53 protein-coding genes and 3 pseudogenes are annotated in these 56,651 nt (G+C 61.0%); 15 read left to right on the top strand and 41 right to left on the bottom strand.

Features of this window, described 5'->3' with window-relative positions; genetic code table 11:
* Window positions 1-23: 23 nt before the first annotated feature.
* Window positions 24-1,271: an MFS transporter gene (locus C7477_RS07695; protein WP_110750756.1), complete on the top strand. Its 1,248-nt coding sequence runs from the start codon at window positions 24-26 to the stop codon at window positions 1,269-1,271.
* Here C7477_RS07695 and C7477_RS07690 read toward each other — a convergent pair.
* Window positions 1,268-2,236: a DMT family transporter gene (locus C7477_RS07690; protein WP_425373535.1), complete on the bottom strand. Its 969-nt coding sequence runs from the start codon at window positions 2,234-2,236 to the stop codon at window positions 1,268-1,270. The genes C7477_RS07695 and C7477_RS07690 overlap by 4 nt on opposite strands.
* A gap of 163 nt (window positions 2,237-2,399) precedes the next feature.
* Here C7477_RS07690 and pepN point away from each other — a divergent pair, with 163 nt between their 5' ends.
* From pepN to C7477_RS07675, 3 genes are all read left to right on the top strand, one after another.
* Entirely contained in the window at window positions 2,400-5,045 is a 2,646-nt protein-coding gene (gene pepN / locus C7477_RS07685; protein WP_110750754.1) for an aminopeptidase N, read from the top strand.
* A 188-nt stretch (window positions 5,046-5,233) separates the two neighbouring features.
* A complete protein-coding gene (locus C7477_RS07680; RefSeq protein ID WP_110750752.1) occupies window positions 5,234-7,561 on the top strand; it encodes a PAS domain-containing sensor histidine kinase in 2,328 nt (775 codons plus the stop codon).
* Window positions 7,562-7,715: 154 nt separating this feature from the next.
* Window positions 7,716-8,066 (top strand): TM2 domain-containing protein, encoded by a 351-nt coding sequence (locus C7477_RS07675; RefSeq protein WP_110750750.1) that lies wholly within the window; start codon window positions 7,716-7,718, stop codon window positions 8,064-8,066.
* A 22-nt stretch (window positions 8,067-8,088) separates the two neighbouring features.
* Here the strand turns inward: C7477_RS07675 and C7477_RS07670 are convergent, their stop codons facing one another.
* The 30 genes and pseudogenes from C7477_RS07670 to C7477_RS07510 all read right to left on the bottom strand — a co-directional run bounded on the left by C7477_RS07670 (window position 8,089) and on the right by C7477_RS07510 (window position 37,497).
* Window positions 8,089-11,022 (bottom strand): bifunctional [glutamine synthetase] adenylyltransferase/[glutamine synthetase]-adenylyl-L-tyrosine phosphorylase, encoded by a 2,934-nt coding sequence (locus tag C7477_RS07670; RefSeq protein ID WP_110750748.1) that lies wholly within the window; start codon window positions 11,020-11,022, stop codon window positions 8,089-8,091.
* Window positions 11,023-11,214: 192 nt separating this feature from the next.
* Window positions 11,215-12,621, bottom strand: coding sequence for a sensor histidine kinase (locus tag C7477_RS07665; RefSeq protein WP_181418380.1), 1,407 nt, complete (start codon window positions 12,619-12,621; stop codon window positions 11,215-11,217).
* Window positions 12,618-13,319, bottom strand: coding sequence for a response regulator transcription factor (locus C7477_RS07660; RefSeq protein ID WP_110750744.1), 702 nt, complete (start codon window positions 13,317-13,319; stop codon window positions 12,618-12,620). Before C7477_RS07660 ends, C7477_RS07665 begins: the two co-directional genes overlap by 4 nt.
* Window positions 13,320-13,537: 218 nt before the next feature.
* On the bottom strand, window positions 13,538-15,067 hold the full coding sequence (locus C7477_RS07655) for a DegQ family serine endoprotease (protein ID WP_110750742.1): 1,530 nt from the start codon (window positions 15,065-15,067) through the stop codon (window positions 13,538-13,540).
* A gap of 168 nt (window positions 15,068-15,235) precedes the next feature.
* Entirely contained in the window at window positions 15,236-15,703 is a 468-nt protein-coding gene (locus C7477_RS07650) for a cytochrome c-type biogenesis protein (RefSeq protein WP_110750740.1), read from the bottom strand.
* 232 nt (window positions 15,704-15,935) lie between these two features.
* Window positions 15,936-17,918 carry a heme lyase CcmF/NrfE family subunit gene (locus C7477_RS07645; RefSeq protein ID WP_110750737.1) on the bottom strand — a complete coding sequence of 661 codons (1,983 nt, stop codon included), beginning with the start codon at window positions 17,916-17,918 and terminating at the stop codon, window positions 15,936-15,938.
* 230 nt (window positions 17,919-18,148) lie between these two features.
* Window positions 18,149-18,583, bottom strand: a complete 435-nt coding sequence (gene ccmE / locus C7477_RS07635) for a cytochrome c maturation protein CcmE (protein WP_110750733.1) — start codon at window positions 18,581-18,583, stop codon at window positions 18,149-18,151.
* A gap of 5 nt (window positions 18,584-18,588) precedes the next feature.
* Window positions 18,589-19,188, bottom strand: a pseudogene (ccmI, locus tag C7477_RS07630) (c-type cytochrome biogenesis protein CcmI); the annotation flags it as partial.
* Window positions 19,189-19,273: 85 nt separating this feature from the next.
* Window positions 19,274-19,705: a hypothetical protein gene (locus C7477_RS07625; protein ID WP_181418374.1), complete on the bottom strand. Its 432-nt coding sequence runs from the start codon at window positions 19,703-19,705 to the stop codon at window positions 19,274-19,276.
* A gap of 136 nt (window positions 19,706-19,841) precedes the next feature.
* Window positions 19,842-21,164 (bottom strand): ATP-binding protein, encoded by a 1,323-nt coding sequence (locus C7477_RS07620; RefSeq protein WP_110751008.1) that lies wholly within the window; start codon window positions 21,162-21,164, stop codon window positions 19,842-19,844.
* Between the two features lie 103 nt (window positions 21,165-21,267).
* A complete protein-coding gene (locus C7477_RS07615) occupies window positions 21,268-21,936 on the bottom strand; it encodes a response regulator transcription factor (RefSeq protein WP_110750729.1) in 669 nt (222 codons plus the stop codon).
* 33 nt (window positions 21,937-21,969) lie between these two features.
* Window positions 21,970-22,278 carry a hypothetical protein gene (locus tag C7477_RS07610; RefSeq protein ID WP_110751006.1) on the bottom strand — a complete coding sequence of 103 codons (309 nt, stop codon included), beginning with the start codon at window positions 22,276-22,278 and terminating at the stop codon, window positions 21,970-21,972.
* A 124-nt stretch (window positions 22,279-22,402) separates the two neighbouring features.
* On the bottom strand, window positions 22,403-22,609 hold the full coding sequence (locus tag C7477_RS07605; protein WP_110750727.1) for a hypothetical protein: 207 nt from the start codon (window positions 22,607-22,609) through the stop codon (window positions 22,403-22,405).
* 24 nt (window positions 22,610-22,633) lie between these two features.
* Window positions 22,634-26,419, bottom strand: a complete 3,786-nt coding sequence (locus tag C7477_RS07600; RefSeq protein WP_110750725.1) for a baseplate multidomain protein megatron — start codon at window positions 26,417-26,419, stop codon at window positions 22,634-22,636.
* Window positions 26,420-26,548: 129 nt separating this feature from the next.
* Complete coding sequence (locus C7477_RS07595) at window positions 26,549-27,016, bottom strand: NlpC/P60 family protein (RefSeq protein ID WP_245411769.1); 468 nt, start codon at window positions 27,014-27,016, stop codon at window positions 26,549-26,551.
* Window positions 27,017-27,171: 155 nt separating this feature from the next.
* Window positions 27,172-28,058: pseudogene (locus tag C7477_RS07590) on the bottom strand (DUF2163 domain-containing protein).
* Window positions 28,055-28,678: a DUF2460 domain-containing protein gene (locus C7477_RS07585; protein ID WP_110750721.1), complete on the bottom strand. Its 624-nt coding sequence runs from the start codon at window positions 28,676-28,678 to the stop codon at window positions 28,055-28,057. Before C7477_RS07585 ends, C7477_RS07590 begins: the two are co-directional and overlap by 4 nt.
* A 3-nt stretch (window positions 28,679-28,681) precedes the next feature.
* A complete protein-coding gene (locus C7477_RS07580) occupies window positions 28,682-29,236 on the bottom strand; it encodes a phage tail tape measure protein (RefSeq protein ID WP_110750719.1) in 555 nt (184 codons plus the stop codon).
* Between the two features lie 4 nt (window positions 29,237-29,240).
* Complete coding sequence (locus tag C7477_RS19180) at window positions 29,241-29,399, bottom strand: rcc01693 family protein (protein ID WP_245411760.1); 159 nt, start codon at window positions 29,397-29,399, stop codon at window positions 29,241-29,243.
* 35 nt (window positions 29,400-29,434) lie between these two features.
* A complete protein-coding gene (locus tag C7477_RS19175; protein WP_245411759.1) occupies window positions 29,435-29,782 on the bottom strand; it encodes a gene transfer agent family protein in 348 nt (115 codons plus the stop codon).
* Window positions 29,779-30,192 (bottom strand): phage major tail protein, TP901-1 family, encoded by a 414-nt coding sequence (locus tag C7477_RS07570; RefSeq protein ID WP_110750715.1) that lies wholly within the window; start codon window positions 30,190-30,192, stop codon window positions 29,779-29,781. Before C7477_RS07570 ends, C7477_RS19175 begins: the two co-directional genes overlap by 4 nt.
* A gap of 241 nt (window positions 30,193-30,433) precedes the next feature.
* Entirely contained in the window at window positions 30,434-30,850 is a 417-nt protein-coding gene (locus C7477_RS07560) for a DUF3168 domain-containing protein (RefSeq protein WP_245411758.1), read from the bottom strand.
* Between the two features lie 99 nt (window positions 30,851-30,949).
* Window positions 30,950-31,285 carry a phage head closure protein gene (locus C7477_RS07555; RefSeq protein ID WP_110750712.1) on the bottom strand — a complete coding sequence of 112 codons (336 nt, stop codon included), beginning with the start codon at window positions 31,283-31,285 and terminating at the stop codon, window positions 30,950-30,952.
* Entirely contained in the window at window positions 31,282-31,848 is a 567-nt protein-coding gene (locus C7477_RS07550; protein ID WP_110750710.1) for a head-tail connector protein, read from the bottom strand. The genes C7477_RS07555 and C7477_RS07550 overlap by 4 nt, the downstream gene beginning before the upstream one ends.
* Before the next feature lie 230 nt (window positions 31,849-32,078).
* Entirely contained in the window at window positions 32,079-33,338 is a 1,260-nt protein-coding gene (locus tag C7477_RS07540; RefSeq protein WP_110750708.1) for a phage major capsid protein, read from the bottom strand.
* Window positions 33,339-33,355: 17 nt separating this feature from the next.
* On the bottom strand, window positions 33,356-33,892 hold the full coding sequence (locus C7477_RS07535) for an HK97 family phage prohead protease (protein WP_110750706.1): 537 nt from the start codon (window positions 33,890-33,892) through the stop codon (window positions 33,356-33,358).
* Window positions 33,879-34,208, bottom strand: a complete 330-nt coding sequence (locus C7477_RS07530) for a DUF6107 family protein (RefSeq protein ID WP_110750704.1) — start codon at window positions 34,206-34,208, stop codon at window positions 33,879-33,881. Before C7477_RS07530 ends, C7477_RS07535 begins: the two co-directional genes overlap by 14 nt.
* Before the next feature lie 223 nt (window positions 34,209-34,431).
* A complete protein-coding gene (locus tag C7477_RS07520) occupies window positions 34,432-35,589 on the bottom strand; it encodes a phage portal protein (protein ID WP_110750699.1) in 1,158 nt (385 codons plus the stop codon).
* Window positions 35,590-35,783: 194 nt separating this feature from the next.
* Window positions 35,784-37,019 (bottom strand): DNA-packaging protein, encoded by a 1,236-nt coding sequence (locus C7477_RS07515; protein ID WP_110750697.1) that lies wholly within the window; start codon window positions 37,017-37,019, stop codon window positions 35,784-35,786.
* Window positions 36,982-37,497 carry a hypothetical protein gene (locus C7477_RS07510; protein ID WP_110750695.1) on the bottom strand — a complete coding sequence of 172 codons (516 nt, stop codon included), beginning with the start codon at window positions 37,495-37,497 and terminating at the stop codon, window positions 36,982-36,984. Before C7477_RS07510 ends, C7477_RS07515 begins: the two co-directional genes overlap by 38 nt.
* A 420-nt stretch (window positions 37,498-37,917) precedes the next feature.
* On the opposite strand from C7477_RS07510, the gene C7477_RS07505 reads away from it, so the two are divergent.
* The 4 genes from C7477_RS07505 to C7477_RS07485 all read left to right on the top strand — a co-directional run bounded on the left by C7477_RS07505 (window position 37,918) and on the right by C7477_RS07485 (window position 42,704).
* On the top strand, window positions 37,918-40,089 hold the full coding sequence (locus C7477_RS07505) for a transglycosylase domain-containing protein (RefSeq protein WP_110750693.1): 2,172 nt from the start codon (window positions 37,918-37,920) through the stop codon (window positions 40,087-40,089).
* A gap of 231 nt (window positions 40,090-40,320) precedes the next feature.
* Window positions 40,321-40,914 (top strand): DUF1214 domain-containing protein, encoded by a 594-nt coding sequence (locus C7477_RS07495; protein ID WP_110750688.1) that lies wholly within the window; start codon window positions 40,321-40,323, stop codon window positions 40,912-40,914.
* Complete coding sequence (locus C7477_RS07490; protein ID WP_245411757.1) at window positions 40,907-41,452, top strand: DUF1254 domain-containing protein; 546 nt, start codon at window positions 40,907-40,909, stop codon at window positions 41,450-41,452. Before C7477_RS07495 ends, C7477_RS07490 begins: the two co-directional genes overlap by 8 nt.
* Window positions 41,453-41,711: 259 nt before the next feature.
* Window positions 41,712-42,704: a DUF2336 domain-containing protein gene (locus tag C7477_RS07485; protein ID WP_181418379.1), complete on the top strand. Its 993-nt coding sequence runs from the start codon at window positions 41,712-41,714 to the stop codon at window positions 42,702-42,704.
* Between the two features lie 5 nt (window positions 42,705-42,709).
* Here C7477_RS07485 and C7477_RS07480 read toward each other — a convergent pair whose 3' ends face one another.
* The 5 genes from C7477_RS07480 to C7477_RS07455 form a co-directional block, all read right to left on the bottom strand.
* Window positions 42,710-43,054, bottom strand: coding sequence for a DUF1491 family protein (locus C7477_RS07480; protein WP_110750684.1), 345 nt, complete (start codon window positions 43,052-43,054; stop codon window positions 42,710-42,712).
* Between the two features lie 240 nt (window positions 43,055-43,294).
* Window positions 43,295-44,185, bottom strand: coding sequence for a peptidoglycan-binding domain-containing protein (locus C7477_RS07470; protein ID WP_110750682.1), 891 nt, complete (start codon window positions 44,183-44,185; stop codon window positions 43,295-43,297).
* Window positions 44,160-45,995 (bottom strand): sensor histidine kinase, encoded by a 1,836-nt coding sequence (locus C7477_RS07465; protein WP_181418373.1) that lies wholly within the window; start codon window positions 45,993-45,995, stop codon window positions 44,160-44,162. The genes C7477_RS07470 and C7477_RS07465 overlap by 26 nt, the downstream gene beginning before the upstream one ends.
* Window positions 45,996-46,350: 355 nt before the next feature.
* The gene (locus C7477_RS07460; RefSeq protein ID WP_110750678.1) at window positions 46,351-46,833 is read right to left on the bottom strand and encodes an RES family NAD+ phosphorylase; all 483 of its coding nucleotides are present in this window, start codon (window positions 46,831-46,833) and stop codon (window positions 46,351-46,353) included.
* Window positions 46,830-47,261 (bottom strand): antitoxin Xre-like helix-turn-helix domain-containing protein, encoded by a 432-nt coding sequence (locus C7477_RS07455; RefSeq protein ID WP_110750676.1) that lies wholly within the window; start codon window positions 47,259-47,261, stop codon window positions 46,830-46,832. The genes C7477_RS07460 and C7477_RS07455 overlap by 4 nt, the downstream gene beginning before the upstream one ends.
* 159 nt (window positions 47,262-47,420) lie before the next feature.
* Between C7477_RS07455 and C7477_RS07450 the strand changes: the two genes are divergently transcribed.
* Together C7477_RS07450 and C7477_RS07445 are read left to right on the top strand one after the other, a co-directional pair.
* Window positions 47,421-47,780: a hypothetical protein gene (locus tag C7477_RS07450; RefSeq protein WP_110750674.1), complete on the top strand. Its 360-nt coding sequence runs from the start codon at window positions 47,421-47,423 to the stop codon at window positions 47,778-47,780.
* Between the two features lie 121 nt (window positions 47,781-47,901).
* The gene (locus C7477_RS07445; RefSeq protein ID WP_110750999.1) at window positions 47,902-48,336 is read left to right on the top strand and encodes a SufE family protein; all 435 of its coding nucleotides are present in this window, start codon (window positions 47,902-47,904) and stop codon (window positions 48,334-48,336) included.
* A 60-nt stretch (window positions 48,337-48,396) separates the two neighbouring features.
* Here C7477_RS07445 and C7477_RS07440 read toward each other — a convergent pair.
* Together C7477_RS07440 and C7477_RS07435 are read right to left on the bottom strand one after the other, a co-directional pair.
* Window positions 48,397-48,894: pseudogene (locus C7477_RS07440) on the bottom strand (DUF6456 domain-containing protein); the annotation flags it as partial.
* 44 nt (window positions 48,895-48,938) lie between these two features.
* Entirely contained in the window at window positions 48,939-49,397 is a 459-nt protein-coding gene (locus C7477_RS07435) for a helix-turn-helix domain-containing protein (protein WP_110750670.1), read from the bottom strand.
* A 215-nt stretch (window positions 49,398-49,612) separates the two neighbouring features.
* Here C7477_RS07435 and C7477_RS07430 point away from each other — a divergent pair, with 215 nt between their 5' ends.
* A complete protein-coding gene (locus C7477_RS07430) occupies window positions 49,613-49,903 on the top strand; it encodes a cytoplasmic protein (RefSeq protein WP_110750668.1) in 291 nt (96 codons plus the stop codon).
* A 10-nt stretch (window positions 49,904-49,913) separates the two neighbouring features.
* Here the strand turns inward: C7477_RS07430 and msrQ are convergent, their stop codons facing one another.
* From msrQ to C7477_RS07415, 3 genes are all read right to left on the bottom strand, one after another.
* Window positions 49,914-50,567 carry a protein-methionine-sulfoxide reductase heme-binding subunit MsrQ gene (msrQ, locus tag C7477_RS07425; RefSeq protein ID WP_110750666.1) on the bottom strand — a complete coding sequence of 218 codons (654 nt, stop codon included), beginning with the start codon at window positions 50,565-50,567 and terminating at the stop codon, window positions 49,914-49,916.
* A 1-nt stretch (window position 50,568) separates the two neighbouring features.
* Entirely contained in the window at window positions 50,569-51,507 is a 939-nt protein-coding gene (gene msrP, locus C7477_RS07420) for a protein-methionine-sulfoxide reductase catalytic subunit MsrP (RefSeq protein WP_110750663.1), read from the bottom strand.
* Between the two features lie 283 nt (window positions 51,508-51,790).
* On the bottom strand, window positions 51,791-52,219 hold the full coding sequence (locus C7477_RS07415) for a Ros/MucR family transcriptional regulator (protein ID WP_110750661.1): 429 nt from the start codon (window positions 52,217-52,219) through the stop codon (window positions 51,791-51,793).
* A 556-nt stretch (window positions 52,220-52,775) separates the two neighbouring features.
* Here C7477_RS07415 and msrB point away from each other — a divergent pair.
* From msrB to C7477_RS07395, 4 genes are all read left to right on the top strand, one after another.
* Complete coding sequence (gene msrB, locus C7477_RS07410) at window positions 52,776-53,189, top strand: peptide-methionine (R)-S-oxide reductase MsrB (RefSeq protein ID WP_110750659.1); 414 nt, start codon at window positions 52,776-52,778, stop codon at window positions 53,187-53,189.
* 110 nt (window positions 53,190-53,299) lie between these two features.
* Entirely contained in the window at window positions 53,300-55,426 is a 2,127-nt protein-coding gene (locus C7477_RS07405) for a S9 family peptidase (RefSeq protein ID WP_110750657.1), read from the top strand.
* Window positions 55,427-55,471: 45 nt separating this feature from the next.
* Window positions 55,472-55,798, top strand: a complete 327-nt coding sequence (locus C7477_RS07400) for a hypothetical protein (protein WP_110750655.1) — start codon at window positions 55,472-55,474, stop codon at window positions 55,796-55,798.
* 332 nt (window positions 55,799-56,130) lie between these two features.
* Window positions 56,131-56,538: a DUF2335 domain-containing protein gene (locus C7477_RS07395; RefSeq protein ID WP_146226075.1), complete on the top strand. Its 408-nt coding sequence runs from the start codon at window positions 56,131-56,133 to the stop codon at window positions 56,536-56,538.
* Window positions 56,539-56,651 lie beyond the last annotated feature (113 nt).

Raw genomic sequence — 56,651 nt, 5'->3', positions numbered from 1 at the left:
ATGCCTCAAAACCGAGGTCTTCCATGGCTGGCCAACTTCTGCCGATTGCCGCGCTGCTGTTCAGCACGTTTCTGATGCTGGTGGGCGGCGGGCTTGCGGGCATTCTTCTGCCCTTGCGCGCCGGGCTTGACGGCTGGTCGCCCACGACCATCGGCTGGATGGGCACCTCTTATGCGCTGGCTTTTACGCTGGGCTGCCTGATCGTGCCGCGGCTGGTGCGCCGGGTCGGGCATGTGCGGGTCTTCTCGGTGCTCCTGACCCTGCTCAGCATGTCGCTGCTTCTGCACGCGCTGGTGATGGAGCCTGTCGCCTGGATGATTTTCCGGGGAATCGCCGGTTTCTCGCTCGCCGGCGGTTATATGATCGTCGAAAGCTGGCTCAACGAGCGCGTAACCAACGAGACGCGCGGCAGGGTTTTCTCGATCTATATGATCGTCTCGATGCTTGGACTGCTCGCGGGGCAATTCATGCTGCCTTTCGGCAATCCGGCCACGCAGACGCTTTTCATCATATGCGCCCTCATCTATGCGAGCGCGCTCATTCCAACCGCGCTTTCCAATGCGCAGTCGCCAAGGGCGCTGACGCGGGTTTCGCTCGATCTCAAAGGTCTTTACCGCCGGTCGCCCGCTGCGGTCGTGGGCGCGCTGATCGCCGGGATCGTCGCGGGCGCATGGGGCTTTCTGGCGCCCGTCTATGGTGAACGGATCGGGCTTTCCACGCTCGGCATCGCCGCGATGCTCGCCACGGCGATGATCGGCGGCTCGATCTTTCAGTATCCGCTCGGACGGGCCTCCGATTTAGTCGACAGGCGCTATGTGATGGTGGCGGCGGGAGCCGTAGGGCTTGTGCTGGCCATGGCGATGGTGCTTATTCATCCGGGACCGGGGTGGCTTATCTATGCAATCATGTTCCTGTTCGGGTCCGTCCTCTATCCGATTTACAGCCTCAACACCGCGCACGCAAACGATGCCGCCAACCCAAGCGAATTCGTAACGATATCAAGCGGGCTTTTGATCGTTTACGGCATCGGCAGCATGATCGGGCCGCAGGCTGCCGGGCGGCTGATGGATGCCTTCGGACCTTCGGGTCTCTTCATCACCATGGCCGTCTGCTACACGCTCTATGCCGCGCATGCTCTCTGGCGCATCCTGCAGCGCAGCATCCCAATCGTGGTTGACCAGAAGACGGAATTCCAGTTCCAAAGCCCGGAAATGCAGCAAACGCCGGAAACGCTGCAGTTGGATCCGCGTAGTGAAGCAGCTCAGGATTAGGACATTCGACCCGCCGCTTGAGCCCGACGGTTGCGTTCGGCTACCACCAGCCGGTGCTCGCGATAGATGATGAAGATGCCGGCGCCGATGACTATGGTGCTGCCGACGATCATTTGCAATGTCGGGACCTCGCCGAAGATCAGATAGCCGATGGCGAGGCCGAGCAGCATCGAGGTATATTCAAAAGGCGCGATGGTCGACATCTCAGCGTAGCGGTAGCATTGTGTGAGGAAAATCTGCGCGATGCCGCCGGCGAAGCCCGCGCCGACCAGCATCGCGGCCTGCGCCGGTGTCGGCATCACCCAACCCAGGGGGATGCTGAAAAGCGCCATGACGGTGGATGTGATCGAGAAATAGATGACGATGGTGGGCGTGCGCTCCGTCTGCACGAGCCGGCGCACCAGCAGCATGGCGATGGCGCCGCAGCCCGCGCCCGCGAGCGCCGCACCCGCGCCCAGCGTCTCATCCATGCCGAGTTCGCCGCTCGAAAAAACACTCATGCGCGGCCATAGGATGACCAGCACGCCAATGAGGCCGACCATCACCGCGCTCCAGCGATAGACGCGCACGGTCTCATGCAGCAGGATCGCGCTGAACACCACGACGAAGAGCGGCCCGGCATAATTGAGGGCTATGGCTTCGGGCAGCGGCAGCTTGGTCAGCGCATAAAAGCTGAAGCTCATGGAAGTGACGCCGATAAGCCCGCGCCAGACATGGCTGAAACCCGCATTGGTGCGGAACACGCCTTTGACCTGATGCGTGAAGGCCAGATAGGCGACGATGGGAAAAATCGCGAAGAATGAGCGGAAAAAGACGAGCTGGCCGAGCGGGATGGCGTCTGCCGCCTTGAGAAGGCTCGACATGGCGACGAAGACGCAGACGGATGCAACCTTGAAGCCGATGCCAACCATGACCTTTGGTTCGACACGGGTTTCGACAGGCTCCGGACGCGAGGGAGCGTTCAAGGCAATAGTCCTTAAGAAGCGGTATGCGGCGGGTACGGTCCTGCATAGGCCGCATTCATGCAGAATGCCAGCGATAATGAATGCGATTTTTGCCGGCATCGTTGTGCGTTGCGGCGAAGAGGAATAGGAAGGCCGGATGCAAACTACGCAAGGATGATCGATCATGCGCACGGATACCGGCCAGCTCTTCCGCCTGGAGGATTATCGCCCGACGGACTATCTGATTCCGGAAACCGAGCTTGTCTTCGATCTTCACCCCGAGCGCACGATTGTGCGCGCAACGCTTGTCGTCCAGCGCCGCGAGGGGGTGGATATCTCGCAGCCGCTCATTCTCGATGGCGATGAGCTGAAGCTCGTCAGCCTCAGCATCAACGGCGCGCCGCTTGGCGAGAACGGCTATCAGGCGACACCGGACCGGCTGGAAATCACTGATCTGCCGGAAGAAAACCGCTTCACCCTCGAGATCGTCACCGAGATCAATCCGACTGCCAACCGCCAGCTGATGGGCCTCTACCGCTCCAGCGGCGTCTATTGCACGCAGTGCGAGGCGGAAGGGTTCCGCCGGATCACTTACTTCCTCGACCGCCCGGATGTACTCTCGGTCTATACGGTGCGTATCGAAGCATCGAAACAGCAAGCGCCGGTGCTGCTTTCCAATGGCAACCCGGTCGAGACCGGTGATCTTGGGCCGGATAGGCATTTCGCCGTGTGGCACGACCCGCACCCGAAACCCTCCTATCTCTTCGCGCTGGTGGCGGGCTCGCTCGGGTCCATCAGCGATAGCTTCACCACCCGTTCGGGCCGCAAGGTCGATCTCGCGATCTATGTCGAGCACGGCAAGGAAGCGCGGGCGCTCTACGCCATGGATGCGCTCAAGCGCTCGATGAAATGGGATGAGGATGCGTTCGGGCGCGAATATGATCTCGATGTCTTCAACATCGTCGCCGTGTCCGATTTCAACATGGGCGCGATGGAGAACAAGGGGCTCAACGTCTTCAATGACAAATATGTGCTCGCCGACGCCGAAACGGCGACGGATTCTGACTATGCCGGTATCGAGGCGGTGATCGCGCATGAATATTTCCACAACTGGACAGGCAACAGGATCACCTGCCGCGACTGGTTCCAGCTTTGCCTCAAGGAAGGACTGACCGTCTTCCGGGACCATGAGTTTTCCGCCGACCAGCGTTCCCGCGCTGTCAAGCGTATCGCCGAGGTGAAGACGCTGAAGGCGCATCAGTTTCCCGAAGATACCGGCCCCCTCGCCCATCCGGTGCGCCCACGCCAATATCGCGAGATCAACAATTTCTACACGGCGACGGTCTACGAGAAAGGCTCCGAGGTGGTGCGGATGATCCGCACCATTCTCGGACCGGAGCTTTTCCGCAAAGGCATGGACCTCTATTTCGAGCGCCATGACGGAGAAGCGGCCACGATTGAGGATTTCATCAAGGCGTTCGAGGACGCGGCAGGCCTGGAATTGAGCCAGTTCGCCCTCTGGTACGAGCAGGCTGGAACGCCTAACCTCTCCGTCAGCTTCGATTACGATGCCGCGGAAAAGACCTTCGCCATCGAGTTCGAACAATCCTTGAAGGCGACGCCAGGCCAAAACCGCAAGAAGCCGATGCATGTGCCGATCGAATTCGGCCTCATCGGCCCGGATGGCAGGGAAATCGTTCCCGTATCGGCTGATGGCATGGAGGTGACAGGCAATGTCATCCATCTGCGCCAGCGCAACGAGACTGTGCGCTTCACCGGCATTGAGGAACGTCCCGTTCCCTCGCTGCTGCGCGGTTTCTCCGCGCCGGTGACGCTGGCAAGCGAGCTGCCGCGGGAGGACTTGATATTTCTGGCACGGCATGACGGCGACCCGGTCGGGCGCTGGCAGGCGCTGACCAAGCTTCTCACGGGCAAGCTGATCGCAGGCGTCAAGCGCGTGCGTGGCGGCAAGGCACCCCTCATCGGCGTCGATATCGTCGGCCTCGTCGGGGAGATCGTAGCCGACGAAACGCTCGATCCGGCCTTCCGCGCACTCTGCCTGACGCTTCCCGGCGAAAGCGACATTGCCCGCGAGATGGGCAGCAATATCGACCCGGATGCCGTGCTGGCAAGCCGCGACGCGCTGGTCAAGGCGATCGCCGTGGCCCATGCCAAGCCGTTCGCGATGCTTTACGATGCGCTGGTCAATAGGGGCGTCTTCTCGCCCGATGCGGCGAGTGCGGGACGCCGGGCGTTGCGCAACAGTCTTCTCGATTATTTGAGCGTGGCGGAGGGAAATCCGTCACGGGCCGCGGCGCAATATCATGCGAGCGACAACATGACGGATCGGGCGGCTGCGCTGGGCGTGCTCGTCCACCGCTTCGGCGGTAGCGAAAGCGCGGCTGCAGCATTGGCGGCATTCGAGGCGCGGTTCGGCGGCGACCCGCTGGTGATGGACAAATGGTTCAGCGGGCAGGCCACGCGGCCCGGCGCGGCGGCGCTCGACACGGTGAAAGACCTGATGCGCCATAAGCTCTTCTCGCTCGATAATCCCAACCGCGCGCGCGCTCTCATCGGCGCCTTCGCCACCGCCAACCAGACCGGCTTCAACCGCGCGGATGGCGAGGCCTATCGGTTCTTCACCGAGACAATCCTGAAGATCGACAGGGAAAACCCGCAACTGGCGGCGCGGCTTTTGACGGCGCTGCGCTCCTGGCGCTCACTGGAACCCGTGCGGCGGGAACACGCCCGCGCGGCGCTGGCGCTGATTGCAAACGCGGACAAGCTTTCCACTGATGTGAAGGATATTGTGGAGCGGACACTGGGGTGAGTAGCGGCTAACGCCAGTCATAGCATTTGGTGATTCGCCCGAATCACAGACCGTCATACTCGGCAATCCGATTAATTTTTTATTAAAGGCTGGACAGGCCGAATCGGTTTTGATTCATTGGACATGGTTCGGACGTGCGGTATCCCGAATCGCTTTCAATGGAAGTTCAAACTCAGAGGGGCCAGGGGATGGCAAATGCGGACGCGTATGACGCGCCGACGGGGAGGTATTACACCTCCGGGAAGAGACGACGGCGCACCGGGCTTTCCGGTCATGCCGGTCTGCTCGCCGACCCCGCTTATCAAAAGCTCGTATGGCTCGAACCCTGGCTTCGCCGTTCGATCCCGACGCTGATCGTCCTTTTCCTGATCGTTCTCGCCGTAGCGCGCGTACTGTCGCTCATGGCCTGGCGCGACGATATCGAGCGCAATACCCGTTCGGCGCTGGCGCTGGCCACCACGCATGTCTCATCCATGATCGACCGCGTGGCCAATACGAGTGACGATAATGTTTCTACAGCGGAGATACGCGATATTATCGCGGATTTTCGCACGCGCGGGCTCATTCCGCAGGCGGCGAGAATCGCCGTGGCTGACAGAAATTCCGCCATCGTCGTCGCACCGGGCATGGATAATTTGCTGGCCAAGAACATCGAAAGCGTGGTCGCGGATGGACAGCCGCTGTTCCTTTTCGGTGAGCGCGCCGGCGTGATGCAGGTAAAATTTGCCGGCGAGGAGGCGTTTGCCTCGCTGGGCCGCACGGGCAACGGCAACTTCACCGTGCTTGCGAGCGAACCCAACGCCTCGATCTATGCGGAATGGCGACGGATCATGTCGCTCAACATCACGCTTTTTGCCGGGACGGCGGGCGTGATGCTGGCAATCCTTTACGCCTATTTCAGCCAGGCGGCGCGGGCGCGAGACGCGGACAGTCTCTCCGAGCAGATACAATGGCGGATCAATCTGGCACTCGCCAGAGGTCGCTGCGGCTTGTGGGACTGGGACATGGCGCGCGGGCGCATGTACTGGTCGCGCTCCATGTACGAGATGCTGGGCTATGAGGCGCATGACGCCATCCTTTCCTTCGGCGACGTAGCGGCGATCATCAACCCGGAGGACGGCGACCTCTATGCGATCGCCACGCAGGCAGTGGCGGGCGATATCAAGCAGCTCGACAAGGTGCTGCGGATGCGCCACGCCGACGGCTATTGGGTGTGGATGCGGGTGCGCGCCGAAGTCGCCGCCGAGGGCGACATGCATCTCGTGGGCATCGCCTTCGACGTAAGCGAGCAACATCGTTTCGCGCAACAAACGGCGGAAGCAGACATGCGCATCCGCGAGGCGATCGAGAATATCTCGGAAGCCTTCGTGCTGTGGGACGCCAACAACCGCCTGGTGATGTCCAACAGCAAGTTCAACGAATATGCCGGGATGCCCTCCGCCGCCCTCACGCCGGGCGTGACGCGAAACGAGATACAGCCGCTGATCCGGCCTGTTTCGTTCGAGAGGCGAATGGTCAATGAAAACGATCGCAGCGGGGCGCAAACCTTCGAACGCCAGCTTGCCGACGGGCGCTGGCTGCAAGTCAACGAGCGGCGCACGCAGGATGGCGGGCTGGTTTCGGTCGGTACCGACATCACCCAGCTGAAATTGCATCAGGAGCGGCTGGTCGACAGCGAGCGCCGCCTGATGGCGACCATCCACGACCTGAGCCTTGCCCGCAAAGGCGAGAAGGACCGTGTGCGCGAGCTTTCCGAGCTTGCCAGCAAATATGCGGTGGAGAAGGAGCGCGCCGAAAGCGCCAACCGCGCCAAGTCCGAATTCCTCGCCAACATGTCGCATGAGTTGCGCACGCCTCTCAACGCCATCATCGGTTTCTCGGAGATCATGAGCCAGGCGACCTTCGGCCCGCTCGGTTCCGACCGCTACGAGGAATATGTGCGGGATATCCACACCAGCGGCGCTTATCTTCTCAACGTCATCAACGACATTCTCGACATGTCGAAGATCGAAGCCGGGCATTTCTCGCTCGACCGGGCAGAAATCGATCTCTGCCCGCTCATTCACGAAGCCGTCCGGGTAATCTCGCTGCAGGCGCAGGAGAAGAAGATCGCGGTGCAGACCAATATCGCCGAGACGATGACACTCAATGCCGACCGCCGGGCGATCAAGCAGGTGCTGATCAATCTGCTCTCCAACGCGGTAAAGTTCAGCACCGAAGGCGGACGCATCTCGGTTCGCGCGCGCAAGACCGCCAGCGCGCTTGTGCTTGCCATAGAAGACACGGGGTGCGGCATTCCAAAAGTAGCGTTGAAAAAGCTGGGTCAGCCCTTCGAGCAGGTGGAGAACCAGTTCACCAAATCCCATGCCGGCTCAGGGCTGGGTCTGGCGATCTCGCGTTCGCTGGTCAGGATGCATGGCGGAACATTGAAGATCCGTTCGACCCAAGGAGTCGGTACGATCGTGTCGATCCGCATTCCTGTGGATGCGGTCGAGAGCGAGAGCGCGGCGGCGTGATTGGAGCGTGCCGGTTGCCCCTCGGAGACTGCATTATTCCCCTTGATTATCATGAGATAGTACGTCAACTACCAATCGTTTTTAAGGCGCACCCCGTTACAGGACGGGCTGCGCTTCTTGTATTATTGGCCAAAGTAAGAAGGGGCTTGCGGGAATGACATTATCAGTACAACAACAAATGCTTATTGAGCAACGTATTACGAATGAAGCGAAATCGACCGGTGCAGCCTATCTGCTTTGGGTCTTTCTGGGCGGTCTTGGCGGACATCGCTTCTATCTTGGACGGACAGGGACCGCTTTTGTTCAGCTTCTGCTGTGCATCTTGGGGTGGGCGACAGTGGCAATTGGCATCGGTATTGTTCTTCTGATCGTATTAGCTATGTGGGTGCTGGTCGATGCCTTCCTTATTCCCGGAATGGTTCAGGAACAGAAGGATAACCTTCGAAGCAGCCTATCCATGACCGCAATGCTGGCGAACGGAGCCGCGCAGCCGCCGCAGGCGTAACGGCCAAGCTCCTTCTATCCTGTCATGCCGCTGCAATCCTCATCACCCCCTCAAAATGCGCCCGCACTGTCCGGGCGACCTCATCCAGATGAGCCTCGACTTGCCTGATATCCGGCAGCGCGGCGGTGCGGCATAGGAGATCGACCAATCCGGGAGGGAGATCGTCCCGGTCCACCCCGCCTGCGAGGCAAAGCCGGATTGTCTGGCTCAGCCAAGCGTAGAGACGCTGGGCATCGACCAGATCGTCGATGACCTGCGGCGCAGCGATGGAGGGTGAGAGGTGGCGCAGGACGTCTTCAGTCGCTGTCGAACGGTGTTTGGTCGATACATTGCCGGTCAGCACGGCAAATTGCGCGATGAACTCCAGATCGATGATGCCGCCCGGTTTCAGCTTCAAGTCCCAGAGATCGCGCGGTGGCTTTTCCTCTTCGATGAGTGCGCGCATTTGCGCTACATCCTTCGCCGTCTTACCTTTATCGCGCGGCAGCGCGAGGATGGACGCGATTTCCTGTTCGATGTGTTTGACAAGTGTCTCGTCGCCCGCGATTGCGCGGGCGCGCGTCAGCGCCATGTGCTCCCAAGTCCACGCCTCTGTACGCTGATATTTGCCGAAGGCGGCAATGTGCGTGGCGACCGGGCCTTTGTTGCCCGATGGGCGCAGACGCAGATCGACCTCATAGAGAACACCTTCGGCGGTGGGCGCGGAAAGGGCAGCGATCAGACGCTGCGTCATGCGGATATAATATTGCGACGGGGCAAGCGGCTTTTCGCCGCCCGATTCCTCTGCGTCCTCGTCATGATCGTAGAGGAGGATCAGGTCGATATCCGACCCCGCCGTCAGTTCCCGGCTGCCCAGCTTGCCCATGCCCAGGATTGCCACCCTTCCGCCAGCGACCGTGCCGTGACGCCGGCTGAACTCCGCCAGAACGGCGGTGAGCGTCTTGCTGATCATCAGGTCAGCGAGGTCTGAAAAGGCCCTGCCCGCGCGGGGGCCGTCTATGGCGCCCGTCAGCAGGCGGATGCCAATGAGAAAACGGTGCTCGGCTGCGAAGATGCGCAGGCGGTCAAGCGTTTCCTCATAGGAAGCCCCTTGATTCAGAAAGCTTTCCAACCGTTCTTCGAGATAGACGCGCGTCGGCATTTCGGCAAAGATCGCCGGATCGAGGAGACCGTCGAAGACATGCGGCTTGGCCGTAATAATATCGGCCAGGCGCGGCGCGGCGCTCAGAATAAGCACCAGCAGCCCGAGCAATGACGGGTTGGATTGCAGCAGGCTGAAAAGTTGGATGCCGGCGGGTAGTCCTTTCAACAATTCGTCAAAGCGCAGGAGCGCCTCATCCGCCCGCCCGGTCTCGCCGAATGCCTTCAGCAGCGCCGGGGTCAATTCGGTCAGGCGCTCCCTTGCCTCAGCCGAACGCGTCGCCCGGTAGCGGCCGAAATGCCAGGTGCGGATGACGCGGCAGATATCGCTCGGACGCTCGAACCCCATCTTCGACAGGGTTTCCAGCGTTCCGGGATCATCGGTGTCGCCGGTGAAGACCAGGTTGCCCGCATCGCCGCCCAACTCCGGCGCCTGTTCAAAAAGACCGGCGTAGTGGTCTTCAACTGTGGCAAGCGCGGCGAGGAAATCCTTTGAAAATTCACTCGCCTTCGCATAGCCCATCATGCGGGCAACGCGCAGGAAGCCTTCGTCATCCTCGGGCAGGACATGGGTCTGCTCGTCGGCGATCATCTGGATACGATGCTCGACATCGCGCAGGAAGGCATATTTAACGGCCAGCGCATCGCGGGCGTCAGGTGTTATCCAGCCCCGCTCCGCCAGCCTGCCCAGCATCGCGATCGTCTGCGAACCGCGCAACTCGGGAAAGCGTCCGCCCGCGATCAGTTGCTGGGTCTGGACGAAGAACTCGATTTCGCGGATGCCGCCGCGACCGAGCTTGACGTTATGGCCACGCACGGCGATGTCGCCAAATCCCTTGTGCGCATGGATCTGTCGCTTGATCGAGTGAATGTCGGCAATCGCCGCGTAATCGAGATATTTGCGCCATACATAGGGAGCCAGTTCCGCCAACACCTTGCAGCCAGCCTCGATATCGCCCGCCACAGGACGGGCCTTGATCATTGCGGCGCGCTCCCAGTTCTGTCCGCGGCCTTCGTAATAGTGCAGCGCCGACTCGACGGGAATGGCGAGTGGAGTGGATCCTGGATCCGGCCGCAGCCGCAGATCGACACGGAAGACATAACCATCAGCGGTGCGGTCTTGCAGGATGCGGACCAGACGCCGGGTCAGCCGCGAATAGACATCGACGCAATCGAGCGGATCGCCGATGGCGTTCGAGGTCTCGTCAATGAAGACGATCAAGTCAATATCGGAGGAATAGTTGAGCTCATGGCTGCCTAGCTTGCCCATGCCGAGCACAATCCAGCCGCAGCCGGTTTCAGGGCTTTCGCGGTCGGGAAGCTTGATCTTGCCGGTGCTGTCAGCATCACGCAGCAGGAAGCACACCGCCGCACGGATGCACGCTTCGGCAAGCCGTGTCAGCCAGTTGGTCGTTTGCGCGGTTTCGAAGAGGCCCGCAAGATCGGCGAGCGCGATCAGCACATGGGCTTCCTGTTTCAACTTGCGCAAGCCAGCCATGAGGGTGGTTTCGGTGACATCTTCGCCTTGCCAGGAGATAGAGATATCAGCGAGTATCTGTTCGAGCCGCACTTCAACAGGCGTTTCGCACAGAGCCTCCAGAATAGCCGGACGGCGCAGAAGGACTTCACGAATGAAGGGGGAAAGATCGAGAATGGCGGAGAGGAATGCAGTTGATGACTGGTTGTTGAGTTGCTTCGTGAGCTTTGGACACTCGTTGAGGACCGCGCTTTCGCGCAAATCCGCGAGAAACCCGGCGGCTTTTTCGGCATCGATGGGAATGAGCAGTTTTAGTTTATGTTTGAAAAACAATCCCATATGATCCCACCCCCCTCTGCCCTGCCGGGCATCTCCCCCTCGCGGGGGGAGATTGGCTGATACTACTCTCCGGGCCTATTCTGCAACATCTGCAATTGATGCAGAACCTCAATGAAGGCTTAATCTCCCCCCGCGAGGGGGAGATGCCCGGCAGGGCAGAGGGGGGTGGGATCACAGGGCACTGCTTCCCATCTACCCCCCATTCTCCGGCACCGGAAATACCAGCACCGCGCGCAATCCCGGCTTGTTGTCCTCAAGCCTCAAGCTGCCACCGTGCAGTTTCATCACCGCCTTGGCAAGGCTCAAGCCCAGGCCAAGGCCGGGCTGCGTGCGGCTTTCCTCAAGACGAACGAAGCGTTCAGTCACCCGGTCGTGCTGGTCTTCCGGAATGCCGGGGCCATTATCTGCAATGACGATCAGCAGGGTCTTGTCGTGCCGTTCCATGGAGAGCATCACCGTCGCATCCGGATTTTCTCCACCGGCATATTTGATGGCGTTGTCCACCAGGTTCGAAACCGTCTGGCCGGCCAGTTCGCGATTGATGCGAAGCGGCGTCTCGTCAAGCTCGCCCAAACTCAGCGAAACGCCGGCATCCTCGGCGACCGGTTCGTAAAGATCGGCGACATCGCGTAAAATAGGCGCGGCGGGCATGATCTGCATGCTCTCACTCGAATAGCCCGCCTCAAGCCGGGAGATCATCAATATCGCGTTGAACGTGCGGATGAGCTGGTCCGACTCGGCGATGATGTCTTCCAGCGCGTTGCGATAGTCCTTTGTCAGCTTGTCGCCACTGTTCAGCGTCGCTTCGGCCCGGTTGCGCAGGCGCGTCAGCGGAGTTTTCAAATCGTGAGCGATGTTATCGGAAACTTGCCTCAGCCCGTCGTTCAATTCCTGTATGCGGCCCAGCATGGCGTTGAGGCTACCGGAAAGGCGGTCGAATTCATCGCCCGATCCGCTGACCGGCAGGCGCCCCGTCAGATCGCCATCCATGATACGCTGGGAGGCGGAGGAAAGCTGGTCAATGCGAATGAGCGCGCGGCGGCCGACGAAATACCAGATCAGAAACGCGCCGACGACCATAAGTCCGAGCGCCAGCATAAGCGCGCGGCGCACGATATCGACAAAGCGTTCCGGCTCGCTCAAGTCCCGGCCGACGAGGACGCGCATGCCATTGGGAAGCGCGATGACGACCGCGAGCGCCTTGTGCACCTCGGTCGTACCCTGCTCGCCGTAGCGCTGATAGGTGAAAGCGCGTTCGATCATGCCGTTCGTTTCGAGGACGCCCGGCTGCAGGCTTTCAACATTGCCGGCAAGGATGCGGCCCGTGGAATCGGCGACGAGGTAGAGATAGGCGCCGGGCTGGCGAGAGCGCTTGTCGATGACGCGGACCAGCAATGAAATTCCGCCACGGCTATAAGCCGTGCCAACGCTTGCAACTTCCTCGCTCAGAGCTTGTTCGGTCTGGCTGGTCAGGAGCGAAACCGAGAGGTTGGTCATGTAGATGACGAGGGCGACAGCGCCCAGCATGAACAGAACAAGATAGAGCGCCGACAAACGCGCCGCCGTCGTGCGCATCAGGGCGGCGAAGCGGTTCATCAGGCCTCCGCGGCAGGCGAGCCGTCGGCGGTCGCCTTCAACACATAGCCCGCGCCGCGCACGGTATGCAGCAGCGGCGTCTTGAAGCCCTTTTCGATCTTGCCGCGCAGGCGCGAGATATGGACATCGATGACATTGGTCTGGGGATCGAAATGATAATCCCAGACATTTTCGAGCAGCATGGTGCGGGTCACCACCTGACCCGCATGGCGCATCAAATATTCGAGCAAGCGAAACTCACGCGGCTGGAGAACGATATCCGCGCCGCCGCGCCGCGCCGTATGCGCAAGACGGTCAAGCTCCAGATCGCCGACGCGGTAGATCGTGTCCGCCTCGCGGGGGCTGGAGCGACGCCGCAAGACCTCGACGCGGGCCAGAAGCTCTGAAAAGGCATAGGGCTTCGTCAGATAATCATCGCCGCCGGCACGAAGGCCCGTCACGCGATCATCGACCTGTCCGAGCGCTGATAGGATCAACGCCGGCGTGTCCATGCCCTTGGCGCGCAAGCCTGCGATCACCGCAAGCCCATCGCGGCGCGGCAGCATCCGGTCGATGATGAGGACATCATATTTACCGCTTTCCGCCAGCGCATAACCCGTCTCACCATCGCCGGCGATATCGGCGGCATGACCGGCTTCGGCGAAAGCCTTCTCCAGATACCGGGCGGCCTCGCGATCATCTTCTATGATGAGAATTTTCATGGGCCTCAACAGTGAGATAGTGAGCGGTGAGCAGTGAGCGGTGAGCAGTGAGCGGTGAGCGGTGAATCTGCTCACTGCTCACCGTCTCACTGCTCACCCATTCTAGACGGGCAGCGAGCCGTTTGGCCCGCTGCCCAGCGCTTTTCCATTCGCCACCCAAACCCGCACTGGATTGCCGGGGACGGAAGACTGGAAACAAGTCCCAGGCATCCTCGTGCCTAGCCCTTGGCGATTGGAAGCGCTACGAAGCGGCTCTGGTCGTTGGTCTGGATTTGCAGAAGCACAGCCTTGCGGCCTTCCTTCTCCGCATCCTTGATCGCGGCGTTGATATCGCCTACGTCCTTCACCGGTTTGTTGTTTGCGGTGACAATGACATCGCCTGAGCGGATGCCCTTGTCGGCCGCGTCGCTGTCGGGGTCCACATCGGTCACCACGACACCGTCGCCATCATCCGAGGGAACAACGGTCAAGCCATAAGAATCCAGCGTCTGCGATTCCTGAGGCTGGATCGGTCGTCCCGTGGTCGATTGCTGCTGGTCTTTCGGCATGGAAGCAATGGTGACACTAACGGTCTTGGCCGCGTTCTGACGCCAAACGGTCAGTTCCGCCTTGCTCCCCGGGGCGATTGCCGCGATCTTGCGGGCGAGCTCGCGGGAATCCCCGACCGGCTCACCATTGATGGCGGTGACGACATCGCCCGCCACAATGCCCGCCTTGGCCGCTGGTCCGCCATCCTGCGGCGCGGCAACGAGGGCGCCCTTCGGCTCGGCGAGACCGATCGAATCGGCGATATCCTTGGTCACGGGCTGGATCGATACGCCAATCCAGCCGCGCTGGACATGGCCCGTCTTGATGATCTGGTCGACCACCGTCTTCGCCGTGGAGGCGGGAATGGCGAAGGCGATGCCGACGCTGCCGCCCGACGGCGAGAAGATGGCGGTGTTGATGCCGATCACCTGGCCGTTGAGATTGAAGGTCGGGCCGCCGGAATTTCCGCGGTTCACCGACGCATCGATCTGGATGAAATCGTCATAGGGGCCCGCATCGATATCGCGGCCAAGGGCCGAGACGATGCCCGCCGTCACCGTGCCGCCAAGGCCGAAGGGATTTCCCACCGCGACCACCCAATCGCCGACGCGCACGCTCTTGTCATCGCCCAAGGCGACATAGGTGAATTTGCGTTTCGGGTCATTGACCTTCAGGACCGCAAGATCGGTGCGCGGATCGGTGCCCACGAGTTTCGCGTCAAGTTCGGTTCCATCCTGAAGAACGACGGAATAGGCGTTGCCGTCAGCCACGACGTGATTATTCGTGATGATATAGCCGTCATCGGAGATGAAGAAGCCGGAGCCCTGCGCCACCGGGCGCTCGCGCGGCGGACGGCCCTGGCGCTTGCCGGGACGGTTCGCCTGGCCATCCTGGCCGAACTCCTTGAAAAAGCGCTTCAGCGGATGATTGTCCGGAAGCTGGTCGAAGCCCGGCCCCGAAAAGAAGCCGGGAATGTCGTCGCCAGATGATGTCATCTGCTTGTTGCTGTCCACGCGAACGCTGACCACGGCCGGGCGGACCTTCGCCACCAGATCGGCAAAGCCAGGCTGGGCGGGCGTATCGACGGTGACGGGTTCGGCATAGGCGCGCATCACGGCGCTGAGCGGCCCATTCGCCAGGACGGCACCGGCGAGAGCCGAGGTCAGCGCCACCGCGTACAGGCTTTTGCGATAGAGCGACGGAGACTTTTCTTTCGGCATTCGAAACTCCTTGGGCATAGGGTAAGGGCGGCACGAACAGGGATCATGGCCCATAGTTAGACTCCCCACATATGGGCATTGTGCGCCAGAGATACTAACCGCAACCTTACCGGCAAATTTCCGCAAGATGAAAGTTTCGTAAGGTTCGCAATAAAAGGTTGGCGCGGTTCATATGTTTCGCTGATCTTCGTCCGCCATCAGCGCGGTCAGTTTCCGGCGCTCCTCGTCGGATAGCGGGAGGGCTTGGGCAGTCGATTTGCGGCGCATCGACAGAAAGAGATACCCTCCGCCGAGCAACAGAGCCATCAACGGAAACCCCCACAGAAGAATGGTCTTCGCTTCCAGCCGAGGTTTCAGGAGCACAAACTCGCCATAGCGCGCCACAACAAAGTCGAGCACCTGAGCGTCCGTGTCGCCGGCTTTCAGCCGCTCGCGGACGATAATCCGCAGATCCTTGGCGAGTTCCGCATTGGAATCGTCGATAGACTGGTTCTGGCAGACCATGCAGCGCAGCTCCGCCGAAATGGCGCGGGCGCGTTGCTCTAATGCGGGGTCGGGGAGGATTTCGTCGGGGGTGACGGCGTGGGCGGCGGGTGTGGCCATTATGAGCGCGAGGGAGAGGAATAGCGCTTTCATTGGGCGATTCCTGGTTCAATGGATTCGCCTGTCGCCTCACCCCCCTCTGTCCTGCCGGACATCTCCCCCTCAAGGGGGGAGATTGGCTGAGTGTTCCGCTTTCGCCAATCGGCAACGTTGCAGGATGACGCGCCGTCATCAATGAAGGCCAATCTCCCCCCTTGAGGGGGAGATGTCCGGCAGGACAGAGGGGGGTATTGCCCCGCCAACATTTCCATTCCAGCTTTCGCCATCACGCTGCAGCCTCCGTCCGCGCTATCTTGCGCTTCGCCGGCGCCCCCACCCGCAAGCGCCTATCCAGCAGCGAAACAAACCCGCCCGCCATCATCGCCAGCGCGCCCAGCCAGATCAGCGTGACGAAGGGCTTCCACCAGACGCGCACGACGATGCCGTCATGGTCGAGGCCATCGCCCAGCGAGATGTAGAACTGATCTACGCCATGGGTGACGATCCCGGCCTCGGTGGTGGGCATCCGCCGCGCCGGGTAGAAGCGCCGGGCGGCGATGATGCTATCGACCGGCTTCGCGGCGCTGTCCAGAAGTGTGAACCGCCCCTGCTCTTCCGTATAGTTCGGGCCGGTCGCGGGCGTGATCCCATCATAGCGCAGGCGGTAGCTGGCGACGGGCAGCGTATCGCCCGGCTTCATCGCCACCACCTGCTCCGTGCCGAAAGTGGTAACGCCGACAATGCCGAGCAAGGTAACGCCGAGGCCGAAATGGGCGAGCGCGGTGCCGAATACCGAGCGCGGCAGACCGATGAGGCGGCCAAACGCGGTTCCGGCAGGAACCTTGCCGATACCGGATTTAAGCGCCAGATCGGTCAGGCTTCCCAGCATCACCCAAACCGCAAGGCCGATGCCGAAGGCGGCGAGCACCTCCCGGCCGGACGTGCGGTAGAGAACGAAACCGGTGGCAAGCAGCGCCAGCGCAAAGGCAGTCATCAGCCTTTGCGCCACGCCCAGGAGATCGCCGCGCTTCCATGCCAGAAGCGGGCCGAACGGCACAGCGGCGAGCAGCGGGATCATCAGCGGGCCGAATGTCATGTTAAAGAAAGGCGCGCCGACGGAAATCTTGTCGCCAGTCAGGGCTTCCAAAAGCAGCGGATAGAGCGTGCCGATAAGCACGGTCGCCGTCGCGGTGGTGAGGAACAGATTGTTGAAAACCAGCGCCCCTTCGCGCGAGATCGGCTGGAACAGGCCGCCGCTCGCAAGGCTTTGCGCACGGAAGGCGAAGAGCGCAAGGGAGCCGCCGATGAACAGCGTGAGGATCGCCAAAATGAACAGGCCGCGTCCGGGATCGGTTGCGAAGGTGTGGACGGATGTCAGCACGCCGGAACGCACGAGGAAGGTTCCGAGCAGTGAAAGCGAAAAGGTGATGAGCGCCAGCAGCACCGTCCATATCTTCAGCGCCGAGCGCTTTTCCATGACGAGCGCCGAATGTAAGAGTGCGGTTCCGGCGAGCCATGGCATGAAAGAAGCGTTTTCCACCGGGTCCCAGAACCACCAGCCGCCCCAGCCCAGCTCATAATAGGCCCAGTAGGAACCCATCGCGATGCCGCCGGTCAGGAACATCCACGCAACAAGCGTCCAAGGCCGCACCCAGCGCGCCCACGCCGCGTCGATCCTGCCTTCGATGAGAGCCGCGACGGCGAAGGAGAAGCAGACGGAAAAGCCGACATAGCCCAGATAAAGCAGCGGCGGATGCACGGCGAGGCCGATATCCTGCAGGATCGGATTGAGATCCCTCCCCTCCATCGGCGCAGGCGCGATGCGCGTGAATGGATTGGAGGTGGCAGTGATAAAAAGAAGAAAGGCCGTGGCGATCCAGCCCTGCACGCTGAGCACATTGGCTTTGAGCGCGGGAGGAAGATTATTGCCGAAAAGGGCGACGAGCGCACTGAAGAAGGTGAGGATCAGCACCCACAGGAGCATCGAGCCTTCATGATTGCCCCAGACGCCTGTGATCTTATAGAGGAGCGGCTTTTGCGAATGGGAATTCTCGATCACGTTCAACACCGAGAAATCCGAAACGACATAGGCGTGGACCAGCATCGCGAACGCCAGCGCAATCAGCGCGAAGACGGCCAAGGCCGCCGGCGCCGCGACGGCCATCATGCGCGGATCGTGACGCCAGGCGCCGATGATGGGCAGGACCGACTGCACCAGGACCAGCGCCAGCGCCAGGGCAAGCGCGAATTGTCCGATTTCGGGGGTCATTTGTTCGCGCCCTCGAAAATGAGAGGGAATCGCTTGATGTTCTCACCCCCCTCTGCCCTGCCGGGCATCTCCCCCTCAAGGGGGGAGATTAGCTGACACATCTCTCTCCCTTTATCTTGCAATGTTTGTGATTGGTGCCGAACGTCAATGAAGGCGTAATCTCCCCCCTTGAGGGGGAGATGTCCGGCAGGACAGAGGGGGGTACCTAGAGCCAGCATCTCCATAGATTTCTAATTCCCCTGCCAAACGCCCTTTGCCTTCAGACTATCCGCAACATCCTTCGGCATATACCGCTCGTCATGCTTGGCGAGCACACTATCGGCGACAAAGGTTCCGTCCGGATTGAACTTCCCTTCCGTGACCACGCCCTGCTCCTCACGAAACAGATCGGGCAAAATGCCATCATAGATGACTTTCACGCTTTTGATCGTGTCGGTGACCGCGAACTCTATCCGCGTGCCAGCGCCACGAACCACCGTCCCCTTTTCCACCAGACCGCCCAGACGGAACCGCGCACCGGATGCCATATCTTCGGCGGTCAGATCGGCAGGTGTGCGAAAATAGCGGATGTCCTGGCTGAAAGCGATGAGCATCAGCGCCACCGCAAGCCCCAGAACCCCCAGCGCACCGCCGATCACGGCAAGGCGTTTCTGTTTGCGGCTCATGGCTTCGCCTCCAATGCCTTCTTCAAGCCTAGCGCCCGCTCCGGCGTTTCGCCTTGCAGGCGGATGGCGTTTCTGTAGGCATTGACCGCGTGCTCGAACCGGCCGAGGCGGAAATAGACCGGCGCGAGAATATCCCATCCCCGGCCGTCATTTGGATTTTGCGCAAGATGCGCTTCCGCCCGCGCGATCAGGTCGCCGACCGAATCCCCGGCTGGCTTTTCCGCCACGCGGCCCGCCAACGGCGCGGAGGGAAGGTCGGGTGAACCCGTCAAGCCATAAACGCCCCATGAAATCAGCGGAACGAAGAGAACTGCCAAGAGGGTGACCCAGCGCGCGCCTCGCCCATGGGACGCGCTTTGGCCAGACTGCTCCGTCGTTCCTACGCGCAATATGCGGCGGCCTATCTCGGCGCGCGCCTCACCCGCGCTTTGCGGATCGATCAGGCCGCGAGCGGAGTCCGCGTCCACCTCGCGCATCTGGTCGCGATAGACTTCAAGATCGTATCGCGCTTCTGCAACACCTCCCGCCCTCACCCGCGTCAGCGGCAGGAGGACGGCAAGCGTTGCGGCAAGCGTCAGAAATGCAGCGATCAGCCAAAATCCCATGGCGGCAGACATAGCCGCCCGATGCGGCGAATCCAACTGGAACGTTCATTCATGCGGTGGATAGGGCAATTCGCCGCAAATTCGCTCAGGTCAGCGGCGTCCAGCTGCCGTCCGGATTGCGACACGCAGTTCCGCGCACCGTTTGCGGTGCGCCGTCGATGGTGAAGCTGTGCGTATATTGCCGGCAGTTCTGCGAGCCTACCTGATAGGGCTGCGCCGCCACCACCTCACCCGATGCCCCATCTCCCTTCCAGCTGCTGGCATCACCGGCGCGCGCGTATTCGAGCGCCTTATATTCCGCCTCCAGCGCCTTTTTGCGGTCGGCCTTGTCGAGACGGCTCACGGATGTGCCGATGAGCCCATTGCCCAGCGCACCCAAGACGTCCGAACTGCTCGACGCGGTAGCGGAAGGTGACGAGATGCCCGGAATGAGAGACGGACGCGGGCCGGACGCCGTGCCGCAGGCGGACAGGCCGATCAGGGAGAGGGAGAGAGCGGAGGCGACAGCGAGCTTCATGGTGATCCAATTCATAGACAATGAATAAGCGAATGTTGGTCTATAGCCGCGTGATCTTGTCCGAAAAGCTAGCCAACTTTCCGGGATCACGCTGCAGGTTTATGTCAAGCGATCATAGGCGCAAATGGGATGGCGATCAATTTTCAACAAGAGGCAGAATGATTCGTGCGGCAAGACCGCCCAGCGGCGATTGTTCCAATTTCAGCGTACCCCCATATTCACGCACCGTATCCTGAACGATGGACAGGCCAAGGCCCGTGCCGGGCTTGGTTTCATCAAGGCGGTGGCCGCGCCTCAGCGCCTCATTGATCTTCTCCGGCTCAAGTCCGGGACCGTTGTCCTCTATCGCGATCTCGAAGCCCGCATGGGGGGCCATATCTCCCTTTCCCTCGAAGCTTGCCGGTGAAAGGCTGACTTTTATGATCGAACGTCCCCATTTCGCGGCATTCTCCATCAAATTGCCGACGATTTCCTCAAAATCCTCGCGCTCGCCGGCGAAAATCGCATTTGGAAGATTGTTGTCGAAATCGATCCGGTAAGCTGGGTTGAGTTTCGCGGTCACGCGGATCATCCGTTCCAGAACCGGCAAGACAGGTGTGCGGAAAACCACGCTGCCGCGCTGGGCCGCGATGCGCGCGCGCTGCAGATAATGCTGCACCTGGACCTGCATCGCCTCGCTCTGTTCCACCACCACCCGGCCCTGCTCGCCGCCGATGCTGCGCCCTTCATTGACGAGCACGGAAAGCGGCGTCTTTAGCGAATGAGCGAGATTACCCACCTGGGTGCGCGAGCGCTCGACGATACGGCGGTTGTTTTCTATGAGAGCATTCATCTCGTGCGAAAGCGGCGCGATTTCCGTCGGAAGGTCGCCATCGAGGCGCGTGGAGCGGCCTTCGCGGATATCGGCCAGCGAGGCGCGCACCTTGTCGAGCGGACGCAGGCCGAACAGGATGATGGCGGCATTGATCAGAATGCTGCCCAGGCCGAAAATGCCGAGATACGTATAGAGCGTATTGCGGAATTCGCGGATTTCCTTCTTCACCTCGCTCAAATTTCCCATCACGCGGAAGCGCGCCACGCGGTTGGCGGCGTCCAGCACAACTTCCGTCTCCACGACCGAAAGCTCCTCGCCCTTGAGTCCCTTCTCGTTATAAGTCCGGGTGAAGGATTGGTCGAAAGGGACCTTGGAGAGCGGCACCTGCGGAACGGTATGTCCGGCAAGTGACAGCGATTCGAGACTGCCCTTCAAATTGCTGGTGACGGGCTCCACCGACCAGTACCAGCCGGAAAGCGGGCTGGAATAGCGGATCTCGCCCAGTTCCGGCCGCCCTTGCAACTCTCCCTCCGGCGAAACGCTGACCGCGCCGACGAGACTGAACAGATGGGCCGAGAGCAGGCGCTGGAAACTATGCTCGCTCGCCTCGCGATAGAGCGTGGAGATGACCGTGGCGACGACCATGAGCCCGACGATAACCCAGATCGTCGATAAGGTAACGACGCGAAGCGCAAGGGAGCGCGGGGTCGGAATGAAGCGGAACACGGTCAATGCGGCGCGTCCTTGTTTAAGTTTTGGCATCCCGCTTGATGCGATAGCCCATGCCACGCACGGTTTCGATCAGGTCGATGCCCATTTTCTTGCGCAAGCGCCCGACGAAAACCTCGATCGTGTTCGAATCTCGGTCGAAATCCTGATCGTAGAGATGCTCCACCAATTCGCTCCGGGATACCACCTCATCCATATGGTGCATGAGGTAGGAAAGCAGGCGGAACTCGTGCGAGGTGAGCTTAAGCGGCACGCCATCGACGTTCGCCTTGGATGATTTCGTATCGAGCCGCAGCGGGCCGCAGGTCAGTTCCGACGATGCATGGCCCGCCGCGCGGCGGATGAGCGCCCGCAACCGGGCCAGCACTTCCTCGATATGAAACGGCTTGGCTACATAATCATCCGCGCCCGCATCGATGCCCGCGACCTTGTCGCTCCAGCGGTCGCGCGCGGTCAGCATCAGGACCGGCATGATGCGCCCATCGCGGCGCCAGCGCTCCAGGACGCTGATGCCATCCATCTGCGGCAGGCCGATATCGAGGATGACCGCATCATAAGGCTCGCTGTCTCCCAGGAAATGCCCCTCTACGCCGTCAAAGGCGCGGTCCACCACATAGCCCGCTTCGGCCAGGGCTTCGGAAAGCTGTCTGTTGAGATCCTTGTCGTCCTCGACGATGAGGATACGCATGGCGCTGTTCCCTTTACTGAATTCCGCAACCGGTCAGTTGGAGGGAACCGCGACTTCGACACGGCGCGGGCGTTCGCCATCCCGGCCCGGCACCAGCACCACGACGACGCAAACATTCCGCCCGTTCTGTACGGCGGGCGTGGCCTTGGTGAGGGTTCCGCCCTGCTCGCCTGCGACCCGCTGCCCAATTGCGACACAATCACCGGCCACTTTCACAAGCAGCGCTCCCTTCTGGGGAGACGTCAACGGCAACGCTGCCGCCAAGGCAGCCGAAGAGGCCGCGGCGGTACCGGCAATAACGATCAGGGCAGCGATCAGTTTCGGTGCGGAAAGATGTTTCATCATGGCGCCTTCTATAGCGCTTTCTAGCTGAACAATGAATGAACGGTAAAGACCCCGGAGACCATCACCGGGGTCTTCTCTTACATATTGTTACATATCGTTAATTCAAACCATTAACAATTGCTTAAGAAATGCGCGTTTCAGCATTGAGGCGCCCGAAGATCGCGATCAGGCCGGACAAGGCGGTGACAAGTTGCATGATCGTTTCAACGAGCGACTGCTCATCGAACGCATCCGCGGAAAAGCCGAGCATTCCGGCGACCGAGACGCCAAGCGTCACGGCGGAAGCCCAGATGGTCTTGGAGAGATACCAGGGTTTTATCGCATTCATGGATTTTACCTTTCGTTGGTTGGGTTATAGTCTCACCTCAATCCGGCCATACCGGCCCGGCCCGGTTCTGGCGCTGACCATCGTCACCGCCAGTTCGAATGCTTGGGCTGAACCGCCCAGATCGGCGATCCGGTCCGCTTCCGCGTAAGTCCAGCGCGGCTCACGGACTTCAACCGTACGCAACAGCGAACTGCCCCGCCAAACCTCGACCCGGTAAAGCTCCTGCTCCTCGCCCAGCGGAATATCGGAACCAAGCCAGCTATCGGCATCAATCCGGCTGCGCCTGATCCAGCTTGCGGCGAGGTCTCCATTCGCCAATCGTCTCGCGGCCAGATGAACAGGGCTCAAGGCTTGAAGCGCGCGAAGGCCGCCGGTGGCTTCGACCGTATCGAAATATGCATCCGAGAAATCGCGGCCCGCTGTGCCGATGCGCCAGTTGAGCGCCAGTCCAATTTCAGAAGCCTGCAAGCCGGCGGAAGCGACGGCCTCGCCCAGCAGGACGAACGGCGTGCCGGCCGGTTTCAGGACCGAAGCCTCTTCCTCCGTGCCAAGCTGCCCGCGCAACAGGGAGGTCAGCCGCCATTGGTCTTCCGCCGTTTCCACCGCATCGAGAAACTGGAAAATCTCCCAGCGGCCATTCGGTGTCTGAATGAGACCGGTATTCGCGCCGTTGAAAAGCTGCTCCATCGGCTGCGAACTCAGCTCGCCGGAATAGAGCATTACATCGACCGGATGCGCCCGGATAAACCGGCCGCTGCCGGCCGCCGGCGGCAAGGGGGAAATCAGTTCTCCGACAATTGCACGCTTTCCCGCGAGCGCCCTTAAGACAAAGCCATCCGCCTGCGGCGAGGCATAGGCGCTGACGCCGCGCCAAGGCTTGGCATAGGCCGCGAGACGAAACTGGCCGGTCGCCTCCTCCGCGCCCGGCCATGCGGGCAGATCGATGAGATGAAAAAGCGGCTTTCCCTCATTGGCGGCTGAATTGCCCGGCGGCTGCGCCGGCAATACGCCGGTATCAGGCGAGCGCACATGGGGAGCAATAGCGACGGCCTGGATAGCGCGCGCTGCGCCATCCTCCAGCGAGGTCACGACGAACTCCCTTATCCCGGCATCGCCGGTGAGGCTTATCCGGTCGCCGACCGTCAGATCCGCATACTGCCACGGTATGCCAAGGCTTGTCGTGCGCCGCGCGGCCCAGCGCCGTTTCAGCCAGTTTTCCGCCAGCGCCCTGGCCTGCCCCGCCTCCATCATGCCCGCCAGCGTCAGCGTCTCGGTGCCCTGCCCGTTGCCCTCGCTTCGCACAGCGATTGCGCTGCCGGTCTGGTAATCGCGCAGTGGATCGCTGAAAAATATCTCCACCGCGCCCGGCAGATCGTTGCGGTCTTCGAGAATGGATGTCGCCGGATCGCCCTCATCCGGCATGACCACTTCCTGGATCAAGCGCGGCTCGGATACCCGGCTGGCGCTGCGGAAGACGAACCGGCCTTGCTCCTCGAACGCCTGAACGCCGAAGAGGTCGAGCAAAGGCTCAAGCACCGAACGCGCCGATGATGGCTCGCCGATGACGAAGCCGGAGAGGGTGCCATCGGCGGTGGACGTATCCGGCGCCGGGAGGCCAAAATCCCGAAAGACAGCTTCTATCAGGTCACCGAGCGTTACGCCGCTCAAACGGCCGTTCAGCCAGTGGCCGAGACGCCAATTGTCGGCATCGCCCCAGAGGGCGCGATTGAGCGGGAATTCCGGGAAAGGCCGCATGTCCCAAGCCCAGAGATAGATGCGGGCCGCGTCAAGCATCCCGGCATTTTCCGCCCGGTTCCAGTAATCGAGATGCGCGCCAAGGAAGCGGCTCTGCGCCAGATCGGATCGCGAGCCGTCTGAAAAATAAGGAACCGCGTTTTCGGAGGATTTCGGGTCAGGGAAAACGTTCGGCTGGTTCGGGCCTTTGTCGACGGCGGGGCAACCGAGTTCGGTGAACCAGAAAGGCTTGGACCTGGGCTGCCATGCGGTTGGCGTCGCGTTCTCCGCGCCGCCCACCCGGTTATAGTGCGGATTTTCCCACCAGCTTTTCAAATCCTTGTAGCGGAAGACCCATGGCTTGCCTTGCCCGTCGGTTATGGGCGAGCGGACGCGGTTGCGGCGGTCGGCCTCGCTGGCATAATACCAGTCGAACCCCTCGCCGCCGGCGATACCGGCGACAAGGCCGTCATGATCATATGCGCCGCCGATCCTGTCCGGCCCAAAGCGCCTGTCATCCTCGTCGCGCCAGTCCGATAGCGGCATATAATTGTCGATGCCGACGGCATTCATCGCCGGATGCGCCCAGAGCGGATCGAGATGGAAGTAAACGTCGCCGCTGCCATCCTGTGGATGATGGCCGAAATATTCCGACCAGTCGGCGGCATAGGTCAACTTGCAAGTTGAGCCGAGCTTGACGCGTATCTCAGTGGTGAGCGCCGCGAGACCCGCCACGAAGGGGAAACCGTTCGCCGCGTCTCGCAATGTCGTCAGCCCGCGCATTTCCGAGCCGAGGATGAATGCATCGACGCCGCCCGCCTGCACCGCCAGATCGGTGCAATGGCGGACGAACCGGCGATAGCCCCATTCGCCGTTCAGAAAGGCGGCTATCTGGCTGGCTGCGGTCGCCGTTCGGTCGGCGCTTAGCGGATAACATGTAATACGGCCGCGCCACGGATAGGCCGGCTGGCTTGCCCCGCCATAAGGCGACGGCAGGCTGTTGCCGGCGGGAATATCCATCATGATGAAAGGATAGAAGGTGACGCGCAATCCACGCGCTTTCGCGTCGCGGATTGCGGCGATGACGCTGTCATCGGACGGCGTGCCGCCATAGGCCGCCGCGCCTTGCGCATTGCGCGAAACGAGATGCGCCGTGGCTCTCACCAATCCGTCCACTTTCCATGTCCGGCTGGGCTTGCGGGCAGTTCGCTCCACCACCCCCGGACGGATGCGGCATTGGCCCGCGCGCAGATCGTCGCCGAACCATGGCACGACCAGCGCCACATGCGTGAGATTCGGGCAAAGCGCCTGTAGCTCATCCATCGATGCGTTCCAGTCACTGTGGCCACGTAATGCATTTCGGTTGATCGCCCGCGTCTCACCCGGCTTCGGCTCGTCCGTCACGATCCCGGGTGACAGGCCGAACTCGGTCGAGCCCGGAATGAGCGCGACGGCGGTGATACTTTTCATCAGCGACCCCACCGGGCGCATCACCTCGAACTGGATTTGCGGCAGGCGGCGGCCATAATCGTCGATCGGCAGCCGCTCGAAGACAACATAGGCGGTGCCGCGATAGGCGGGCGCGTTGCCGTCGCCCTGCTTCGCCTCGATCAGCGGGTCGGGCTGCTGGCCTTCCGTGCCGCGATGGACGCGCATTTCGACCGTGGTCTGGTCGAGTTCCTTGCCGTCCATCCATATGCGGCGAATGCCCGCGATCTCGCCTTCCGCCACCGCATAGGCCGCATTGGCGAAATAGCTGTATTCCGTGTTCTTCGCCCCGCCGCCCTTGCCGCCCTGACGCGTGGTCTTCGAGGTTTCCTCGAAGCGCGTGGCCCAGATCAGCGTGCCGGAAAGGCGCGCCGTGCCGTAAACGAACGGCAGCGCCGCACCCTCCTCCGCCGTCGTCGGCTTCGCGCCAGCCAGACGCGGGCCTTCGGTATGGCGCGTCGAATTGATGAGCGCGTTATCAATGAGATATCCGCCCAGCGCCCCCGCCGCCGCGCCAATCGTGCCGCCAAGCGAGCCGAGAAAGCCACCGAGATAAGCACCGGCGGCTTGGAGAACGAGTGTGGCCATGGATTGCGCCTTTTTCTGATGGCACCCCCCTCTGCCCTGCCGGGCATCTCCCCCTCAAGGGGGGAGATTGGCCTTCATCGACGATAGACACCAATCGCCAAGGTTGCAGAGTGGGTGCTGTTAGTAATGTCAGCCAATCTCCCCCCTTGAGGGGGAGATGCCCGGCAGGGCAGAGGGGGGTGAGAGGAAGCGCGCTACAGGAAACCCAAAAACACCCGCAATCCGTCTCCTCCACTGCGGCACCAGCGCCGACGCAGTCACGCGATGGCCCTCATAGGCGTGGATGAAGCGGTTGTCGGGCGCGAGGATGCCCAGATGTTTGGCCGCGACGAAGGGGCGCCAGCGAAACACCAGCAGATCGCCCGGCTGCATCGCCTCGACGGCCTTTTCCGCCATATGCCGCCGCGCCGCCTCGAGCAGCGGATCGCCGCCGCCCGCTTCCGCCCAGTCCGGCGCATAAACTCCTGATTGCTCCGGCTCCATGCCATAGAGCGCGCGCCAGATGCCGCGCACGAGGCCCAGGCAATCGCAGCCGACGCCTTTCGCTGATGCGCCGTGGCGATAGGGCGTGCCGATCCAGTTTTCCGCCTCCTGCAGGACAGCGGATGCGGTTTGCCCCTCACCCTTACCCTCTCCCCGTAAAAACGGGGAGAGGGGGACATCGACGTCGCCGCCTCTTCCTTCTCCCCGCGTGCGGGGAGAAGGTCCGGCAGGGGATGAGGGGCATTCCACGACTTTTGAAATTGTCCTGCTCATGGCACCAGCGCTCCTCCATCGAACTCATCATTCGCGCCGGCGTAGGCATAAGCCGCATCGTTGCCGGGCAAATGCGGGAAGCCGCGATAATTGAGACCATTGCCGAATTTCGCCTTGCATTGCGCAAAGCTCTTGTCGCAACCAGCGATGACGCGGAATGTGTCGCCCACAGCCATGGAGGCATCCGGGATATCGCGCAGGCCAATGCGGACCGTGCCTCCAATGAGAACATGGCTGACCACGACCGCCGTCTTTCCCGCATTTGTCCCGCCGACCCAGTTCAGGCGCCCATTGGCAAACCAGCCGGATTGAAAGCTACCGAGCCCGGAGGCCATAAAGGTTGCGTCCCCGACTTCGATTGCCGTCCCCATCGCGGCATAGCGCGGGTCGCTTGCATTCACGCCGCAGCGCTGGTCGCCCACTTCCGCATCGCAATTGCGCATGACGCGGCGGCCATGGATCTTGTCCAGGGTTGCGGCGCTGCTTTTCAGTTCGGCGGTGAATTTGCCTTGCGCATAGGTGATCTTGCCGACCGTCGATCGGCGCAGCAGAACGTACTCCTGCGATGCGGACCAGTTGACGAGCCATGTCTCCACCGTCGCGCCATCGTAAAGGCCGCGCTCGATATCGGCCCGGTCGATGGCAACCGAGGACAGCGCGCCTTCAACCAGGCACTGTCGACGGAAAGGCCCAAGGCCATGCTCGCCTCGCTGCCGCTCATGCCTGTCTGCGGCTCGCACACGATGCCTGACAGCTCAAGTGGCGTATCATGATCGGTGAAGCCCAGCGCGACGCCATCCTCCCGGCGGATAATCCAGGCAAAACAATGTGTTGTCACAGTTCCGCGCAAATGTGATTCAAGCGCTTGCGGAATGGGGATCATGCCTTCACCTCGATGATTGGAATTGAAGGGATTTCGCCTGCCTGGAACGTGGCGATGCTGGCGGTGAGGCGGTCGGTATCGAACCGCGCCGCGACATCGAAGACGAAGCCGGCGGTGACCGGCTTATCTGCGAGCGGAATGGTGTCGGCTGCGAAGGTGACGATGCCGGTGAGGCCATCGACGGTGAACGCCTCGCCTTCCACCATCTCAACCCCGCCGACGGCTATCTTCACCGAGCCCGCGACCGGTTTGCCGATGGGGCGAACATAAGCGTCCGCTCCATCGCCGTAGCGCTTGACCAGCGGATAAATCGCGGTCCTGCCATCGCCCGTGCCTATCCGCTCATCCTTCGCCACATGATCGAACGGATCACGGAACCGGAAGGCATAAAGCGAGCCGCGCCGCGCCTCGAAGAAGGCAAGGACCTGCTTCAGGTCATCAAGCGAACGCAGCCCTGTTCCCGCATCGAAATGGCGACGGGACTGCGCCCAGCGCGCATTGCGCTTCTCATGGCCGGAGGTGAGCGTGACGATCTCATTGCGCCATTCCGGCCCCGCTGTCGCGCCGAACGAGACGCCCAACGGAAAGCGGACATCGTGGAAGGAGGCGATTTCGGCCATGGATTATAAGCTCCTCGAGCCACGCCTGGCCGCCCTCGCCAGCATACTGGAAACCTGAGCCTCCGACTTGCGGAAGGAGGCTGCGTCGGGCGTTGAAACATTGAAGATGACCTGCGTCGATTTCGCGCCGCCGCCACCCATAGCCACGCCCAGGCGGCCATCCGCGCCGCGGGCAAGTGGCAGGATCGCTTCCGCCCCCGCCTCGCCGGTCAAGCCCAACCCGCCGCCGCCCAAACCGAAATAGGTGGGGCTCGAGACCACGCCGCCCTTGGCGAAGGGTGTCACGCCTCCGCCGATGCCGCCCAGGAAGCCGGAAAAGAGCGATGAAAGAAGCCCTTGCAAGGGCTTCATGCCTGCATCCAAAGCAAGACCGGCAAGATTGGTCGCAAGGCCGCGCAGCACATCGTCCAAACCGCGACCGCTGACCGCCGCGCCCTTCAGCGCCGCCGTCAGGCTGGAGCCGAAGCGATCGGATTTCTTCTGCAGTTCGTCAAGCGTCCGATCGAAGGCGCTGGTATCGGCGTCAATCGAGACGGTCACATTTTCATTCTGGGCCATGGTGTTACCTGTCTGGAAATGCCTGGCAGAGGGCGTCGAACGTCTGGCGCGACGGCGCGTTCGCGGCGCGTGTGGAAAGCCCCAGCGCCGCCGCAAGCTCACGCGGCGTCATGGACCAGAAGGATTGGGGTGTTAGCCGCAGATGTCCTAGCCCGGCGTGCATCACCGGCCCCCAAGGGAAAGGATCAACTGCGGCGTCTAAGGGTTTGGCGAAGATTCGCTTATCCGTTCGGGGGCCGCTCCAAATGTCGCCGTCAGCAGCTCGCTGACGATGCGGGCAAAACCCGCCGCGCCGCCATCGGCTCGCATTTCCGCCACGTCCTGCTCCGTGAGAGTATGGCCGCCGCCACGCAGCCCCGCCGCGATAATGCGAAGCATGTCGCGAGCCGAAAGGCGGCCGGAGGAAAAGCGCGCTATGAGGGCTGTCAAATCCTCGGCCTCGAAGGCAGCCTCCAGCTCGGCAAGCGCGCCCAGCGTGAGACAGAGTGCCCATTCGCGGCCATCGAGAATGGCCGCCACTTCACCGCGATGCCGGTTCACCATCATACGATCTCTCCAAAGGTGATGACGCCCGCCGATTCCAGCGCGATCTCGAAGGTGACTTCCGCATCGTGATTACCGCCATATTCAAGCGCGGTGATCTGGAACTGGCCATCCAGCGTGCCGAAATCGGGCAGGATGACGCGCCAGGCGAGAATTTCGCCGTTGAAGAAGGCGGCGCGGGTGAGCGCGTCGGACGCGGCATCCTTGAAAATACCGGAGCCGGTGATCGAGGCCCGCTGCACACCGGCGCCACTCAAAAGCTGCCGCCACCGGCCCGCAGCGTCGGCATCGGTCACATCGACCGTTTCGGCATTGAAGGCGATGCGCTTTGCGCGTAGGCCCGCGCAGGTTTCATATCCCCCGCCAGCGCGGGCGAGTTTAAGCAATATGTCCTTGCCTCTCTGGGCGGCCATGGGTTTTCTCCTGTGGTGGGGTGGTACTGTTTTGATGAGATCGCCAGGCACACCCCCCTCTGTCCTGCCGGACATCTCCCCCTCAAGGGGGGAGATTGGCTGGGAGGTCCGGTTTCGCCAATCGTCAGCCTTGCAAAATAAAGTGCGGTCATTGGTGAAGGCCAATCTCCCCCCTTGAGGGGGAGATGTCCGGCAGGACAGAGGGGGGTATTGCCCCACCAACGTTTCCATTCAAAAAACTCTAAACCGCCTCGGTCACCGCGCGATACCGCAACAGGCCATGATACCCGTCGCGCTCATCATCATTGCGGGCTTGCGAATATTGCAGTGCCAGGTTGACGAGACGGTGCCCGTCGAGAGTCGGAATGGCTTGCGCCATGCGGGCTGCGATCAGGTCCATGATATCAAGAACCTGTTTCCTGCCGCCCGTGCGTGACCAGACATGGATGGTGAAAAGATGCTCGTCGCCGATTTCGCTGCCGGTGCTCCAGTCATAGACCGTCGTCTGGCCGAAGGTGACATAAGGAAAGGGGGCGATCGCGGATATATGGTCATAGATTTTCGGTCCGCCGAGCCGGGCCCGCAATGCGGCGTCATCGCAAAGGGCGAGATAGACCGCCTTCTGCAATTCCATGGCGGCGCTCGTCATCTGGCTCATCTTTCTTGCTTATGGGTTGCAACATTTTTTCCCGCTGTTCGATCCCGCGCCAGCGCAAGCTTCGGATCAGGCCGTCCATGGTGAGGCGCATGGAGAGTTTCATCGCCCTTCCTCCCGGACCCGGCACAGACAATAGCGTCCGCTTTCATCAGGATCATGAACGCTCAGGACCATGAAACACCGCGTCCCCTTTCGCAGGCGCATTCCGCTTGTCATGTCATCGCGAGATCGTAGCGTGATGCGGTGGGTAATTTCTTCCAGCGGTTGCCCTCCAAAATAGCGTGCCGCATCAGATACCGGCTCGATGCGGCCCCAGAGCGTGGCGACCTCAATCCAGTTCTCCGTAAAGCCGCCGATGCCGTCGGGAACGGGCTGGAGCTGTTCGAGCGCCAGTTCGCTCGAAAACCGCCCGGCGTCGATGAAGACCGTATTCACAGCGAGACCCTGCGCCAGATTTCCACCAGCCGGTCGAAGGCCGGGGGAAACGAAACCGGTTGCGCCTCGCCGTCGAACGCGCCGCGGAATTCATAGAAATGGGCGGTTAGTGTCAGGATAGCGTGTTTCAACGCATCCGGCACATCCGCGCCGGTTTCGCCGAAGCCCGCGATGAAATCGATTTCCAGCCCGCCGAGCGAGGGCGAGCCCGAGCGCTGGCTGAGGTAGAGCCGTTGCGGGCGTGAGCCCTGATGCAGGTGCCGCTCGTTCGCGCCGATAATCACCGGCGTTCCGTCCGGCGCATAGGCCGTGACTTCGACAACCTCCCGCACGGGATAACGGAAAAGCGCGACGCGGCCTGAACGCGGCCAGCGGTCGAGATGAAGGCGCCAGGTCTGGTTGATCAGCGCCAGCCCCGTCTGGGCTTCCACCACCTCGCGCGCGGTGCGGATGAGCTGGCTCAGAAGCGCATCCTCGCTTGTCGAGGAAATTTTCAGGAAAGCGCGCGCGTCGGCGAGCGTCACCGGCTCCACCGCCGGCGGCGTGATGAGATGCATGGTCATGGGGGAGGTCCTTGAGTGAAGGTGGAAACGCTGGTTCCAGGCATACCCCCCTCTGGCTTGCCAGCCATCTCCCCCTCAAGGGGGGAGATTACGCCTTCATGGTCGTTCTGCACGAATCTCGAACGTTGCAGCATGAATGCCGGAGGTCATGTCAGCCAATCTCCCCCCTTGAGGGGGAGATGCCCGGCAGGGCAGAGGGGGGTGTGGCTCAACTATTCAAGCAATCTGCCTCAAGCCCCAAACTTCAACAGCTTGATCGCGTCGAAATCCTGCACGCCGCCGCCGACGCGCTTGGTCGTATAAAACAGCACATAGGGCTTAGCGGAATAGGGATCGCGCAGGACGCGGACGCCGGTGCGGTCGACCACCAGATAGCCCCGGGCGAAATCACCGAAGGCGATGGCGGTTGCATCCGCTGCGATATCCGGCATGTCCTCGGCCTCGACCAGGCCGAAGCCCATCAGCGACGCCTTCGCGCCCACTGCCGCCGGCGGCTGCCAGAGATAGTTGCCATCCCGGTCCTTCAATTTGCGCAAGGTGCTTTGCGTCTTGCGGTTCATCACCCAGTTCGCATTCTGGCGATAGCCGGATTTCAGCGAATAGACGAGGTCGATCAGCACGTCGGAGGCATCGGTCGCAGGGAGCGCTCCCGCAACGCCGGTGGCGATATAGCCCAGCCGGCCCCATTGCCATTCTGCTTCCGCAACGGTGGAATAATTCAAAAGCCCGCGCGGCTTGTTGGCGCCATCGCCAGTGATGAAGGCCGCGCCTTCCTGTTCGGCGAAGGCCGTCTCTACCTCCGCCGAAATCCATTGCTCCACATCGACAGCCGCATCGTCCAGCAGCGAGGCGGTGGCGGCGGGCATGGCGTAGAGTTCCATCGTCGGGAACTGCAATTCGGCGAGCGTAGCGGACGCGGTTTCCGGGCGCGCGTCCTTCTCGCCCACCCAGCCGACCGCCGGGCCGCTGATCGAGAACGGCTTTTTCAACACCGCGCCCGAAACCTGCCTGACGCTGGCGATGGAGCGGATCGGCGAAAGCCGGGCAAGCCGCATGCCGATTTGGGTTTCAAGCTCCGCCGGCACCAGATAGCCGCCATCGGGGCCGGACCCGTAGGAGTGCGCCTTGGCTTCGATACCGCGCATGGCCTGTTCATCGCCCCGGCGGACATAGGTCTCGAAGGCATTCTTATGTTCCAGCGATACCGCCGGGCTACCGCGCCCCAGCGATGGGCGGGCCTGTTTCAGAAGCATCTGGTCAAGCGTCTGCTTCTGCTCCTCAAGGCTGCGGTTGATGCGCTCGACCTTCTCGACGGTCAGCACATCCGGGCTCATGCGCTTCTCGATCTGGTCGAGCCGCTCATCATTGGCCTGCTTGAACGTGTCGAAGGCCGACATGAATTCGTCGAAGGCCTCGCCCACATCATGAGCGCCACCCAGCGCCTTTATTTCAACGCTTTTCGTCTCGGGTAGATTGTGTTCTTCCTGCATCAAACGTTCCTTCTGGTTTAAAACTTTTTCGCTGCGGCGCGGATGCGCTTGGCCAGGCTCACGAATTCCTTGATCGTGGACAGTCCCCTCCTCTTGACGTTGCTCACGCGAGCGGAAGGCAGCATCGGGAAGGTGACCACGGATATTTCCCAGAGATCCGCCTCGCTTATGCGGCGGATGCCGGTTTTGGCCTCCTTGCGGGCCTTGACGGCGCGGAAACCAATGGAAAGCCCATCGATCGCGCCGCTCTTCATCAGTTCCAGCGCATCGCGGGCTTTGGGAACGCCCTTGGCGAGCCGCCCCTCGACATAGAGGCCGCGCGCGTCTTCCCGGATCTGTGTCCAGACGCCGATGGGCTCGTTCGCATCGTGCTGCCACAACATGCGGATGCCGGAGGCGCCACGGGTTTTGAGGGATTTGGCGAACGCGCCCCGCTCGATGATATCGAGGCCCAGATCCACCTCGCCGAACAGACTGGCATAGCCGGAAAAGCTGCCATCGGCGTCTATCTGCTCCAGCGCTACCCCGGCCCGTTTTGTCTCAATTTCGTTCATTGAGCGCTTTCCTTTCTGCAAACCGGGTGAAAATGCCGAGCGCCGACCATGCGGCGAGGCTTGCGGCGGCGGAGCCCATCAGCATCAGTTCGGTGTTGCCGAGCATTCCTGTGATGGAGAGTTGCTCCGCGAGCTTGACCCCCGCCGCGCCGCCGAAGACCAGGCCGCAGATGATGCCGACAGCAAAGCGGATCGCCGCCTCGCGCTTGCCCTTGGGCAGCACGTAGGCGAGCGACACGGCGGACCCGGCAACAGCGCCAGCAGCTTTTGCGAGCCATAGCCAGGCGGTGTCGCCCATTTCGTGGAAGGCGGTCATGGGTGTCTCCATGGTTAAATGCTGGTTTGAGACACACCCCCCTCTGTCCTGCCGGACATCTCCCCCTCAAGGGGGGAGATTGGCTGACACAGATCTCGGCACGCCTCCTGCAACGTTTGCGATTGGTGCTGGATGTCGATGAAGGCCAATCTCCCCCCTTGAGGGGGAGATGCCCGGCAGGGCAGAGGGGGTTGTCTGGAACCGGCATTTCCATCCAAATTCGCTAATACCCCACCGCCTGCCGCTTCTCCTCGTCCGTCAGGAACGAGGCGCTGGAAATGCGCTGCCAGAGCGCGTCGCGCTCCATTGACAATCCATCGATGCGGTCGAGGTCGTGCTCCAGCCGTAAATCGCCGCCATAGAGCGGGGCGAGCCAGTTGCCGAATGCCTTGGCTGTGCGCGCGATGAGCGGCAGCACGGTCAGGCGGTAGAAGGCGCGGTTGGCCTCGGCATAATTGGCGTAAGTGTTATCGCCGGGGATGCCCAGCAGCATCGGCGGGATGCCGAAGGCGAGGGGGATGTCGCGGCTGGCGGCGTTCTTCGCCTCGATGAAATCCATGTCGCGTGGGGAAAGCCCCATCGCCTTCCAGTCGAGACCGCCTTCCAGCAGCAGCGGACGCCCTGCCCCCGCCGCGCCGGTATAGCCGTCCTCCAGCTCGGTCTTGAGCCTCGCGAACTGCTCTTCCGTGAGATTGCCGCCATCCTTCGGGGCATAGACGAGCGCGCCGGAGGGCCGGGCGGAATTGTCGAGCAGTGCCTTGTTCCAGGCGCCCGCCGCGTTGTGGATATCGAGCGCCATCAATGCTGCTTCGAGCGGGGCGAAGCCGTAGTGATCGTCGAGCGGGTGGAACAGGCTCAAATGCAGCGCCTGCCCGCCTGCAGGACCGTCGAGCGGCACGATGCGCTTCACCGCGCCGCAGCGATAGGCGAGCGCGTATGGCCATCCGTCCCGGTCCGTCTCAACGGTCACCCGCTCCGGGCGCAGCAGATGCAGCTCGCGCGCGCCGCTCCCCGTTTCGACACGCTCGACATAGGCGTTGCCCGAGAGAAGCAAATGGCCATAGAGCATCTCGAAGAAATCGGAGCCGCTCGCGCCCCGGCGCGGGCTAGCCAGGAGATCGAGCAGCGGGTGGCGCTCATGCTCCGCCGCGCCTTCGTAAAGGAGCCACGGCACCGCCCCCGCCGCCTCTGCAATCATGCGCACCGCGCGGTGGACAACCGGATTGCGCATGAAGCCTTCACGCGCCAGCGTGGGGTAATCGCGCCCGATCCACGAGGCGCTGCGTTCCATATGCAGGGCCACGAAGCCGGTGGCGGATTTGGTTTCCGGGCGCGCGGGAGTATTCGCGGCGCGCGGGCGCCACGGCCAGGAGAGCGGCATGGGGTTTTCCTTTTGTTTGAGAGGTTGGCGGGCGCGCGCGCTCCCTCCCCCTTGCGGGGAGGGTGGCCCGAAGGGTCGGGTGGGGGTGGCGACGTTTACGCCATTGTCTCCAGCAGAAGCGCAAACGTCACCACCCCCATCCGTCTGCTCCGCAGACACCTTCCCCGCAAGGGGGAAGGAGGGCGTCGCGCATCTCACTCCATCCGCCGTATCCTCGGCACCTTATCCCTGCCCAGCATCAGCTCATTCAGCGCCCAGACCAGCGCATCCAGCCGATCAGGCGAGCGGCCCGACGACAAGCCGCCCGGTGCGAAATCGCACATCTCATCCTCCAGCGCCGGAAAGCGTCCGGCGTGGCGGATGCGGCCTTGCTCGTAGAGGGCGGCGACCGGCTCGGCGCGAAGCCATTTGCCGCGCATCGCCCGCACCGGCCGCACCGGAACGGTGTGGTCCTCGGCTGATATCACCGCCTTAACCATGTCGCCGCCCTGATTGACTTCCGCGATGATCACATCCCCCTCAAGGCGGCGATAGAGCGCGATGGCCGCGCGCGCCCATTGGTAGGGCTTGGCCTGACCCAGACTTTCATCGGCCAGAACCCAGCCGAAACCATCATGATCGATCCCGGCCGCGACGATGCCGCAAGCATCGGAGCTTTTGCCCGAACTCGCCGGTGGATCGATGGCGACGACAATGCGTTTCAGCGGCGGAACCGTCTTGCAGATAATCCCCTCGATCAGCCCGCGCGACCAGAGCGCATCAAGGCGGTCCTCGATCAGTTCGCCGTCCAGTTCCTGCCGTCCGAGCCGGGAGCCGGCATAGCGGCTTTCGATCATCTCCATGAAACCCGGCGCGAGATGGCCGGCATTCTCCGCCGTTCGCATCCGCGTCACGGGAACGGATTTGTCCGCAATGAGGTCGCGCAACAGCGCGACCGGGCGCGGCGTGGTGGTGACGACCTGACGCGGATGCTGCCCAAGCCTCAGCCCGAATTGCAGCATGTCCCAAGTTTCCTGCGGATGCTTCCATTTGGCAAGCTCATCGCACCAGGCCGCATCGAATTGCGGCCCGCGCAGGCTGTCCGGGTCCTCGGAGGAAAAGAACGACGCCACCGCACCGCTCTCCCAGACAAGCCGCCGCCGCGTCGCCTCGAACCGTGGCCGCTCAACGCGCGAAACGGAGAGGATGCCGGATGGCCCCTCCACCATAACCTCGCGTACATCGGCGAGCGTTTCGCCAACCAGCGCGATATGGCCGCATTTTTCGTTCGCGAAGGGCGCAAGGCCTGCGGCCATTCCCGCGACCCATTCCGCACCGGCGCGGGTCTTGCCCGAACCGCGCCCGCCCATGATGAGCCAGGTGCGCCATGGCATCGCGGGCGGTTGCTGGGCGTCACGGCCCTGAAAGAACCACTCCTTGTCCACTGCCATTGTTATGTGATCCGTCAAGCCGACGCTGGATGATTTCGGCCGCACGGAGATTGGCAAGTTCGTCGATCCTTCTGTCGATGCGCGCAAGCGCCTCGCGCAGTTCCTCAGGGCTGACCGATGCGGGACCGGTATCGGCGACGGGGGGCGCGATGTTTTCACGCTCCAGCTCGATCACCGTCTTCAGCGCGCGGGCCAGAGAAACGAGCGCATCGACCGCGCCCTTATCCGGCACCCTGCCCTCCTCGGTCAGGCGCATGAGCTCGGCCCGGATGCGAGCGAGGATTTCTTCCAAGCCGGGGAGTCTTTGTGTGGTGTTCACGTCGGCATCGATCCCCAGCCGGCGCAGGCGAGTGAGATAATTTTTCTCCTTCATGCCAAGGAGAAAGGCGATATCCGCATGGGGAACGCTATATTTGCACGTGAGCCGGTAGCCCGCGTGATTACGCGCCGCTGCCACGCTACCGGGAGCAGTTGCCATGGTGATTTCCTAAGTAATGGCCTGAAAAAGCAGAAGGCTGGCGGGACAGCGCCCCCCTCTGTCCTGCCAACGTTAATTGAGGAGAGGCTAAGAGAAGCAAGGCGTCCGAGGCCATTCTAGGCCCGCCATCGCTGTATCAGCTACACTTTTCCGACGATAACCAAACACTATCAAACCACCGTCACGCAGTCAAGGACTTTTTTCCTACACCCTGTATTTTCTTAGCACGGGAAAAGGAAGGGATTTGGTTACCCTATTCCTTGACCCCTCCTTGCCGTTTTTATTCAAATGCGACACAATCCCCGCGGCGGTGCGGCAAGGTACGAGCGCGTTTGGACGCGGCGTCGCCTCACACGGATGAAGCGAGAGAGGCGGCTATGCGGCGATCGTGGAAGCGGATCGACGCCACCGAATGATGCCATGCGCAATTCCCGGAAAAAACCGCAGGAATCGAAGCGGCGCGAGCCATTTCGTAGCCCGAGGCTGATCGGCCTCGACGCGCGGCTCGACAGCGCGCTCTATAATTTCAGATTTGCTCTCGGAGAATTCTGGGAGAACACGACGATTTTCTTCCGCCGATTCCGGGTGCGCGGAGTTCGCCGGCTGCTTGTGGAGGTGCTGGACGAAGGGTTCACGTTTGGCGTCGGCGGCGCGGTGCTACTGCTGGCGCTGGCAATGCCTGCCTTCGAGGAGACGAAAAAGGACTGGCGGGCGCAGGATGATTTCGCCGTCACCTTCCTCGACCGTTACGGCAACGAGATCGGCCGCCGCGGCATCCTGCATCGCGATGCGGTGCCGATCGATGAACTGCCCGATCATGTGATCAAGGCGGTGCTGGGCACCGAGGACCGCCGCTTCTTCGACCATATCGGCATAGATTTTCTGGGCCTTTCCCGCGCCATGACCGAGAACATGCGCGCCAACAATGTCGTGCAGGGCGGATCGACGATCACCCAGCAATTGGCCAAGAACCTGTTCCTCTCCAATGAGCGCACCATCGAGCGCAAGATCAAGGAAGCATTTCTGGCATTGTGGCTGGAAGTGAACATGAGCAAGAAGGAGATCCTTCGGCTCTATCTCGACCGGGCCTATATGGGCGGCGGCACGTTCGGCATCGCGGCGGCTTCGGAATTCTATTTCGGCAAGAATATCAAGGATGTATCGCTCGCCGAGGGTGCTATGCTGGCGGGGCTTTTCAAGGCGCCGGCCAAATACGCGCCGCATGTCAACCTGCCCGCCGCGCGCGCCCGCGCCAATGTGGTGTTGACCAACATGGTGCAGGGCGGCCTGATGACCGAGGGGCAGGTCGTCGCCGCCCGGCGCAATCCGGCCGGCGTCGTTGACCGCGAAGAGGGCGAAAGCCCGGATTATTTCCTCGATTGGGCGTTCGAGGAGGTGAAGAAGGTGGCAGCCGGCTTGCCGCAACATTCGCTGATCGTGCGGACCACGCTCGACCGCAATATCCAGAAAGCGGCGGAGGAAGCGATCGAATTTCACCTGCGCCAATATGGCAAGGAATATCAGGTCACCCAGTCGGCGGCTGTTGTTCTGGCCAATGATGGCGGGGTGCGGGCGCTGGTCGGCGGGCGCGATTATGGCGAGAGCCAGTTCAACCGCGCGACGAAGGCGCTGCGCCAGGCGGGGTCTTCCTTCAAGCCCTATGTATTCGCCGCCGCCATGGAAAAGGGCATGACGCCCCGCACCGTCATCTCGGACGGCCCGATAAGCTGGGGCAACTGGTCGCCGCGCAATTATGGACGCAGCTTCGCTGGCCGGGTCGATCTGACGACGGCGCTGGTGAAATCGCTGAACACCGTGCCTGTGCGGCTCGCCAAGGATTATCTGACGACGGCGCCCATTGTCGCGCTGACCAAGGCGATGGGCATCGAATCGCCGATCTCATCGCACAAGACCATGGTGCTCGGCACCTCGGGCATGACTGTCATGGACCAGGCGACGGGCTATAACGTCTTCGCCGGCGGCGGTCTGGCAGGAACGCGCCATGCCTTCACGCAAGTTCTCAATCATCGCGGCGATGTGCTGTGGAGCTGGGAGCGGGACGGCCCGGAACCCAAGCGCGTACTCTCGGAAAAGGCGGCGTCCGAAATGAACTCCATGCTGGTGCAGGTGCCCGAATGGGGCACGGGACGGCGCGCCGCACTGCCGATGACGCGGGTGGCGGGCAAGACCGGCACGACGCAGAGCTATCGCGACGCATGGTTCGTCGGCTTCACCGGCAATTACACGGCGGCGGTCTGGTACGGCAACGACAATTTCGGCCCGACCAGGGATATGACCGGCGGCATATTGCCTGCCATGACATGGCAGCGGATGATGAACTATGCCCACCAGAACATCGACCTGAAACCAATTCCCGGCATCAAGGACCCATTCCCGGCCCCGGCGCAGATCGCCAAGGCAAAAGATGCCAAGGACGAAGCGGTGCCGGAGAGCCAAAGCCTCATAGGGCCGCCGCGCATTCTCTCCAGCGCGACGACAAAGGCGCTGCAGGAGCTGAACCAGCGTTTCCGAAGCGCACCGCTGCTGACCGCGCCGGCGGGGCGAACGCGATTGTCGGCGCTGGAGCGATGATTATGATGTTTGGATGGAAGCGCGCGTTAACCCCCCTCTGCCCTGCCGGGCATCTCCCCCTCAAGGGGGGAGATTGGCTGACACGGCCCGCGGTATCCACTCGTCAACAATTGCGTTTGGTAGCGAATGTTTATGAAGGCGTAATCTCCCCCCTTGAGGGGGAGATGGCTGGCAAGCCAGAGGGGGGTGTTGAAGCGCACCACCCAGCTGTTTTCGCTCAATAAAACCATCATGCTCCGAACCATCCTCCCCACGCTCATCGCCCTCATCGTCGCCATCGGCGGCGGGATGGTGAGCGTTTATTATGCGCTGGACCATGCGCCGGGTTTCGGCGCGCTGCACGCCGGGCAGTGGACCGCCTATCCGGCGGCGGGCACACCACAAGCCGATCCTTACACCAAGGCGCGCGATGCCCGCAGCGGGACGCTCGCGCTTGGCGTGGCGGAAGGCGTGACTTTTCAGGCGAGCCGCGACACGGCAGGCCGTCTTTTTGACCGCGATTGTACCTATCGCATCACGGGTCCGACCCCGCCTGCCCGCTTCTGGACACTGTATGCCGCCGACCGGTCGCTGGCGCCACTCCCATCGCCCCCTGACATGCCCCCGGCGATCCATTCCCGCCAACTGCTTCGCCATCAGGACGGCAGCTTCATCATAACGGTTTCGCCCAAGGCGCAAGCCGGCAACTGGCTTCCGATTTCGGGCTCCGGCCCCTTCGTTCTGGTGATGACTTTCTACGATACGCCGGTCGGCAACTCCACCGGGCTTTCCGATCTCACCTTGCCCAAGGCAAGTCTCGTGGCGGAGGAAGGCTGTCATGATTAGGCGGATGACATATGCCTTGGCTTTGGGTCTGCTCGGCGCCGCCATCGTACACATCATCGTGCTGCTGCTTGTCCCCGTCTATTCGGAACGCAACATATGGGCGCAGGTCGTGGCCGGGGGCGATGCCTACCGCTTCCATGTTCTCGAACCGGACAAGGATGGACGCGGCGGGTTCCGGGATCCGCTATTTCAGCTGGCGGCCTGCCGTGTCGATCTGGCTGACGGTCCCGTCCATGTGACGGCCACGGGCAATGTCCCCTTCTGGTCGGTGTCGATTCACGACCGCAAGGGCGAGACGCTCTACAGCGTCAATGACCGCGCCTCGACCGCCGAGGCGCTTGATCTTGTGGTCGCAAATCCTGTGCAGATGGTGCATCTGAAGAAAGATCTGCCGGAGGAAGCCGCGCAATCGATCCTCGTCGAGGAAAATATGGGCAAAGGCTTCGTGCTGATCCGCGCCTTCACGCCGGACCTGAGTTGGGGGCCGTCGGTGCGACGTTTTTTGAGTGATGCGGAGTGCGCTTCACTGCCGATGTGATGTTGGTGAATGGTGAATGGTGAATGGTGAATGGTGATATATTCAATAATATCAGCAACTTAAGCTATAAAATATCCTTGCTACCCACTATTTACCATTCACTATTCACCATTCACCCTCCCATGGTTAACAGCTTGCTAAGTCTTCCGCGCTAGACTCACGGCCAACGGAGCGTACCCCGCATTCCGATATTTATTGAGTTGCTTGCGATTACCGGAGTACCCGCGTGACAAACGAACAGTTCCGCGCCCTGGAAGCCATGTCTGGAACCGGCAAGGTGAATAGCGGCAAGGCCGACGACCTGCTTTCAGCGGCTGTCACCGCATTTACGGCCATCACGCGTCCGGCCCGCAACGATATCCAGCAACTCGAAGATCTGGCGATGCCGCTTCTTGAAAGCGCGACGGCGCGGGGCAAGCGCCATGTGGCGGCGGTGCTGTCGCAACTGGATAGCGCGCCACGCAATCTCATTCTGGCGTTGTGCGACGAGGCGGTGGAAATCGCGGCCCCGCTACTGCTGCGCTCAAGCCTTCTGACCTCGGACGATCTGGTTGATATCATCGCCAGCAGGGGACTGGGACATGCGCGCGCAATCGCCCGGCGACCGGAAGTGGACGGCATTGTGCAGGGCGTGCTTGAAAGCTTCGCCGACCCGGCGATTGACCGGTCGCTGGCCGTCAGGAAGCAAATGGGGGAAACGACAGATACCCCCCTTCGGCCTGCCGGCCATCTCCCGCTCAAGGGGACAGATCACGCTATGGTGAACGCCCGTCAGCCAATCTCCGCCCTCGAGGGGGCGATGGCAGGCAGGGCAGAGGGAGCTGACGCCTCACCCGTTGCCGGTCAAATGATAGACACCGCTCTGCTCAGAGACCAGATGTTCTTCCGCAACCTGCTGGCCGACATGCTTGGCGTCACCTTCGAACAGGCGCAGGCGATCATCGGGCAATGGCCAAGCTCCCGGCTGCCCCTCGCGCTCAAGGCGCTCGGCCTTTCGGCGGAGGCGAGCTATCTGATCATGACTGCCGTGCTTGGCCGCATCGATAGCGACAGGAATTCGCTCAGGGACTTCGTGTATTTCTATCGCTCCATCGACCGCGAGACGGCGCTTGGCCTCGTGCGGCGCGGACAAGCGGATGACATCACCGCCATGCTGCGGCAGAAATTGCGCGAAATGGCAATCGAGGAGGAAGACCTCGTATTGGATGCCGCCAATAGCGACGACATTGCGCCGTTGAAGGCGGCGCGGTGAGCCCTTTACAGTTCCACAACCACAAATAGCGTATCCGCGCCAGCGTAACCCTCGATTTCGACCAGCCAGAGATCGGAATCGAAGCGCGCTTCGCCACGCAGTTTCTCGTCGGCCTCCCATTCGGAGAGGTCTCGCGCGATAGCCACGAAGGCCCGCTCGTCCGGCTTGGCCTCGTCATAGGCCATCTGCGGCGCGGGACCGTAGAGATTATAGCTGCCTGCCGCCGTGCGAACTTTGATGAAGATCGCGCCCGCCTCGGTCGCACCGCGCCGAGCGAGATGAGCGAAGCCGCCCTCGCCGTTGACCCGGCGTATGAGGGCGGAAACCCAGAAGTCGGAGGTCAGGCGCATAGGATGATACCTAAATTTATGTCCGCTAGAACGGTTCCTGGTTTAATGGAATCGCGAGGCATACCCCCCTCTGTCCTGCCGGACATCTCCCCCTCAAGGGGGGAGATTACGCTGTCATTACCGCTTCCGCCAATCATCAACATTCCCAGAATATGTGCCGTCATCGATGCAGGCCAATCTCCCCCCTTGAGGGGGAGATGTCCGGCAGGACAGAGGGGGGTATTGCTTGGAACTATCGCCTCAGCTTAACAACCCAATCTCTTTCATCTTGCCGATCAGCTCCGCATCGACCTGCCCGGTCACGTTCAGGCGGAAGAGTTTCTGGAATTCGCGGATCGCGTCCTGCGTGGTCTTGCCCGGTACGCCATCGACGGTCACCAGATCGTTGCCGAACGCCTTCAGCCCGGCCTGGACGCGGATGATTTCTTGCGATGAAACCGGAACTTCGGGTTGCGGTTGCGCCTGAGGCTTTTCAATCGCCACTGAGCGCGGGGCGACGCCGGCGGTGGTCGCGCGGTCGATTTGCTGCTCTGTCCGCTTTGCCCCGGTTCCGGTGGGCCGCGTCTGGGGAACGGCGATCGTTCCCGGTTCAGCCGGTTCGCCGGCGCGAATGCCGGCTCTCGCCTGCACCTCGCGCCAGGTTTCCAGCGCCTTGCGGGTCTGCGGGCCCGGAACGCCATCGACCGGTCCCTCATAGAAGCCAAGCGCGGCAAGCTTTTGCTGCAGCTTGGCGACCTCAGGATCCCCGCCCGGAGCTACCTCAAGCGCGGGCGCCGGCATTTCTTCTTCCCGGGGCACGGGTTGAGAGGCAGGCTCTGGAGCGGCTGCCTGCTTTTCCGGTGCGGCGGCCGGCATCGATGCTTCGCCGACAAGCTTCGGCGCGCGCGGCGCGGGTTTATAAATCAAGTCCGGCCGCGTCTTGAAGAACACGCCCTGATGCGCCTCGGGCTGATACCAGAGCGCATTGGCGGAAACGAAGCCGAGCGTCACGAGAAAGGCGATCGCGCCGCCGGTCGCCACCGGATTGCGCGCGATGAAATCGCCAGCCACGATCGCCATCGCGGACACGGTTGCGAACAACGCATCGAGAATGCGGCGGCCGAGACTACGCCGTTTTGCGGTTTTGCGCATAGGCGTCCCCTTGCTGACCGGTTTCTTCGCTGTCATGGCGCCTTTCCGCCTGGATGCGGTGGATATCGATCACCGTCCCGGCTTGTTCGTTCTGGTTTTGCAGACGATGCGCCAGCGGCCCATCGAGAGGCAGGCGGACCGTGACGATGGTGCCCTCCCCCTTTTTGCTGGCGATTTCCATCGCGCCTTCGTGCAGTTCCACCAGCCCCTTGACCAGCGACAGGCCAAGGCCGGTTCCCTCATGGGCGCGGGTATAGGCGTTATCGAGCTGCGTGTAGGGCTGGCACAGGCGGGCGAGGTCATCGGCGGCCATGCCTATGCCGGTATCGGCCACCGAGAAGACCAGCATCCGCCCGTTGCGCATGTCCTGCACCGCCGCATCGATGGTGACGCAGCCGCCCTTCTCGGTGAACTTCACCGCATTGGAGACGAGGTTGAACAATATCTGCTGCACCGCGCGCCGGTCGGCAACCAGATCGCCGATGCCGCCATTCAGCCTTTCGGACAGAATCACGCCCTTTTGCGCCGCCTGGCGCCCCATCACGCCGCAGCACAGATCGACCGCCTCGCTGAACTGGAACGCTTCGGGGAAAATGCGATAGGTGCCGGCTTCAAGCTTCGACATTTCAAGAATGGCGTTGACCACGTCGAGCAGGTGCGAACCCGCCTGATGAATAAGGCCGACATATTCACGCTGCTTCTCGTTCTGGAACTTGCACGGCATTTCATGCAGGAGCGCATCGGAAAAGCCGATGATCGAATTCAGCGGCGTGCGCAGTTCATGGCTCGTCGAGGCAAGGAACCGGTTACGGGAAAGCTCAAGATTTTCCGCCTCTTCGCGGGCCTGACGCAGCGCCTCGCGCGTCGCCTCGGCCTGCGAAATATCGCGCGCGACCATGGTGAAACCCGAAAGTTCGCCCACCTGCCTCGCCGCCACAGCTTCGATACGGAAGGGCCGGAAGGCGACCGAACGGACGCCGGTTTCCGGATCAGTATCGACGCGGCGCAGGCGTATCTCAATGCTGATGGCGCAGGCTGGGCTGATGGCTCGAGCTGGCTCGGCCATGCGGAGATCGGCCAGCAGGCTGAGATAAGTCACCCGGTCCGAGACATGGACACGGTCGAGAAGCGGCGTATTGATCAGAACCTGCCTCGGCACGCCGAAGAATTCCGGCGCCTTGATCGAAAGCGAGCGAACGACGCCATCCGGCGAGAGACGTATCACGACGCCATCGACGACAGCCTCGACATCATCATTCGTCTCGGGCGCAACTGTTTCCGCGCGCGCGCTGAAAATGCGCATCGCGCGCGCCAGGAGCGTAGCGACATAGATGAAGGTCAGGAGCGCGGAAATTGCCGTGGGGGTTATCGCCACCGTGGAGGTCTTGGCGATGAGCGCCGCGAAAACCAGCGCGCTTGCGGCAAGGCCAAGCCACATGCTGCGGCGGGTCCGACTGACGAACCAGCTTTCGAAAGGAATAGCGGCAGCCATGACCCAGAGCGCCGGATTGGCGGGAGCCTGACCGAAACCGGCAACGCTCAAGCCTCCGGCGTAAACGGCAAGCCCGGCAACGCCCACCAGCGACGAACGCGGGCTAAGCGAGACGAGCGCGCAGAGAATCATGGCCATTCCGGCGAAGCTGGCAATGGCGAGCCCAGCCTCGATGCTTCCGGAAACCGCGCCGCCCGCAAGGAAAGCCGCGAGGAGCGCAAGCGGCATGGCCCAGAACGCGGCGATCATGCGCTGCGTCGCGGCGTTATCGGCGGATTGTCCGATAGGCGCCCAGCGCCGGCAATAGCTGTCGAACATGCGTGCACCGCCCCCCATGCGGGCGGCTGCCGATTCTAACGTTTTCAGAAGGATGGCGTGCACTCTGCCGTACTCACTACAATGCGTGTCTGTGCTTGCCACAGCCCTCCTCAGCAATCGCAAATGGACATATGAGAATGGCTCCGGCTCGTCAGTGCAGATTGGCGCGGAGGCTTTAAGGAAACGATAAAGTACGCCCGGCCATCGGCAGGCGAGCCTGGTTTTGGCCGACGGCGGCATCGCTTTTTAGCGTATGGTAAACAGAGGGTTGCCCAGACGCGGCGGAATGCGGCGAGATAGCGGCAGCGAGGCCGCCTCGTGCTCCGAGGGGACGCAGCTGCGAAAGGGTGTATTCTTATGCGCCGAACAGCCGCCTATCCCAAAAGACCGGTTCGTGCAGGCTTGCCTCGATAGTCGCGAATTCCGGATGCGCGGGATTGATCAGCACATTGCGGTCGAGCCTTGCAATGATGCTCGGGACCAGAAGCACCGCGCTGCGTTTTTCCAAACACCAGCGCTCGCCAAATGCCTTGCTGACCGTCACCGGCATCGCGTCCCAACCGGGGAGAGACGGTGGTGAAAAGACCTCGTAGCTCAGGCCGCGCGGAAGAGTGATTCGGACATAATGCTGGTTTGGCGGCATTTCCTCAGCGGCCCGCGCCAGTTTTTCCAGCAAGGCGGTGGAATAATACTCGCTGCTATAGATCAGCGGGCTTTCGGACGTGTTCCATCGTCCCGGCGCCAGTGTCGATCCGGTCGCATCGAAGATGGGATAAATTCCGTCCGGGTCGCCGATTCTGAAGCAGGATAGCGTCCGGTCAAGAATTTGCGCCCTCACGGAGCGGTACCATATTTCAATCCACCCAATATATCGCAAACCAGTTCGGCGCCAAGTTCGCTCTGAATAGTTACATCGATCGGACGTTTATCTTCGAGCATCATATGATGACGGAACAGAAAGCGGCGCACAGGCTCCTCACTCTTCCATATGTCCATCGCCACGCCCCATACCCGCGCCACGCGTACCAGTCTTGCCCCTTCTTCCGGCGACAACCGGCGGGCTTTCTTGCGCCGTTCATAGGTCGCCTTCGGGATGAGCCTATATTTGAACTTGGCATCATTGGGCGCCAGAAGATCTGCGATATGTTGAACAGCGCCGACCGGCAAGCCCTCTTCGATACGGTCGATGAGGCCGAAGAGCGACCCCTTCGCCTTTTCGCTCGCCGGTAGTCCGAGAACATCAGCGATATCGGTAAAATGGAACATGGTCACCCCCGTTTCATCTGAGAGCAAATTTAGTCTCAGTTGAGAAACTGCACAAGTTTTTTGATTTCGTTCAAATTTGAATCGAATTTGCCCGGTATTTTCAATTCGATCTTTTCCTCCGTCTGGCATTGTAGCGGGTAAGGAAATAAAGGCAGGCATATGCGCTTTCTTCTAAAAATGGCATTCTGGATGACGCTGGCTTTCGTGGTTCTGCCGCAAACGCCGCTTGCCGAATTGCAGCGTGACATGGCGACATGGGCTGGCGTGACGTTTTCAGACGACTTGTTTTCAGACGACTTGGCCATCGAACCGGCCAAGACGGTGGAAAAGGCAGCCAAGACGCTTTCAACCGCGACAGAGAAGTTTGCCACGGCGAAGGAGAAACTTGAGGATCTCAGCTCGTTTTGCGCGCGCAATGCCTTCCTTTGCGAGACGGGCAAGGCGGCGGTTTCTCAAGGTATGGAAAGCGTTTTGACGGAAACGGCTGATCCCGCCCATACCGGAACCGTGAAACGCTAAAGCAGTTTGCGGAAAAACCGGACGCCAAGTGTTCCACCTGGCTGCCAAATGCTTATTTCCAGCCGCATTTAATGCGACGCCAAGTGTTCCCACTTGGCTGCAAAATGCTTATATGAGCCGCATGACCCAGACGATTGACGATATCATTGCCGATTTCGACATGCTTGACGAGTGGGAAGACCGCTACCGCTACGTGATCGATCTTGGCCGTGATCTGAAACCTTATCCCGAGGATGCTCGCGATGCGGCCCACAAAGTGCAGGGTTGCGTCAGCCAGGTCTGGCTCAAGACCCAGATCGGCCAAGGCGCGGATCCGGCGATTGCTTTCCTTGGCGATTCCGATGCGCATATCGTGCGCGGTCTCGTGGCCATCGTGCTTGCGCTTTATTCCGGCCGCAGGGCCTCGGAGATACTTGCCATCGACGCGCAAGGCATCCTCAAGACCCTCGGGCTTGATGAGCACCTGACCCCGCAACGCTCGAACGGCTTGCGCGCGATGATTGCGCGCATCCGGACGGAGGCGCAAGGTGCCATGGCCAGGGAAGGCGTGCGATAGGCAGGCAGGAACTCTGGTTCCAGCCGCCTCTGCCCGACCGAAGACCTGCCTTACTTCGCGCTATCCAATCTGCGGCCTGTAATCCTCCGTGCCCCATTGCACGATGGTTTGGCTCCCTGGTTTCGACGGGCCGCTCCTTTGATGATAATGCCGGTCAAGCGCGCCCAGCGCCGCCTTGAGCAGCAGCTTCGCCGAGCGTACCGGCCAGAGCCTTTCGCGCTCCACGGTTTCCAGCCCTTTCAAAAAACAGCAAACATCGACAAGCACACCTGACAATTCCGGCCCCACCGCGTCTATTGCCTTCTGGACACGGAAGCGCGAGGCAAGCGCAGCGTCGGTCAGTTCCGCGGTGCCGTTCGCGCCGGTCCGGTTGCGCCCGCCCACGCCCGTTTCCCAATTGGCGCTCGTGCGCGGCATCAGGTTTCCCCGGGTGAAATCGGCGCGCAGCCGTTCCCCCGCCACGAATTCTTCGGCGGTCAGAAACGGTTTCCCATCCGCGCCCTTGCGCCGGTAAAGCTGACTCAACGGCGATTCGGCAAGATTGATGCTGACGGCCTGCATTTCCCCGTCGATTTCAACCATGACGGTGCATATATCCTGCTTCATGCGGCCCTCCCCTCATTGAGGAAGGTGGCCGCCGACAGGCGCTCGAATGCTGCGAGGATTACGTCAAATTCCTTATTCTCGCGCGCGTCCTCGATCAGATGACAGGCGTGCATGACAGTGGAACGGTCGCGACCGAACCCCCGCGCCACCTCCGTCATCGTCATGCTCAAAATTGTGTGTGCGACATACATGCCGATCTGCCGCACCCGCGCCACTTCACGCCGGCAGCGCTCGCCGGAACGCAGCTCATGGCCGGGAACTCCGAAAAATGCAGCCAGAATGTCGATAAAGGCATCGCAAACTTCCACCATCTGGCCGCGTGGAACGCGCCTGCGACGACCCTCCCCCCAAGATTTGTCGATGGCCAGCAAGCGCCCGTGCCTGATCGCCAATGTCACGAGCACATCTACCGCCTCGGACCGCGTATGAATCACACCGGAAAACCCCAAAGACATTCTCTTTTCCCCCTGCTGGAAACTAGGAATATCTTCTTATATCGGGTACTGGCATTGCGTGGATAAGTTTTTTGTTATTCTCACGCAAATTCTAATTAAGCTTCTGCCAGACAAGGATTCTTTCTTCCGTTTAACATGGAGAGGTAGGAATTTATCCTCCGCATACCGCAACGGCATGAAACTGGTTATCCCACACCAGCAAGCGGACCCCACCCATGACCTCCCATCATCTCGCAGTGGAAGCCCAAGCGTTCCGGACGTCGAAGGAAAGACAGCGCGAGGATGCCATGCAGCGCGCAGCACTGCAAATCTTATGCGGCATTGATCTGGAGAGCGTTCTTGCTGCGCGGAAAGACGAGAAAGCGGCGGCGATCCGCCGGCTGGAGCGCCTGATCGAACGCGAGCGGCTCAAGGGAACGGGGGGCCACTGGAGCTACGATCTCAACCGCCATATCGCGCTGAAACAGGCGTTCGACAGGATAAGGGCGACCATGTCGCCCGCTTAGACGCTGAAATCTAGCGCGCGGCGCTCATTCGCATCGATTTGCGCCATTTCAGGAAGTACGGGCGCAATATCCTCCATGCCAGGAGTATCGCAATGATGGCCGCGTAGATTATCGGCTCTGGCCGCCAGGTTTTCAGCGAGAGCATGAAATGGAGGGCGCCGCCTGCCGCCGCCACATAGATGAGGCGATGCAGCTTCACCCAGTTGGCACCCAAGCGCCTGATCGACCAGGCATTGGACGTGACGGCGAGCGGCACCAGAAGCGCGAGGCTGGCCATGCCGATGGTGATGAACGGCCGCTTGGCGATGTCAGCGATCACTGCGTTCAGGTCAAGCGCCTGATCGAGGATCATGTAGACGCTGAAATGCATGAGCACATAATAGAACGCAAGCAGCCCGAGCGCCCGGCGATAGCGCAGCAGATTGATGGAGAAAATGTCCCGCAGCGGCGAGACCATGAGAGTCAGGATGATGAAACGCAGTGCCCACAGCCCGAGACGGTGCTCGAATTCCTTGACAGGATCAGCACCCAGCCCGCCGGTGCTGCCGAGATAGAAGGCCCATAGCGCCGGCAGAAGCCCTACGCCATAGAGCGCCCAAACGAACGCCTTGCCATGATTTTTAGCGCGCCGGGCTATATCGGTGCCAATCTCAATAGCCCGCATCTCAATAATTGGCCTTCAAATCCATGCCGGCATAGAGCGAGGCGACCTCTTCGCCATAGCCATTGAACGGCAAGGTCTCGCGCCGCCCGGACCCGAAAAAGCCGTCCTCGCCGATGCGCCGCTCCGTCGCCTGGCTCCAGCGCGGATGATCGACCTGCGGATTGACGTTGGCATAGAAGCCATATTCCTGCGCGTTCTGCAGGTTCCAGGATGTGGGCGGCTGCTTATCGACAAGGCTGATGCGCACGATCGATTTGATGCCCTTGAAGCCGTATTTCCACGGCACCACCAGCCGGATGGGAGCGCCGTTCTGGTTGGGCAGCGTTTCGCCATAGAGCCCCACGGCCAAAATTGTCAGCGGATGCATCGCCTCATCGAGGCGCAGCCCTTCGACATAAGGCCATTCGAGCGCCTGAAACAGGCCCTGTTGCCCCGGCATTTCTTCCGGTCGCACTACGGTTTCGAACGCCACATATTTCGCCGATGAAAGCGGCTCGACCTTGTTCAAGAGCGCGGAAAGCTGGAAGCCGGTCCATGGGATGACCATCGACCACGCCTCGACGCAGCGCATCCGGTAAATCCGCTCTTCCAGCGGCATCGTCGCGATCAGATCTTCGATATCGAACTCGGCTGGCTTGGCAACGAGGCCATCCACCTTCACCCGCCATGGCTTCGGCTTGAAGTTATCGGATTTGGCCGCCGGATCGGCCTTGTCAGTGCCGAACTCATAAAAATTGTTGTAGGTGGTCACGTCCTTGAGCGGCGTCAGCTTTTCATCGGTAGCATAAGGGCCTGGCTTCGCTTTAAGCGCTTCCGCCCGCGCTCCCGACACGCTGATCAGCCCGGCAGCGACCGCGCCAGCCAGAAACTCCCGGCGGCGAAGATAAATGCTCCTGGGTGTGATCTGCGAGGATGGGACAGGCGGGCTACGGTAGGCCATGCGTCTTTCTCCAAATCTCTATTGGAATATTAGGGCAAAATAAAAACGGCGTCGAGGCGCCGTTTTTAAACTTGGGGGGAGAGGCCGGGAGGGGACCCGGCTGATCCATTGTCGACTGGCTTGAGCTACATGCCAATCACGAAAAGTCTACAACTTTTCGGGATCATGCCGCTTGTCCTGGCCGCATGATCTTGTCCGAAAAGTCTGCAACTTTTCGGGATCATGCCGCTTGTCCTGGCCGCATGATCTTGTCCGAAAAGTCTACAACTTTTCGGGATCATGCTCAGGCATTCTTACGCTTGCGTCCAAGGCCCATGTTCTTGGCCAATTGCGAGCGGGCAGCGGCATAGTTGGGCGCGACCATCGGATAGGTCGGGTCCAGATCCCATTTCTCACGGTACTGTTCAGGCGTCATGCCATAGTGCGTCATCAGATGGCGCTTCAACGACTTGAACTTCTTACCGTCTTCAAGGCAAATGATATAATCATCGAAAATCGACCGCTTGGGATTGACGGCCGGTTTTGGCTTTTCGATAACCGCCATCGCTTCTTCACGGGTACCGACGCGACCGAACGCGGCATGTACTTCCGCGATCAGCACAGGCAATTCCCCTGCTCGAACGGAGTTGTTGCTTACATAGGCAGCCACAACCTCTGCGGTCAAACCGAGCAGTACGTCATCAGTAGAATCATTAATCTCAAGATGTTCCATCAAACTTCCCTCATTATACACCCGCGGAAATATCCTAAGATATTCCCCCGAGGGCATCCACTCTTCAGATGCTGGCAGCAGATCAATTCTTTTGGCTGTGCCTAGCCCATCCCGCGCGAGGCGACCATATCGCCAAGGAAAACCGATCTGTCAATTAATTTGTACTACGACGTGGCTTTTCTTTCCAATATTTAATAAAGTAACATTACATATCAGCGATCACAAAACAACCACACATACATGCTATACCAATGAAACAACCATAAGAAGTTGTGACAATATTTTGACTAAATTATATTGAATATATTTTCAAGTCAATCCGTGAAATGGGTAGACGCGGCCTCCTGCTTTCGATGTAGCGTTCATTAAAAAGCGGAGCATTACGTCAAATTTCCGGCGGCATGAAAATAATTCCGAGCCGATCGTACTCCAAAAATTGCGATGCGACAATTGAGATAGGCGATGCGACAATAAGAAACAGCTGCGCCGCATGCGGTTGTCGAAACCGCCGCTCGAACATAAGTATGGGGCACTCCAAAATTTCAGAGGAACAGCCATGAGCGCGACTGGACAAAGACCGTTGAAGGTAGTGAAGACCGATGCGGAATGGCGCGAGCAGCTGACCCCGGTTCAATATCAAATCACGCGGCAGCACGGCACCGAGCGCGCGTTCTCCAGTCCCAATTTCGACAGCAAGCTGAAGGGGATATACAAGTGCGTCTGCTGCGGACGGTCGCTTTATTCCTCGCAAGCCAAATATGAATCCGGGACGGGATGGCCAAGCTTCTTCCAGCCGATCGAGCCGGATGCGGTGATGGCCGTCGAGGATGTTTCCTACGGCATGGTGCGCACGGAAATCCGCTGTGCCGATTGCGACGCGCATCTGGGCCACGTCTTCCCCGACGGGCCGCCGCCCACGGGCCTGCGCTATTGTATGAATGGGAATGCGTTGGTTTTTGAGGAGGATTGAATTTTAAAGCTCGCGCCAACCTTCCCCCTTGCGGGGAGGGAGAACGCGAACCGGCCCCGCGCTACGTTTCGTCGTTTCATTATAGATAGCTTCCCCACCCGAGGTTCCCCATGACCAAACCCCTCTTCCCCGCCCTCCCCGCCCCCACCACTTCCAAGAACCCGGTCAGCGATACCCGGCACGGCATCACCCGCACCGATGATTACGCGTGGCTGCGGGCGGAGAACTGGCAGGAGGTGTTCAAGGACGCTTCCGTTCTCGATCCCGCGATCCGCGCGCATCTGGAGGCGGAGAACGCCTTTCACTCCGCCCTGATGGACGACACGCAGGCATTGCGCGAGACGCTCTTCGCGGAGATGAAGGGGCGCATCAAGGAAGACGATTCGTCGGTCCCCTACAAGGACGGCCCTTACGCCTACGGCAGCTCCTTCAAGACGGGCGGGCAGCAACCGCGCTTCTTCCGCACGCCGCGCGATGGCGGCGAGGAGAGCATGCTGCTGGATGGCGATCTGGAAGCTGAGGGCAAGACCTATTTCCGCCTGGCGTCCGCCGACCACTCACCGGATCACAAGCGTCTCATCTGGGGTTTTGACGACAAGGGCTCGGAGTTCTATTCGCTCAAGGTGCGCGATATCGAGACTCTCAAGGATTTTGACGACCTCGTCACCGATACCAATGGCGGCGGCGTCTGGGATGCGGCGAGCGAAGGCTTCTTCTATACGCGGGTCGATGAAAACCATCGTCCATCGAAGCTCTTTTATCACAAAATCGGCACCGCCCAACAGGAGGACAGGCTTGTTCATGAGGAACTTGATCCGGGTTTCTTCATGGGCGTGGGCGGCAGCATGCTCGACGATTTCATTTTCATCGCCATCGGCGACCACGAAACCTCGGAAGATTGGATCATTCCGGCCGACACCCCCCTTGCCAAGCCACGCCTCGTCGCAAAACGCGAAACCGGCGTTGAATACAGGCTTGCCGAAGGCGGGGACGTCTTCTTCATCCTGACGAACCTGGGCGGCGCGAAGGACTTCAAAATCATGAGCACGCCCGTCCATGCGCCCGAACGGGAAAACTGGACGGAGGTCGTGCCGGAAAAGCCGGGAACGATCATCTTGAATCATGCCGCCTATCGAGACTTCCTCGTCTGGCTGGAGCGTCATCAAGGCCTGCCGCGCATCGTCATCCGTGATCGCAAGACCGGTGAAGAACACGCCATCGCATTTGCGGAAGAGGCCTATTCGCTGGGGCTGCAGGGAAGCGCGGAATACGATACGGACATTATCCGTTTTTCCTATTCTTCGATGACGACGCCGGCGCAGGAATTCGACTACAATATGCGCACCCGCGAGCGCACACTGCTCAAGACGCAGGAAGTGCCTTCCGGGCACAATCCGGCGGATTATGTGACGCGGCGGCTACTGGCGCCTGCGCCGGATGGCGAGCTTGTCCCCGTCTCGATCCTCTACCACCGCGATACGCCGCTCGACGGATCGGCGCCTTGCCTGCTTTATGGCTACGGCTCCTATGGCATCACCATTCCGGCGAGCTTCAACACCAATTGCCTGTCACTGGCCGATCGCGGTTTCGTCTATGCCATCGCCCATATCCGGGGCGGCAAGGACAAGGGGTTCGCCTGGTACGAGAACGGCAAGCGGGACAAGAAGACCAACACATTCACCGATTTCATCGCCGCAGCGGAGCATCTGGTGGCGGAGAAATTTACCAGCCATGACCGGATCGTCGCGCAGGGCGGCTCGGCGGGCGGCCTGCTGATGGGCGCGGTTGCCAATATGGCGCCACAGGCTTTCGGCGGGATCATCGCCGAAGTGCCGTTTGTCGACGTGCTCAACACGATCCTCGACGAAACGCTGCCGCTCACGCCGCTCGAATGGCCGGAATGGGGAAACCCTGTCACGTCGGAAGCGGATTACGGCACCATCGCGTCCTATTGCCCCTATTCCAACGTCCGCGCGCAAGCCTACCCGCCGATCCTGGCGATCACCGGCTTGACGGACCCGCGCGTAACCTATTGGGAACCGGCGAAATGGGTGGCGAAGCTTCGGGCGTTGAAGACCGATAGCAACCCGGTCCTGTTCCGCATCAATATGGACGCGGGCCACGCCGGCGCATCCGGTCGCTTCTCAAGGCTGGAGGAAATCGCCCATAATTATGCTTTCGCGTTGAAAGTGACGGGGAAAACAACGGCAAAAGCAGCGGATATGGCAGAAGCCTAGGGCCGTTCCTATATCCTTGGAAATTCACATCCGAAGGATTTGAACATGAAACGTCTCGTACTTGCATTGCTCATGGGGTCAGCCGCAGTTTTGCCGCTTGCTCCATTCGCCGCCGAAGCAGCTGTTTTGAAAAATGTCAGCGAAGATGCCGGCCAGCGCTGCGACACACCGCCGGCGGGGAGCGGCGTGATCGTCGGCATCTTCAACGGTGTAAAGGAATCGCCGTTCCTTACCGATGATGACGCAAGGGTGCCCGTCAACGCGTTCCGTTGCTTCACCTCGATGCAGGAATGCCAAGGCTGGCTCTATACGATGCAGAGCAACTACAGCGATTTCGGCGCTCCGACGGCCGTGTTTTGCCAGGAGCATTGATTTTTTGTAGGATAAAATTGCCATATCGGAGAGATCAAGATTAGCCGCGCCCTGTGACAGAACGTTCATTTGATTTTTGTCGTGGGTAGTGCATATTAATGATATGTCAAAAGTCGCACATAAAAGCCGGACAATCCTTGCAAAGAGCCCCACGCGGCAGCGCGTCGGTCTCACAGGCAGTATTGTAACCGGCTTTGCTGCGCTCCTCGCTTTGACCGGACCAAGCAACGTTTCGACGCATTCGAGAAGCGTCAGCCCGACAAATTCCTTACGGGGGGATTTCGCGCGGATTGGCGCCGATATGCGTTCGGTCATCGTAAAAGAGCGCAAAGGTGAAAAAAACTCCCGCTAAAGGCACTTCGACGCCCCAACATATTGAAGAGGCGTACAAATCTCACGAACTTGAATTGAGCGCCATGTGGTCCGGGCCTCTGCCCCCGCCACAAATTCTTGAAGAGTTCAATCAGGTCGTCCCTAATGGTGCTGAACGCATCATAACGGCCTGGGAAAAGGAAACTGAGCATCGCCGGTCAATGGAGCGTCGAGAACTCGGCTTCGTTGCGCTTGAGGCTATTCTCGGCAAGATATTCGCTTTTCTATTTGTCCTCGCCGCCCTCAGCGTCTGCGCCTATGCGGCAGCGGCGGGAGCCGAATGGCTAGCCACGATACTCGGTACAGGCGTCATTGGCTCGGTGGTCTGGGCCTTCGTCAAGGTAAACCGTCCCAGAAATGGCGGATAAAGAAAACCCCGGCGCGAATGAACTGACCCCGTAAAGTTGGACAGTTTAAAGGCTGGGACGATTTAAGGGCTGGGTCCTGTATTGTACAGGGCTCAGCCCTTTGAGTTTCATTT

Origin of the sequence: Paramesorhizobium leguminum (genome assembly GCF_003217235.1) — a bacterium.
GTDB classification, from domain to species: domain Bacteria; phylum Pseudomonadota; class Alphaproteobacteria; order Rhizobiales; family Rhizobiaceae; genus Paramesorhizobium; species Paramesorhizobium leguminum.
This window is presented reverse-complemented; position numbering and strand designations above follow the sequence as displayed.

Excerpts from the sequence above, each read along its gene's own strand:
- msrP (WP_110750663.1), bottom strand. The coding sequence starts at position 51,507 with ATGGCCTACCGTAGCCCGCCTGTCCCATCCTCGCAGATCACACCCAGG.
- C7477_RS07515 (WP_110750697.1), bottom strand. The coding sequence starts at position 37,019 with ATGGCAGTGGACAAGGAGTGGTTCTTTCAGGGCCGTGACGCCCAGCAA.
- C7477_RS07400 (WP_110750655.1), top strand. The coding sequence starts at position 55,472 with ATGAAACGTCTCGTACTTGCATTGCTCATGGGGTCAGCCGCAGTTTTG.
- C7477_RS07495 (WP_110750688.1), top strand. The coding sequence starts at position 40,321 with ATGCTCCGAACCATCCTCCCCACGCTCATCGCCCTCATCGTCGCCATC.
- C7477_RS07505 (WP_110750693.1), top strand. The coding sequence starts at position 37,918 with ATGCGCAATTCCCGGAAAAAACCGCAGGAATCGAAGCGGCGCGAGCCA.
- C7477_RS07485 (WP_181418379.1), top strand. The coding sequence starts at position 41,712 with ATGTCTGGAACCGGCAAGGTGAATAGCGGCAAGGCCGACGACCTGCTT.
- C7477_RS07490 (WP_245411757.1), top strand. The coding sequence starts at position 40,907 with ATGATTAGGCGGATGACATATGCCTTGGCTTTGGGTCTGCTCGGCGCC.
- C7477_RS07585 (WP_110750721.1), bottom strand. The coding sequence starts at position 28,678 with ATGGCCGAAATCGCCTCCTTCCACGATGTCCGCTTTCCGTTGGGCGTC.
- C7477_RS07615 (WP_110750729.1), bottom strand. The coding sequence starts at position 21,936 with ATGCGTATCCTCATCGTCGAGGACGACAAGGATCTCAACAGACAGCTT.
- ccmE (WP_110750733.1), bottom strand. The coding sequence starts at position 18,583 with ATGAGCCGCAAACAGAAACGCCTTGCCGTGATCGGCGGTGCGCTGGGG.
- C7477_RS07520 (WP_110750699.1), bottom strand. The coding sequence starts at position 35,589 with ATGCCGCTCTCCTGGCCGTGGCGCCCGCGCGCCGCGAATACTCCCGCG.
- C7477_RS07650 (WP_110750740.1), bottom strand. The coding sequence starts at position 15,703 with ATGAAAGCGCTATTCCTCTCCCTCGCGCTCATAATGGCCACACCCGCC.
- C7477_RS07570 (WP_110750715.1), bottom strand. The coding sequence starts at position 30,192 with ATGGCCGCCCAGAGAGGCAAGGACATATTGCTTAAACTCGCCCGCGCT.
- C7477_RS07445 (WP_110750999.1), top strand. The coding sequence starts at position 47,902 with ATGACCCAGACGATTGACGATATCATTGCCGATTTCGACATGCTTGAC.
- C7477_RS07670 (WP_110750748.1), bottom strand. The coding sequence starts at position 11,022 with ATGGGATTGTTTTTCAAACATAAACTAAAACTGCTCATTCCCATCGAT.
- C7477_RS07535 (WP_110750706.1), bottom strand. The coding sequence starts at position 33,892 with ATGAACGAAATTGAGACAAAACGGGCCGGGGTAGCGCTGGAGCAGATA.
- C7477_RS07695 (WP_110750756.1), top strand. The coding sequence starts at position 24 with ATGGCTGGCCAACTTCTGCCGATTGCCGCGCTGCTGTTCAGCACGTTT.
- msrB (WP_110750659.1), top strand. The coding sequence starts at position 52,776 with ATGAGCGCGACTGGACAAAGACCGTTGAAGGTAGTGAAGACCGATGCG.
- C7477_RS07530 (WP_110750704.1), bottom strand. The coding sequence starts at position 34,208 with ATGACCGCCTTCCACGAAATGGGCGACACCGCCTGGCTATGGCTCGCA.
- msrQ (WP_110750666.1), bottom strand. The coding sequence starts at position 50,567 with ATGCGGGCTATTGAGATTGGCACCGATATAGCCCGGCGCGCTAAAAAT.
- C7477_RS07450 (WP_110750674.1), top strand. The coding sequence starts at position 47,421 with ATGCGCTTTCTTCTAAAAATGGCATTCTGGATGACGCTGGCTTTCGTG.
- C7477_RS07480 (WP_110750684.1), bottom strand. The coding sequence starts at position 43,054 with ATGCGCCTGACCTCCGACTTCTGGGTTTCCGCCCTCATACGCCGGGTC.
- C7477_RS07660 (WP_110750744.1), bottom strand. The coding sequence starts at position 13,319 with ATGAAAATTCTCATCATAGAAGATGATCGCGAGGCCGCCCGGTATCTG.
- C7477_RS07455 (WP_110750676.1), bottom strand. The coding sequence starts at position 47,261 with ATGTTCCATTTTACCGATATCGCTGATGTTCTCGGACTACCGGCGAGC.
- C7477_RS19180 (WP_245411760.1), bottom strand. The coding sequence starts at position 29,399 with ATGCACGCCGGGCTAGGACATCTGCGGCTAACACCCCAATCCTTCTGG.
- C7477_RS07655 (WP_110750742.1), bottom strand. The coding sequence starts at position 15,067 with ATGCCGAAAGAAAAGTCTCCGTCGCTCTATCGCAAAAGCCTGTACGCG.
- C7477_RS07600 (WP_110750725.1), bottom strand. The coding sequence starts at position 26,419 with ATGGCCACACTCGTTCTCCAAGCCGCCGGTGCTTATCTCGGTGGCTTT.
- C7477_RS07540 (WP_110750708.1), bottom strand. The coding sequence starts at position 33,338 with ATGCAGGAAGAACACAATCTACCCGAGACGAAAAGCGTTGAAATAAAG.
- C7477_RS07580 (WP_110750719.1), bottom strand. The coding sequence starts at position 29,236 with ATGGCCCAGAATGAAAATGTGACCGTCTCGATTGACGCCGATACCAGC.
- C7477_RS07465 (WP_181418373.1), bottom strand. The coding sequence starts at position 45,995 with ATGTTCGACAGCTATTGCCGGCGCTGGGCGCCTATCGGACAATCCGCC.
- C7477_RS07610 (WP_110751006.1), bottom strand. The coding sequence starts at position 22,278 with ATGAAACATCTTTCCGCACCGAAACTGATCGCTGCCCTGATCGTTATT.
- C7477_RS07550 (WP_110750710.1), bottom strand. The coding sequence starts at position 31,848 with ATGACCATGCATCTCATCACGCCGCCGGCGGTGGAGCCGGTGACGCTC.
- C7477_RS07405 (WP_110750657.1), top strand. The coding sequence starts at position 53,300 with ATGACCAAACCCCTCTTCCCCGCCCTCCCCGCCCCCACCACTTCCAAG.
- C7477_RS07625 (WP_181418374.1), bottom strand. The coding sequence starts at position 19,705 with ATGAAGCTCGCTGTCGCCTCCGCTCTCTCCCTCTCCCTGATCGGCCTG.
- C7477_RS07430 (WP_110750668.1), top strand. The coding sequence starts at position 49,613 with ATGACCTCCCATCATCTCGCAGTGGAAGCCCAAGCGTTCCGGACGTCG.
- C7477_RS07415 (WP_110750661.1), bottom strand. The coding sequence starts at position 52,219 with ATGGAACATCTTGAGATTAATGATTCTACTGATGACGTACTGCTCGGT.
- C7477_RS07645 (WP_110750737.1), bottom strand. The coding sequence starts at position 17,918 with ATGACCCCCGAAATCGGACAATTCGCGCTTGCCCTGGCGCTGGCGCTG.
- C7477_RS07435 (WP_110750670.1), bottom strand. The coding sequence starts at position 49,397 with ATGTCTTTGGGGTTTTCCGGTGTGATTCATACGCGGTCCGAGGCGGTA.
- pepN (WP_110750754.1), top strand. The coding sequence starts at position 2,400 with ATGCGCACGGATACCGGCCAGCTCTTCCGCCTGGAGGATTATCGCCCG.
- C7477_RS07560 (WP_245411758.1), bottom strand. The coding sequence starts at position 30,850 with ATGAGCCAGATGACGAGCGCCGCCATGGAATTGCAGAAGGCGGTCTAT.
- C7477_RS07680 (WP_110750752.1), top strand. The coding sequence starts at position 5,234 with ATGGCAAATGCGGACGCGTATGACGCGCCGACGGGGAGGTATTACACC.
- C7477_RS19175 (WP_245411759.1), bottom strand. The coding sequence starts at position 29,782 with ATGATGGTGAACCGGCATCGCGGTGAAGTGGCGGCCATTCTCGATGGC.
- C7477_RS07620 (WP_110751008.1), bottom strand. The coding sequence starts at position 21,164 with ATGGTCGTCGCCACGGTCATCTCCACGCTCTATCGCGAGGCGAGCGAG.
- C7477_RS07470 (WP_110750682.1), bottom strand. The coding sequence starts at position 44,185 with ATGCGCAAAACCGCAAAACGGCGTAGTCTCGGCCGCCGCATTCTCGAT.
- C7477_RS07510 (WP_110750695.1), bottom strand. The coding sequence starts at position 37,497 with ATGGCAACTGCTCCCGGTAGCGTGGCAGCGGCGCGTAATCACGCGGGC.
- C7477_RS07605 (WP_110750727.1), bottom strand. The coding sequence starts at position 22,609 with ATGAATGCGATAAAACCCTGGTATCTCTCCAAGACCATCTGGGCTTCC.
- C7477_RS07675 (WP_110750750.1), top strand. The coding sequence starts at position 7,716 with ATGACATTATCAGTACAACAACAAATGCTTATTGAGCAACGTATTACG.